Source organism: Sphingopyxis sp. USTB-05 (genome assembly GCF_023822045.1).
Classification (GTDB): domain Bacteria; phylum Pseudomonadota; class Alphaproteobacteria; order Sphingomonadales; family Sphingomonadaceae; genus Sphingopyxis.
Map to the genome: position 1 here is coordinate 339914 of NZ_CP084712.1, position 57671 is coordinate 397584.

The following is a 57671-nucleotide window of genomic DNA, read 5'->3' on the forward strand; positions in this document are numbered from 1 at the left end:
TTGATGCGACCTTGCGGCGCATCGAGCAGGGCCAGATCGACGGCATCGAGGCGCTCGACGCATTGCTCGGCGAAGAACTGTCACTGCGCGAGAACCGGCGGATCAAGGCTGCCCTGCGCATGGCCCGGCTGCCCGTGGTCAAGACCTTGGCCGGCTACGACTTCTCGTTCCAGCCCTCGCTGGACAAGAATCGCATCCTTGCGCTCGCCGGCCTCGACTTCATCGAACGCGCCGAGGTCGTCCATCTGCTGGGGCCGCCCGGCACCGGAAAGAGCCACATTGCAACCGCGCTTGCGGTCGAGGCGGTCCGTGCTGGCAAGGCGGTCTATTTTATTCCGCTCGCCGATCTGATCGCCCAGCTTGCCAAGGCCGAGCGCGAAGGCACGCTCCGAGAAAAGATCCGCTTCCTCACGAGGACATCGCTGCTCGTCGTCGACGAGATCGGATATCTGCCGGTCACGCCGGGAGGCGCCAACCTGTTCTTCCAGCTCGTCAACGCCCTCTACGAAAAAGGTGCAATGATCCTCACATCCAATCGCGGCTTCGCCGAATGGGGCGAAGTCTTCGGCGATCCCGTCGTCGCTACCGCGTTGCTTGACAGGCTCCTCCATCATGCCGTCGTCATCCAGATCGAGGGCTCAAGCTACCGCATGCGGGAACACGCCGCGCTCGTGCCCGAAAACCTACGCAGCGTCGCCTCGTTCAATCCGCCGGCGCCGAAGCGTCGCGGCCGCCCGCCAATAAAAGGAAATCAAGATCCCGATCACGGCTGATCACCGAAATCCCGCTACCCCAACATAGGGAATTTTAACCGCCCACATCTGCGGAAACTTCGGTGCCCATTGACAGATGCTGCGGGGCGTCGCCGGCTCGCGGCGCCGGTAGAGGATGTTGAGGATCAACTCGTCGCTAGCCGTTCCGCTCGCCAGCGCTTCGCGCGCGGCGGCCTCTACCGGCTCCAGTCCATCGGTGAGCACCGCCCAGAGGACCCGCACGAACCTGCGATCGGCCTCGTCCCCGGTGCCGAGCCTTCGCCGTAATCGATGCAGAGCGGGCGGCAGATCCCAGTCCTGGAACGGTGCGCCGTTACGCAGCGCACCGGGCTTGTGCGCGAGGACCGGCAGATAATGCCAGGGATCGTATATCGTGCGGTTCCGACCGAAGTGGCGCTTATGCTCCCCGACGATCGCATCCCCACAGCGAATGACGATGCGATCGGCGTAGGAGCGCACCTGAACGGTCCGGCGTGCGACCGTCGACATGACCGAGTAGCGGTTGCGATCGAAGCTGATGAGGCAGGTGCCGGTGACGGCATGCTCGCTCTCATGGAAGCCGTCGAACGGAGTCAGGATCGGCTGCAGGGCCGGTCGCTCCATATCCAGCGCCTCGGCGAAGCTAATATCCCCGCGTTCGGGATGGGCATGATGCTCGGCCCAGCGCCGGCACTCGGCCTCCAGCCACCCGTTGAGCTCAGCAAAGCTGGCGAACCGGAGCCGCGGCTGGAAGAAGCGGCCTCGGATCGTCTGGACCTGCTGCTCGACCTGGCCCTTCTCCCATCCCGCCGCCGGCGAGCAGGCGGTCGGCTCGAGAATGTAATGATCGGTCATGATCAGGAAGCGGCGGTTAAACATACGTTCCTTGCCGGTGAACACGGCCGTCACCGCCGTCTTCATATTATCGTTGATACCGCGTCGCGGCACACCCCCGAAGAACGCGAACACCCGGGCATGGGCATCGAACAGCATCTCCTGGCCCTCGCGCGGATAGGCCCGGACATAGGGTGCGCGCGAGGCGCAGAGGCGCATATGCGCCACCTTCACCCGCATCGGCTTGCCGGCGATCTCCACATCCTCGTGGCTCCAGTCGAACTGGTAAGCCTCCCCCGGCTGGAAGGTCATCGGGATGAACGCCGGTGCGCCTTCGCCAGCATCCTTCCGCCGCGCAGCACGCCAGCGCGCCGCATAGCGGCGCACCGCATCATAGGATCCACCGAACCCCTCGCGCACCAGCAGGTCATGGATACGCGTCATCCGTAGCCGATCGCGGCGACCGCGGCCCTCGTTCTCCTCGAGCAGCGCATCGAGACGATCCAGATAAGGACCGATCCGCGGCAGCGGCTGGACTTTGCGCTGATAGTTGAACGCCGCCTCCGGCGACCGGATCGCCTTGGGGACTACCTTCCGCGACAATCGAAGGTCGCGCGCGATCGCCTTGATCGCCTTCCCTGCTGCATGCTCACGCCGAATCCGAACCACTGTCTCCATGATCAACATCCCGTTCTCGCCAACTGATCAGAACCAGTCGGCCGACTATAACCCCGGGATGAAGGGGTCCTTTTTGCACGCCGATCACCCCACGAAGGGGGTGCCTATTGCACGCTGATCCTCAGTCATCGCCAACAATCGCGCGGCGACCACCTAATTCCGCGGCGCTCTACATCCTAGTCGCAATCTTGGCCGGGGGCGTTGCGATCGACAAACCCCGACGCGCTCGTCGCTTCACCGCTGTCTGTAGCGGCACGGGATTAGCCGCTTGCCGAATGCGGACCGCGAGAAGCCGAAGAAGTTCAAAGAATATGAGATCGGCTACTTCCACATCGACATCGCCGAACTGCGCTACGAGGGCGCAAGGGATTCCTGTATGTCGCAGTGGACCGCACCTCGAAGCTGGTGTTCGCCCGTATCTATCGACGGGCGACCAAGCTCGCCGAAGCGGCTTTCCTGCGCGTACCTATCAAGACGGTTCCTTATAAGTTCCACACCATCCTGACCGGCAACGGCGTGCAGTTCGTTCAGCGCGACCAGGGTGGCGCGCTGCGATGGATCGTCATATCTTCGGCCGTGTCCGCGCGCAGAACGGCATCCAACACCGCCTCACCAAGCCCTATCACCCACGGACCAACGGCCAGGCCGAACGGTTGGTGCGCAACATCAAGGGCGGCACCGTCAAATTTTTCCATTGCACATCGATCAACGAACTATGCCGCCATGTCCTGGTTGGTCGCTTACAACTTCGCCAAGCGGTTGAAGGCGCTGCGGTTCAAGACACCCTATGAGGTCATCTAGGAGCTCTGGAAATCCAAGCCACATTTCTTCAATATGGTGCCACACCGCCACACGCTGGGACTAGACACGTGGAGCAATGGCGACCAACATGCGCGGAATACGGGCGATAATACGCGTCAGCCATGGGCTTTCCGGGATCGTCTTGCGTCCATCCAGCTCAATCGCGACGTGGCACCACCCATCAGCACTTCCTGATGTCGACCTGCTGAGCCTCGCTCTTGGCTTCGCCACCTATCGGAAACATTCCGCCTGCTGAAGCAGAAAAACGATACTATGCCATGTTGGACGACGTCGTCATGGCTGCGTAACCCACACCAAGGGCATCCGGAAGTCCGCTGGGCGGTTCCGTCTTACGAATGGGATGACCCATCGTTCGGTGCAGTTCCAAATTGCGCAACTCAGCTCGCGCTGAATTTAGGTATACTGTCATTGAAATGTATGCCCCATAAGCCCATATATCTTGCAAAGGAGTAACCTATGGTATACCAAAAAACTCAGAGTGCGGATTTGAGTCGGACAAAGAGGACCCCTCCCTGGTGCTTGATTTTGGTGTCTTGCCGCACGACTATCTGGATCGAAGGCGGTCGCAAGGTGCTGCCTTGAGCAACGCACAGTCAAGCCGGGCCGACTCGATTGGGAACTCCGATCTGCCCAAGTCGGTGGACGTCGCCTATCGAATGTTGAGGGAATGGATCTTACAAGGTTCGCTTGTCGCGGGCCAAGGATTGCCTGAAGCAGAATTGGCGGCGCGCATAGGGGTAAGCCGAACACCCCTCCGGGAAGCAATTGGTCGCCTGAGCGCAGAAGGTCTTGTCGCCAAGGAACGCTACAGAAAACACGTGGTGGCCGAGTTCAGCGAAGCTGACCGGATCGAAATCATGGAGTTGAAGGCGTTAATTGAGGGTCGTGCTGCGGCCCGTGCTGCAACGCGGCTTAATAGTTCCGAAATCGCCTCGCTGCGAGAACTTTCTAACCGGATGGAACGCGCCGTACGCGAGCATGGTGACGAGGCAAGGCCGATTTTCGACGAGTTGAATCGGGAGTTTCATGCGACCATCTGGCGGGCGGCGGACAGCCCGCGGGGCGAGCGCATCCTGGAGACCGCTCTGAACTCGCCCTTCAATGTCCTGGGTCGGCTTGATGCGACGCTCTCCCAATCCATGGAGCGGGCCTGCTGGTATCATCACGAGATTGTAAGCGCCTTCGAGGCTCGGGATTCCGAGCGGGCCCGCGCACAGATGGTGGCGCATGAACTCTCCCTCATTACCACCCATTTTCCGGAGCAGACATGACCAGTCGAAAGCTTGAAGGTAAAGTCGCGATCCTGACTGGCGGAGCGCGCGGGATCGGTGTGCATTACAGCCGCGCGCTCGCGCAGGAAGGCGCGCGCGTGGCCATTTTCGACCTGGCCGACGGAGAAAACCTAGCGGCCGACATCAACTCTGTCGAAGGACGCGACGCCGCTCGTTTTTTTCGAGTGGATGTCAGCGACGAATCTGCTGTCAGGGCCGGGATTGCGAGCGTTGCAGCATGGGCTGGAGATGTTGGCATCCTTGTCAACAATGCGGCGGTGTTTGCCACCCTTGGCGACGTCAAAGTGACCGAACTCGATGTCGATTTGTGGGATAAGGTGATGGCCGTCAATGTGCGCGGTCCATTTCTGATGGTGAAGCATGTTGCGCCGATGATGATCGGGAAGGGCGCAGGAAAGATCGTCAACATCTCGTCGGGCAGTGCCTATAAGGGCCTGCCCTTCATGTCTCATTATGTCACGTCGAAGGGCGCGATGTTAGGCTTCACTCGTGCTCTTGCCCGCGAGCTTGGTGCTCACAACCTTAACATCAACTCGCTCGCGCCCGGTCTGATCATGTCGGATTCAATCAGCGCCAACCAGGAACATCTTGATACGAACCGTGATCGCGTAGTCGCGAGCCGCGCTCTCAAGCGGGATGGCTATCCCGAAGATCTGCTCGGCGGGCTCATCTTCCTCTGCTCGTCGGACAGCGACTTCATGACTGGGCAGACACTCCTCGTTGATGGCGGCTCGGTGAACATCTGATGGCAAATTTGAACGGCAAGGTTGCGCTAGTCACAGGCGGGGCTGCGGGTATCGGACGAGCAATTTCCGACCTGTTTTCTGCGATGGGCGCCAGAGTCGTGACAGCCGATCTGTCGAGCGAGGCCGATATTGCGTGCGACGTTGCCGACGAGATGCAGGTCGAAGCGATGGTTTCTGGGGTTCTCGGTCGACATGGCCAACTGGATATCGCCGTCAATAACGCCGGCATTCTCGGTCCGCTCGGCAAAATGTTGGCCGATGTCGAAGCAGCAGAATGGGATCGCGCGATGAACGTGAACCTCAAGGGCGTGTTTCTGTGCATGAAGCACGAATTGCGCGCGATGGCTGTCCAAGGATGCGGAACGATCATAAACCTATCTTCGGTCATGGGCTTTCTTGCAGCTCCGCGGAACCCTGCCTATTCGGCCGCAAAGCACGGCGTTCTCGGGCTCACCAAGGCGACAGCAGTGCAGTACGCGAGCCAGGGCATTCGTATCAATGCGATCTGCCCGGGATTGGTCGAAACAAACATGGCTGAAACGATCGTCACTGACGATGCCCTGCCGAATTTTCCGAAGCCGTTCATTCCCATGGGGCGTTCCGCCACCCCTAGGGAGATTGCCGAGGTTGCGCTTTGGCTGGCGTCCGATGCGTCGTCGTACCTGACCGGCGAGGCAATTGGTGCCGATGGCGGATGGCGCATCTTGTGAGGTTCGCGTGACGATGAAACTTGCTCGAAACTACATCGACGGCAGTTGGCATGCCGGTTCTGGAACCATGGAAACGATCAACCCTTCCACAGGGGAAGTAGCCAGCGTGTTTTCGCCAGGCGATACGGACTGCGCCGATGCAGCGGTGTCTGCAGCGCGGAGAGCTTTTGAACGCGGAGGATGGTCCAACAATCCCCGAAAGCGGGCGGCCGTCCTGCTGGCCATGGCCGATGCGATCGAACGCATCCGCGGTCAGCTTGTCGCGGTATCGGTATCGGAATGCGGCAAACGTAATGCTGAGATGGAGGGTGAGGTAGGCGCGGCCGTATCCGAACTTCGCTATTACGCCGGACTAGCACGAACGATCTTCGGTCGGGTCCAGGAGGTAGGCGAGGGTCAGCTTTCAATCTTTAGCCGCGAGCCGATCGGGGTGGCCGCGATCATTGTACCATGGAACGCACCGGTCACTCTGTTGGTGCGCAGTCTTGGGCCAGCGTTGGCAGCGGGCTGTACTGTCGTGGTGAAGCCAGCGCCGCAAACCTCGCTAACCAATGCCTTGATGATCGAGGCGATGGCAACGGTTCCCGATTTGCCGCGTGGTGTGCTCAACTCGGTCAACGAGAACGGACACGAGGTGGGGCAGGCCCTGGTGGTGCATCGAGAGGTCGATGCGATCAGCTTTACGGGCTCACGCCATACCGCCGGACGGATCTTTGAAGCCTCGGCCGCTACGCTCAAGCGCCTCAACCTCGAACTGGGCGGGAAGGCGCCTGCTGTTGTTTTCGCCGACGCCGACCTGGACCGCGCTCTGCCTGAGATCGTCCGTGGGGCCACGGCAGCGGCGGGGCAAATGTGCACGGCTGTCACCCGGGTGCTCGTCGAAGATGCAGCCTATGAGCAAGTTGCCGATCGGCTTGCCCAACATTTCCGTGCATTGAGTGTCAACGCCGCCGATGATCCCCGATCGGAGATGGGGCCGGTGATCGACATGGCCAATCGCGACCGGCTTGCAGCGATTGTAGCGAGTGCAAGCGATGTGCTGGTGGCTGGCGGACATCCTGATGATGCGCCAGCTGGCGGAAGTTATCTCTCGCCCAGCCTGATCGCGGTGGATGATCGAGCCAGCACACTCGTTCGCGATGAACTCTTCGGGCCGATCGTCACGATTGAACGTTTTGGCGACGAAGCAGATGCAACAAAAAGTGCCAATGCAACCGACTTTGGACTCGCCGCAAGCGTGTGGACGCGCGACGGGAGCCGGGCGCAGCGGATCGCGCGCTCAATCAAGTCTGGTACTGTGTGGATCAATAGCCACAACCGCCTGTTCGCTGAGGCCGAGACCGGCGGTTACAAGCAGAGCGGAATTGGACGGCTCCACGGCCTTATGGGCCTCGATGTGTTTATGGAGACGAAACACATATTCTCGGAAGCGGGCTTTGTTCCCGCTGTCGGCTACTGATTATGACCAAACGGCCGAATATCTTGTTCATCATGGCGGATCAGCTTCGCGCGGACTATCTGTCCTGTTACGGACACCCGACATTGGAAACACCAAATCTTGATTGGCTTGCGTCACGCGGCGTGCGCTTCAATCGGGCATATGCGCAATCGGCTGTATGCGGTCCAGCGCGCATGAGCGTCTACACTGGACGATACGTGCTCTCGCATGGATCAACCCTTAACGATACGCCATTGCGACAGGACGAATGGACAATCGGTGATTTCTTGCGACCACTCGGGTATCGCACCGTGCTTGTCGGCAAAACCCATATGCGCGCTGACGTCGATGGCATGGAAAAGCGGGGGATCGATCCGGCATCTCCCTCGGGGCTTCTGATCTCTGAGGCCGGCTTCGAAACCTACTCGCGCGAAGAAGGGATTTACCTCGACCATTGGCCGGCAGAGAAGCGGTTCGGGGCTGATTACAACAGATACTTGCGCGAGCGGGGCTATGACGGCGAGAACCCTTGGCACGAGTGGGTCAACTCAGTCGAGATCGATGGAGTACCGGTCTCCGGATGGTTGCTGGAGACGGCTCCCTATCCTGCCCGCGTCCAAGAAGAAGACAGTGAAACGCCCTATCTCACGCGGCGCGCCATTGAGTGCATTGATGCGTTGGGAAGCGACCCCTGGTGCCTGCATCTCAGTTACATCAAACCACACTGGCCCTATGTTGCGCCTGCCCCTTATCATGCGACCTACTCTGAAAACGATGTTCTCCCGGCAATCCGTACTCCGGAGGAGCGCGTAACCTCGCATTCTGTCTTTGCTGGCTTCCAGCGACGGCGGGTCAGCCAGAGCTTCTCAGATGATGCTGTGCGCACACCGGTTGTGGCGGCCTACATGGGCCTGGTTAAGCAACTGGATGACCAGTTGGGAGTGCTGTTCGGCGCGCTCAAAGAGCGCGGGTTGATGGAAAACACTCTGATTGTTTTCACTTCAGACCATGGTGATTATCTGGGCGACCACTGGCTGGGTGAGAAGGAGTTCCTGCACGAACCTTCGATCCGTGTGCCGATGATCGTCGTCGATCCGCGCGAACCAGCTGACGCTACGCGCGGACTGGCTTGCGACGCCCTGGTCGAGGCGATCGACTTGCTGCCGACGTTCGTCGAAGCGGGCGGAGGCGACCCAGGGCATCCCCGGCTGGAAGGTCATTCCCTACTACCGCTGCTCGACGGACAAGAGGGAACTCGCGAATACAGCTTCTGCGAATTTGATTATGCGACAATGCGTTTTCGGCGCGAACTGGGGCAGGCGATTGATCAGACCGGTATCGTTGCCGTGGTAGGCGCGCAATGGAAGTTAATTGCCTGCCCTGGCTTTGAGCCGTTGTTGTTCGACCTTATAAACGATCCCCACGAACTCACCGATCGCGCGGGCGATCCGGGTTGCGCGGAGGTGCGCGCCGAACTGGAAGCTGCCCTGCGCGATTGGGCCTTGCGTCCGCGCCGGGTGACCGAGAGTGCAGCCAGCATTGAGCGACGCACCGATACGCAAGTGACGCGGGGCATCAAGCTCGGCATCCGCAATTCAGAAGAACTTGATGTTGCTTTGCGGGAAGAGGCGCAAGCGTGAGGCAGATCCGATCCTTTATAGCTGGTGCTCCGGTGGACGGATGGCGGTGTTTCGAAAAGCGGTCGCCGGTGGACGGCCAATTGATTGCGAAGGTACACGAAGCCGATGCGGAACTTGTAAACTGCGCCGTGCTCGCGGCGCGGGCGGCCCAACCTGATTGGGAGGCTCTTGATCGAATCGAGCGCGCAGACCTGTTCGAAAGCCTGGCGGGTGCGGTGGCAGCCAGAGCGGATGACCTTGCCGACGCCGAGACCGCTGACACTGGCCGGCCCCGCGCGCAGGTGATGGGCGCACATGTTGGGCGCACGATCGAGGTATTTCGGCTTTATGCCAGCCTTTTGCGCACCTGGTCGGAACAGGCTTGGCATGGCCGGGCTGCATCTCCGAACATGGCGACTGAAGCGGCTCCCAGGACCATCGCCTATACAAGCCGACGTGCGCTTGGGGTGGTGGCAGTCATCGCTCCATGGAACGTCCCGCTCCTGCTTCTAGCACTGAACTTGGTGCCGGCTCTCGCGGCAGGCAATTGCATTGTCGCAAAGCCATCAGAGGAGTCGCCTTGTTCTGCAGCACTATTGGCTGAAATCCTTCATGATGCCGGCCTGCCACCGGGGGTGTTCAACCTGGTACATGGTTTCGGCGCGAATTCGACGGGAGCCGCTCTTGTATCAAATCCGGGTGTTGATGGCATCGCCTTCACCGGCGAAGGGCGCGCCGCGACCCAGATCATGACTGCCGCTGCAACGGGCCTTCGGCCCGTGCTGTTTGAACTGGGCGGCAAGAATGCCGGGTTGGTTTTTGCCGATTCTGATCTCGACCGGGCGGTCGAAGCTAGCGCTCTCGCAGCCTTTGCCAACAGTGGTCAGGTCTGCCTGTCTATCGAGCGGCTCTTTGTCGAGCGTCCTGTTTTCGATGGGTTCGTTGCAAGACTGGCCGAACTGGCGGGAAGGCAGAAACTGGGACCGCTGATCTCGCAATCCCATCGTGCGAAGGTCCATGCAGCCGTCGAACAGGCAATGGCAGGCGGGGCGCGGCTTCATGCTGGCGGAGTCATTCCGCCTGGTGAAGGCGCTTTCTATCCGGCCACCGTGCTAACGGGCCTTTCCGATAACTCGCCCTTGTTGCGCGAGGAAACCTTCGGTCCTGTCATTCATGTCTCCCCGTTCGATCATGAGGACGAGGCGGTCAGTCGTGCGAACGACACCCCATATGGCCTCGCATCCATGGTCTGGACCCGCGACCTGTCGCGAGGGCACCGTATGTCTGCACGGCTGCGGGCAGGGATCAACTGGGTGAACTGCTGGCAGGTCCGCGATTTTCTGACCCCCCTGCAAGGTCTTGGTCGTTCGGGGATCGGTGCTCAGGGCGGACGCGAGTCTCTCGATTTCTTTTCCCAGGTGACAACAACGGTGGTGAGCTTGTGAGGAACGACTATCATAATCCCGATCCCGAGAAGCTGGTCGCCATGTTCGAACGGATGCTGGTCATCCGTGAGACCGAGGAATATCTCGGGGCCCAGTTTAGAGCGGGCGAACTGCCTGCCGGGGTGCATCTCTATATCGGGCAGGAAGCATCCGGCGTAGGCATCTGTGCGCACCTGGGAGACGAAGACTGGATTACGAGCACCCATCGCGGGCACGGGCATTTCCTGGCAAAAGGCGGCGATCCTTATGCGATGATCGCCGAAATCCATGCCAAATCTGATGGCATCTGCGGGGGGTTCGGCGGAACCATGCACGTCGCCGATGTGTCGCGTGGAATTCTGGGAGCGAATGGCATTGTTGGTGGCGGGCTTGGCATTGCCACAGGCGCTGCCTTTGCGGCCAAGCTGGAAGGAAATGGCAAGGTAGCCGTCTGCTTCTTCGGCGACGGTGCGGCCAACCAGGGCACCTTCATGGAAGCAATGAATGTAGCCTCGCTGTGGAAGCTGCCGCTTCTGCTGGTGTGTGAGCACAATGGCTGGTCCGAATTCACTCGATCCGAAGTGGCGACGAGCGGCCGGATCATTGACCGGGCAAGCCCCTTCAATATTCCGGGGTTCGAAGCCGATGGCAACGACGTGGCGGACGTATGGCGCGTATCAGGCCGTGCGTTGGAGAGCGTTCGCTCAGGCGAAGGCCCCGCATTGCTGGTGACCTACACCTATCGCACGCGCGGCCATGTCGAGGCGGAAGTCAATTTTCTGTCGCAGCCCTACCGCAGCGAGGAGGAGGTCGCTAGCTGGGTAGCAAAGGATCCAATAGAGCGCGGCGCCGCTCTTCTGGCCCAAGGAGGTATCGCAGAAGAGGAGATTTCCGCAATCCGTGCGCGTGTGAAGGCGTCGATCGCGGAAATGGCCAAGAGGGCCGGATCTGCGGCTGATCCTGATCCTGCGCGGGTTCGTTCAATGATGTTTTCGGCAGCGGAGGCCTGATCATGGCAAAGCGGCGGATGATCCAGGCGATCAACGATGCGATGTTCGAAGAAATGGAGCGCGATCCGCGGATCGTCCTGTTTGGCGAGGACGTCGAGATTTCCATGTTCGGCGATACCAAGGGGCTTCGCGAGCGCTTTGGTCCTGATCGCGTTCGGGACACGCCGATCTGCGAGGCGCTGCTGACGGGAATGGCAGTGGGCATGGCAGCGGCCGGCTGGCGACCCGTGCTGCACATGATGTTCGCCAATTTCATGTACACGGGCTTTGACGCCATCGCCAATCAGATGGCGAAGCTTCGCCTTATGACTGGCGGGCAGATGAAGCTTCCCATCACGATCATGGCTGGGTTCGGTGGGGGTCGATCAACCGCAGCACAGCATTCGGATTGCCCATATCCGCTGTTCATGAATTTGGGCGGAGTCCATGTGGCTGTTCCATCCAATGCCGGCGACGCCAAGGGACTGTTCAAGTCAGCGGTGCGCAGCGACGATCCCGTGATCTTCCTTGAGCCGGGCGGGCGCGGTGGGGAAATGGGCGAAGTGCCCGACGGTGACCATCTGGTTCCGTTCGGTAGAGCATCAGTGCGGCGTTCAGGCATCGATGTCACGATCGTTGCGATATCAGCGATGGTGAAGCTTGCCGAACAGGCGGCGAAGCAGCTTGCTCAGGACGGGATCGAAGCCGAAATCCTGGACCCCCGCACGTTGGTCCCGCTCGACGAGGACGGCATCCTCGCCTCGCTGTCGAGGACAGGCCGCTTGGTGGTTGTCGACGAGGCGCGTGATCGCTGCAGTGCCGCGAGCCAGATCGCAGCCGTCGCGGCAGATCGCGGGTTTGCCATGTTGAAGGGGCCGGTGCGCCGCGTCACCGTGCCGGATGTCTGCATGCCCTATGCGCCTGTGCTCGAGCGCAGCGTCTATCCGAATGCGGAGCGCATTGCTGATGTGGTGCGCGAACTGTTGAACTGCAGGGACTACCAATGAAGATTAAGCTCAAACTTCCGCGCGTCGGCATGAACATGGAAGAAGCAACGATTGTTGCTTGGCATAAGTTGCCTGGCGAAACTTTCGCCAATGGTGAGGCGCTCTACGAATTCGAGACCGAAAAAGTTACCCAGGCGTTCGAGGCTAGCGCCGATGGCAGGTTGGTCGAGATTTGCGTTCCCGAAGGCGAGGAAGCGCAGGTCGGGGATGTGGTATGCGTGGTCGAGGTCGATCAGTGAGCAATACCGGACGCCTCGAACACATCGGCGTTACAGTCGCCGACATGGAGCGGGCGCTCGACTTTCTGACGATTCTCGGCTTCGTAACGCAGTCTCGCTTCACGCCGTTCGATCCGGGTGCTGTGGCTGGAATCACTCGACTGGATGGGGCCAAGGTTCGCGAGATCGCCTATGTTGCGCGTGACGCCTATCATTTCGAATTGCTCGAGTACGAAGCTCCCGAGCGCGCGATCGGCCTGCGTCAACCATGCGATACAGGCTATTTCCATTTTGCATTGCATGTCGACGATCTCGATGCCGTCCAGGCCCAGCTTGGTTCCTGCGCTCCTCCCCATCGCGTCCAACGAGGGCCGGCCAAGGGTCAAAGGGCGACCTATGTCTACGGACCTGATGGTCTGACCGTCGAACTGATCGAGAAGCCGGGTGGGGAATGATGTCTGCGTATACTCGTACTCGACCGGTTACGGCCGACAATCAGCTTTCCCGCGACTCCCGCAAGCCTGGAGAAGGATCATGATCCGCCGCCTGTTGCCTCTCGCCGTCTTTTTCTGCCAGCCCGCGCTCGCGGAACCGGCATTCCTCGAAGCGCCCAGTGTAAGGACCAATCCCAATCCTGCCGTGCCGCTGGCCGCGGTGCTCAGCTTCAGAACTAGCGGTCCGGTGACCACCACGGTCAGCCTCGACGATGGATCTAGGCAGTGGCAGGTCCAGTTCGGGCCGCGCCATGATCCCGCCAAAGGCCTACCGCTGGTCGACCTCGGCGCGGGCAAGGACATCCGCTTGCGCGTTCGCATCAGCGACAAGACGGGCGCGGTTGATGCGCCCGGATCATTGTCCCTGCGCACACCGGTGCTCCCGGCACCGGGGCTTTCCTGGCCGACCCTGACGACGACCCTCGCCGACAGCGCAGTGCTTGAACCCGGCCTGCGCTTCATCAGTGTGCGGCGGCGCGCGCCAGGTCGGCAGGACTTCCAGACAAGGGCGCAGCAGCAATTCTCGCGGGGCTGGGGCCTGATCTTGGCACTCGATGCCCGGGGGGAGGTGCGCTGGTACTATATCAGCCAGCGGCGCGTTGCGGGGATCAAGCCGTCACCCGATGGGACACTCATCTTCACCACCGAGGACCAGCGTGTCGTCATGATCGACATGCTCGGCAACATCCTGCGTCAATGGTATCCCGAGATGCGCCGGCTTGGTCCGGTGCAGGGCGGAACGCAGATTACCGGACTGCAGACACTGCACCATGAACCGTCGCTCACGCCGTGGGGCACCTATATCTCGATGTCGGCGAATGGCCGCGAGATCGCGGACTATCCTACGAGTGTCACCGATCCGCAGGCCCCGCGCAAGCCGACCATGGTTATGGGCGACAAGATCGTCGAATTCGATGCGGATGGGAAAGTAGTCTGGGAGTGGGATACGTTCGACCATCTCGATCCCAAGATGCTGCACTATCACACGTTCCAGCCCTATTGGGCCGTAAGGGGTTACCCTGGCTATGCGGATTGGACGCATGGTAATGGGATCACATTCGATGAAAAGAACAATCTCGTCATCGCCTCTTTCAAGCATCTGGATGCTCTGGTCGCCATCGACCGCAAGACGAAGGAGATCCGATGGATTTTCAGTGACCCGCAGGGCTGGCCGGAGAGATTTCAATCACGGATACTCAAACCCGTTGGCCTCACACGTTTTCCATGGTCGCAACACCACCCTCACGTCACACCTTGGGGAACCATCGTCTATTTTGACAACGGCATGTTCCAGGCTCGGCCGTTCGACGGCCGACGGATCGTGCCCTTCCACGAGAGCTACAGCCGGGCAGTCGAGATAAAGGTTGACCCCCGCGCGATGACCGTGTCCGAACTTTGGACTTCGGAAAAGGAGCAGAAGCCCGACAGTTGCATTAACTGGGCGATGGGCGATGCTCACAGGCTGCCCACCACGAACAACATGTTAGTCATTCGCAGCTTCTGCCCGCCGATCACTGACAAGCTCAACGATCAGAACGAGTATGATCTCACGCAGCGCTTCGTAGATGATGTGCCGTATGCCGGCCGGGTCGAGGAATACTCGCGCACTTCGCCTGGGACGCGGCTTTCCCAAACGCGTTTCGACGACCCCAACGAGATTCTCCAGTGGCAGCTCTACGGAGGCTTTCACGCGCCGTCGATCTACTGGGAGGACAAGGCCGGGGCAGCGAACTGAGTGTGGCGTCGGTCATGCCGGACGACCGGGCGGCAATGTCACGAGCTATCATGGCAACATTTCTACCGAGGACCATCTGATGAGCGAGCGACGCAGAGTACTTATTGTGGGCGGTGGCATCGGCGGACTTACGGCCGCTGGGCTGCTTCTCCTTGCTGGACATGACGTCCAGGTCTTCGAGCAGGCGCTCGAACTTGGCGAAGTCGGAGCCGGCATTCAGGTTAGTGCCAATGCCACACATGTTCTGCGCCACTTAGGCGTACTCGAGCGGCTTGCGTCGGTGTCCGTGCGACCGCTCAGAACGGAGTTCCGCCTGCACGACACGGCGGAGATTGTCAGCCAGATCCTGCTGGGCGACAGCCACGAAGAACGGTTCGGTGCTCCATATCTTCATGTCTACCGGCCCGATATCCTAGGCATCCTGGAAGCCAGAGTCCGTGAACTGGCGCCCTCGGCAATCCATCTTGGCAAGGCGCTTGAACGCTATGAGGAAGGCCCTGACAACGTGACCCTCTACTTTGCTGACGGCACTATGGCGAGCGGCGACTTGCTGATCGGTGCGGATGGCATCAAGTCGGTTGTGCGGGCACAGATGCATGGCCTCGAACCGGCCCGCTATACCGGTAACGTCGCGTGGCGGGTCATGGTACCCGTCGAGAAGCTGCCGCCTGATTTCCAGCCACCTATTTTTGTAAACTGGATGGGGCCAGACAAGCACATGGTTGTTTATTGGGTCCATGGCGGCAAGCTGCTCAATTTCGTCGGTTGTGTCGAAAAGCCTGAATGGACGCAGGAGGGCTGGGCAATCAATGCGCCCTGGGACGACCTGAAGGCCGATTTTGTCGGGTTCCATCAAGATGTGCAGACAATGATCGACGCAGCGGACAAGGATAATTGCTTCTGCTGGGCGCTTAACAACAGGCCTCGCCTGGAATTCTGGAGCACCGAACGGGTCACCCTGCTTGGAGATAGTGCGCACCCTACGCTACCATACATGGCGCAGGGAGCGGTGATGGCGATCGAGGACGCGGCCGTTTTGATGCGCGCGTTGAACGAATTCGACGACCTGGCCGAGGCCCTGCGAGGCTATGAGAAGGCCCGTATCGAGCGCACCGCGCGGATAGTCAATGAAAGCACCGAACACGCGCGGCTTTTCCATTTTCAGACCCACGACGAATTTCGCGAGGCCTTCGCGCGGAAGGATCCGGCAAGAGACCGTGGCTTGTGGCTCTACAACTACAATCCGCTCACCGTGCCGATCGGTGCCGAAACGGCGTGACTATTCTTGCCGCGCGTTGCCACCACCGACAAACCATTTTGGGGAATTCCATGATCGACTATTCCTTTCCGCCCCAACCATCCAGCTTCGTTCCCATCGCCGGATCGCGGCAGGTTTTTCCCGTCCGCCGTATTTTTTGCGTAGGACGCAATTATGCCGAACATGCGCGAGAGATGGGCTTCGATCCGAACCGCGAGGCCCCCTTCTTCTTCACCAAACCGGCCGATGCAGTCGTCCAAGATGGTGCCACGATTGCCTATCCGCCGTTGACGGAGAATTTCCACTATGAGGCTGAGTTGGTCGTCGCGATTGGCACAGAAGGGCGCAACCTGTCAGTGGAGGCGAGCCCGCTACATATCTGGGGCTATGCCGTGGGCAACGACCTGACGCGTCGCGACCTTCAGATCCAGGCGCGCGAGAAGGGGCGTCCTTGGGACTGGGGTAAGGCATTTGACAATTCGGCCGTCATTGGTCCCATCCATCCGGTTGACGAAGTGGGCCATCCGGACAGCGGGTCGATCCGGCTGACGGTGAATGGCGCGGTCAAGCAGGATGCAGACCTTGCCGAACTCATATGGTCGGTGCCAGAAATCGTCTCGATCCTGTCGCACTCGGTGACGATAAAGCCCGGCGACTTGATCATGACCGGTACGCCTGCGGGGGTTGGCCCGCTTGTCCCGAGAGATGTTTGCACCGTCTCGATTGAGGGCCTTGGAGACCTGATCACCAAGATTGGCCCACGCGAATGACACTTCGCCTGCACAACTTCTTCAGGTCGTCCACCTCGACCCGCTTGCGCGTGGCCCTCAACCTCAAGGGGCTGGAATATGATTATGTGGCCTATGTCCTGCGCAAGAATCAACACCGGAGCCCGGAATATCTGGCACTAAATCCAGCAGGGCTCGTACCGGCGCTTGAATTGGAAGATGGCACAGTTCTGACCCAGTCGCTGGCCATCATCGAATGGCTCGACGAAACCTACCCCGATCCCCCCCTGCTCCCGACCGACCCGCTCGGGCGGGCGCGGGTCCGGTCATTGGCCTATATGGTGGCTTTCGAGATCCACCCGCTCAACAACCTGCGCGTTCTGAACTGGCTAGGCACGCAGTTCGACGCTGACGACGATGCGGTGGCGCAATGGTTCGTCCATTGGGTAACGGCGACGTTCGATCCGCTGGAAGCCATGCTGGCCGGCAGTCGGGAGACGGGCCAGTTCTGCCATGGCGATGCTCCAACGCTCGCTGACATCTGCCTTTACAGCCAAATCTGGAATAATCAGCGCTTTTCAATTCCAATTGAAACCTGGCCGACAATTGCACGAATTTTTTCGGACTTAGACGGCCTCCCAGCCTTTCGCAATGCGGCGCCACCCAACCAGCCCGATGCCGAATGACCAAAATTGCAGGAGCAAGATCATGAGTAAAGCGCTCGATCACAGCACAGTCGACCATGCTATGCAGCCGGATGACACGCCCGAGCTGCGCGAGCTATATCGCGGGTTCGAAAAGCAGAGCCTGTTACCCCTGTGGACCCAGCTTGGCGACCTCATGCCGGTTCACCCCAAGTCCAGAGCGGTGCCGCACGTCTGGAAATGGTCAAAACTGCTCCCACTGGCTGAACGTTCGGGCGAACTGGTACCCGTTGGGCGGGGAGGGGAACGCCGCGCGATCGGGCTGAGTAATCCGGGCCTTACTCCCCACGCCTATATCAGCCCTACATTATGGGCAGCGATCCAGTATCTTGGCCCACGTGAAGTCGCACCTGAGCACCGTCACAGCCAGAACGCCTTCCGCTTCGTTGTCGAAGGAGAAGGGGTCTGGACGGTGGTCAATGGCGATCCAGTACGAATGAGCAGAGGCGACTTGCTGTTAACGCCCGGCGGCAACTTTCACGGCCACCAGAACGCCACCGATAAGTCTATGGCCTGGATCGATGGGCTCGACATCCCGTTCAGCCAGCAGATGGACGTTGGCTTTTTCGAATTTGGTTCAGACAAACTTACGTGCCTCGAAACACCAGAATTCAGCCGGGGCGAGCGTCTCTGGTGTCATCCTGGACTGCGCCCGCTTTCGCAGCTCAAGGACAGTGTCAGCTCGCCTATCGGTGCCTACCGGTGGGCGCATACCGACGCAGCCTTGACGCAGCAACTCGCGCTCGAGGCGGAGGGGTATGCGGCCACGGTTGCCCCAGGCCATGCCGCAATTCGTTACATCAATCCAACTACGGGCGGAGACGTTATGCCCACAATCCGCCTTGAATTTCACCGTTTGCGCGAGGGCACCGAGACAAAAATGAGACGTGACGTCGGTTCGACCGTCTTCCAAGTCTTCGAAGGCAACGGCGCGGTTGTGATGGATGGCGAAACGCACAGTGTGGAAAAAGGGGACATGTTTGTCGTCCCGTCGTGGATCCCCTGGTCGTTGCGGGCCGAGACAGGCTTCGATCTGTTCCGCTTTTCGGATGCTCCCATCATGGAGAAGCTGGGCTTTATGCGAAGTTGGGTCGACGCGTGAGCTTGGCATTTTCGCTCGAGCAACGACACAGTATCGAACGGTTGCGCGTTTGATCCACAAGATCATAGATCCGACTTCTCACCCGAGCAGCTGTGCCGTTCTCGGGGCAAAGCGGGCAAGGCTCGATGTCGCCGGAACGTGAGCAGTATTGAGAGGCGGCAGCAATCCTAAAGCGGAATGCTTCGAGCATCATTGCCGTTCTTCAAAGTAGGTCCGAATGACCAGTCTGCGCCTGATCCTGATATGCCAAAGTGCAAGAAGGCATCCTGATCCTACTGGACTCTTGGTGCCATGGTGCTACCATACACCAGTGTTTGGAAAGGTTGATTGGCGGAAAGGACGCGCTGTTGAGGTGGCGACCCAAACCAGCGCTTCGGTGATCGACAGCGGCGTGGTCATAGTTGGCCTTTTCACAATGTTGTTCCATTCCATGGATTCGCAGTCGAGGACGGTTTTCGTTGTCCCTGCAAGTCCTCCCAACTTATTGGATTGGTGATTTAATATGGCTGAGAAAATCACAGATTTCGACAGCATTGCTGCGGATATCTTTTTGCAAAAGCGGGCTGGAAAACTCAGCCATTTCGCCGAGATGATCTGGAACTTCCACCGGGACCGGATCGATGCCACGTTCGAGGGTGGTTGGGACAATGCCGCATTTCCGTGGGACCGCAACATGCATGGGTGGTGGAAATACCCGCTGGCATTCGCGACATACTCGATCCCCTCGGTGATCATGGTTGAGGAAGCCCGGTACGCGGAAGCTTCAATCTGTCTGAGGAAATCAATACTACTGTTCAAAGATACGCCGATCTGGGACGAATGGGTCAAGTACGGCCATGGGCCAGATCCGATATGCTGCCGGAATATCATGTACAAGGCGCATCTGCACGTCATGTACGGCTTGTATCAGCTCATTACCGGATCGCAGGAGTTTGAGAGGGAGTACATTCAGCTAACAGATATAATGAAAAGGGAGTTGAATGAAAATAGAGAAAATGAGGGATTTGAAGGTATAGTTTGCGAAGATGATCAATATTTTCCTGTATGTAATTCCCAGATAGTCATCGGCATGTCGATACATGACTTAATTTTTGGAACGAATTACTACAATGAATACGGAAAAAGAGTTGCTGATTTCATTGCAGACAGGATCAGTGATCCAGTGACCAAGATGATACTGTACAAGTATCATCCCTCCCATAACCAGGCTGAAGCCTATCTGTCCGGCGCTTGCAACACCTGGGGACTGACCCAATTGCATTATACCAATCCGGCAGACATGCAGACCGGCTATGAGAACTTCAAGCGTCTGCTCGTTGCGCAGCAACCGGATGGCGCGCTCTACCTCAAGGAATGTGTCCATGCCTCCGATCCCGCCATGGGGCTGGAGGAGAGTTTCGGGCTTCTATATGCGCTCGGCTTGGCGAGGGAGTATCAGGACCCTGACCTTTGGGCTGGTTTTATGAAGTACCTGGGTAAGACGTCTGGTATTGCGTATGTCGACGGAAGGGCCCGCCTCGTCGAAGTGACAAATGGGGAAGAGCATCACGCCAACAGCTACATCCTATGGGGCGCCCTTCACGAATCCTGGAACGCGGTCTTTCAGCATGATTGGAGCGGGCTGAGGGCCCGGCATCGGGCGGTGTTGTCATGATCGGTGCAGAGGCTTCGCGCCAAGACATCTGGGCGATGGTTGAAGACGGGCGGTTCACAGATCAAGTTGAGGCGCATTACAGGACGCTTCTGTTCGACCTGGACCTGGCTTGCTACAATAATTGCCACGTCTGTCACGTTCCTGGTTCGGGGGTCGCTTTTTACAAGGCCATGGGCTTCATGGCCCTGACTTTGCCATCTGTAGCCTATATTGACCCGTTCAGAACCAGAGAGGTTGAGTATAATCTTAACCTGACCGCAAAAAATATCTGTAATCCAAATCTTTCCAACCCATTGAATATGTACGATTCTGAAAATGTCCGCGTCGTCCTGAGCGCCCTGTCGTATGAATTCTACCGATTGGTCAGCGGAAGGGGGCAATTCGATGAAAAATCTCGCGCATTCATCGAAGCTATACAAGTAAAGATCATTAACAATTACGAATCTGCGCAAAATATATTCGCGCTTGAAACTGTGGCCGGTAGGTTCGAAATATTTCCAAATCTACTGGCGATGCTTGCATTTGAAATTCATGATAAGATTCACGGGACGACGTATTCTTACGATAATGACAAAATTTTGGACGGTATAGGAGTTCTGTTACGAGATGATAAATCAGGACTGTTCTTCGAATCACTGCAAACTGGAAGTTTTGGTTTCGATAAGCAGGAATTGAATAGAGAGTCATTTTGGATCTCTAGAAATATTCTACCAAGATCCAATGCGTTGGCACTTAACCTGATGCATTATTTTAGGCCGCAGGAAGCGGAAGCGCTTTGGGAGCAGTTTAAGTTCGCATTTTCTGACGAGTTGATGCGGATCGATTTAGGGTCGTTGAAAGGGAAGTCTGGACAGTCTTTCGTCACACCTCTTGGTTTTCAACTAGAGGATTTTTTTGCAGCTCTTTGGTTGGCTAAAGAGATGCAAGATGTCAAATTTTTCAATTTACTGAATAATCGCATTTATGAAGTTTTAGAGCCGAAGCGTATAGAGGCTAAGATATTTTATGATCAGCTGGGGGAGGGGGGACCATTGGTTTCATACTTTAACCTTCTGGCCCAGTGCCATGTCGGCTGGAAGCAGCTTGTTGAAAGGGATTGGGCGCAGAGCTACCACAAAGACTATAATGTGGTCCGCTGAGACGATGCTTCATGTGAAGGCTTCGCATCAGATGCAGACGAGAGGTCAAGTTCGCAGGCCCTGACTCCAAGCATCCCAAAATCGGTCAATGGAGGGATTAAGCACCAGACGCCTTGCCGCGTTTTGCCAATCCCATTGAAGGCGAGCACCCGGTGCATTGCACAAGGGGTTGAGCAGTTGCCCTACGATTCCAGCGCTTCGAGGCGTACCGTGAATTCCAGACCAGAATTTCTGCTACGCAGGCGCTGATTGCGGCCAGGTAGCGAGAATTGCAGGCCGTCGCCTACGAGGTGTGACGTGACCCCCTGATTTTCCTCCAACATTGATTAGAGTCCGGCCCTGATGGAAGGACGGACGAGATGAAGAGAACGAGGTTTACCGAGGAACAGATCATCGGGATGCTGAAGGAGGCGGAGGCCGGCGCGAAGACCGCTGACTTGGCCCGGAGATACGGGGTTTCCGAAGCGACGATCTACAACTGGAAGTCGAAGTATGGCGGGCTGGAAGTGTCCGAGGCCCGGCGACTGAAGGATCTTGAGAGCGAGAACGCAAAGCTGAAGCGGCTGCTGGCGGACACGATGCTGGACAACGTTGCGCTGAAGGACCTGCTGGCAAAAAAGTTCTGACGCCCGCTGCCAAGCGGGAAGCTGTGGCTCATCTCCAGGCTTGCCACGGGATGAGCGAACGGCGGGCGTGCCGTGTCATCGATGCCGATCGCAGAAGCGTGCGTTACCGTTCCACACGGGACGACGATGCCGAGCTTCGCGAGAAGCTGCGCGAGCTGGCGAACCAGCGGCGCCGCTTCGGCTACCGTCGTCTTCATATCCTGCTGCGCCGGGAGGGCGTGATGATCAACCGCAAGAAAACCCAGCGGCTCTATCGTGAGGAAGGGCTGGCGGTCAGGCGGCGACGGAGCCGCAAGCGCGCCGTCGGCACGAGGGCACCTGTTCCGGTGCTGGCGCTGCCAAACCAGCGCTGGAGCCTCGACTTCGTCCATGATCAGATGGCGTCGGGCAGGCGATTCCGCGTTCTCAACGTGGTCGATGACGTGACCCGGGAGTGCCTGGCAGCGGTGCCCGACACCTCGATCTCGGGGCGCCGTGTCGTGCGCGAGCTGACCGAGCTGATCGCACAGCGCGGCAAGCCGGGCATGATCGTCAGCGATAACGTCCTATGTTGGGAAAGCGTAGCGGGAAAATGCCAGCAGGTCTCGTTGCGCCGAAGGTGATCGGCGCTGGTGATTTTATGATCCAGATGGCTTCCATCGTCAAGGAAGGCGCTCTCGGCCATAGCAAACACAGGATCCATCGATCCTCGGGATCGTGGTCCTCACCGTCCTTAAAATGAGATACGCATGCCAGATGGAAGGCCCGAACATTATCTACAGGGTCGCCGTAGCGCCCTCACGGCACAGCAGAGAGGGGTCCTTCCATCTGGTGTCCGCCCGTTCGACGAACGGGCGGTACTCGGTTCCCGTCTTGATGACGGCGTGCACGACGCGCGCCATCTTGGCGGTGAGAGCGGTCATTGCCTTGCGGCGGCGATCGGGATCGCTGGCATGGCCGTCGACATAGCGGGAGAGCTTGTCGCGGAAGCTGTTGTTGGGTTGTCGGATCGCGACCTGCGTGGCCATCCAGAAGGTGCGTCGCAGCCGAGCGTTGCCGTACTTTGATAGTTTGGTCCGCCCCCGAAATATCCCTGACTGGTAGGTGGCGAGGTCGAGGCCGCAGAACTTGAGGAACTGGCGATGGTGGCTGAAACGCCGCAGGTCACCGGCCTCGGCCAGGATCGTCAGGGCGTTGATCGGCCCGATGCCGGGGATCATACGCAGGAGCTGATAATCGCTGTTCGTCGCCAGCGCGTGATGGGCAATCCGCTCGATCTCGTTGCGCTGCTGAATCAGGGTGCGTGCTTGGGCGATAACCATACGGAACATGGCGACCGCCGTGGAATCTTCGTCGATCGGCAGCGCGATCGATGCACAGGCCGTCTCGTAAATGTCGTTGACTACCCGGGCCTTGGAAACCTTGCGGCCGATCAGCGGCCAGACCTGCTCGGTGAAAGCCTCGCGCCCAATCGAGGTGATGCTGCCCGGCGTCGGGAATCGTTCGATCAGCGCCAGGAACCAGTCGGACCGGCTATTGCCCGCGAAACGCTCGATCTCCGGGAAATACAGCGGCAGATAATGGGTGAGGATCCGATGCCAGGTCTGGGTCTTCGCCTTGGAAATGGCTTCGTGGGTCTTCGACATCTCCTGCAGATCGTTGATGCCCGCAGCCAGCGGATCGACATAGCGCTGCGTCGCCCCGATCTTCAGCATATGCAGGATTACCTGAGCGTCCTTGGAATCATTCTTGTCCCAGCCATTGTGCAGCGCTTCGCGTGTCCGGGCCAAGGCGACCGACGAAATCAGGCGAAGCTCGAACCCGGCGGACAGCAAGCGATGCGCCAACGTGCGGTGATAGTTGCCGGTTGCTTCAAAGCCGACGATCACGGGCCTGCCGATGGCCGTCAGATCGTCAGCCAGCCGGTCATAGTCCGCCTTCGTCGCCATGACGGTCATACGGCGTCGGCGGCCGCCTTCCGGTCGTTCGAGGAGAACTTCCTGGCGGTGCTTCGACATATCGATGGCTACCAGGACGGCGTCGGGTGGCGTAGAATGCAGCTTGGTCATGATCGGTCAGCCTCCAAAGGTTGTGTCGACAACTTCTCTTTAGAGACCTGCTGGCCGGTCATGACTGCCTTGATGAAGCCGGCGGGCGCTACGCGCCCTTGTCCCCATCAAGGCATTGCGGCCCTCCAATAGGCAGCTTCCCAATGTGCTACGGAACCGAGCTCACCAGTAATGCTGTGCTGGCATGGTGCGGAGAGCTCGGCGTGGAGTGGCATTACATCGCGCCGGGCAGGCCGATGCAGAACGGCTACGTCGAGAGCTTCAACGGAAGGATGCGCGATGAGCTGCTCAACGAGACGCTGTTCATGAGCCTCGCCCATGCCAGGGTCGAGATCGCTGCCTGGGTGGATGATTACAACCGGGAGAGACCGCACTCATCCCTTGGCTACGCAACCCCGGCGGCGTTCGCCGCCGAACTGGATAAGCAATGGCCTGCTTCGCTCCGCCCTACGGGCTCCGCTACGCAGGCCATTGCTTCAACCGCGCTCATGAGCAACAAAGCTGCTGGGCTCTAATCCCGGCTGGTGGAAACCAGGGGGTCACGTCACATGGCATCCGGTAATCGTACGCAGCTGGTCAATACGGGCATGAAGCGTCGGACCTGCATCGAAGATGTCGACATAGCCGTCGTAAACAAATCCTTCGGCTTCAAGCATTGCCTTGGCCGGAACTGCGTCTACGCGAGCGAACTCGCCGACCGATCATAGCGGTTGTCGCCAAGCCCATCGCGCATGCCAATGCGACGATTCCAAAGAGCATCCGGTAGCCGCTCTCGCCTGGGAAACTGTCCAGGAGATAACCTGCAACTGGGGGCACGAAGATGTCGGGCGTAAAGCCGACCAACGAAATCAGACCGGTTGCTGAGCCAGTGCTCGATTCGGGAATCCGGCACTCCTCGATCAGCGCGAAATAGACCCCTCGGATCGCGAAGACAGCCAGTGATGCGCATGCAAGGTTTGCGATCATGATGGGGGCATTTTTTGCGGTTCCCGGAGATATCGCAAAGATCATCATGCTTGCAACGAGGATGGCGAAGGCGAACACCACCGTCTGCCAAACTCCCCAACGGTCGGCTGCAAAGCCGGCCGCCATGGCTGCAACTGGCTTGAGCCAAATCTTCCCAACCGCAATGGCACCTGCCGCCGCAACCGACAGTTCCAGCATGCTCGAACTATAGGGCGTGAAATAATAGAGCGCCGTGTAGGCAGTGTAGCTGCTCAAGACGATCAGCGAGATCAGCCATAGGTCTGGATTTGGGAGCAATTCCCGCCATCCGCTGGAAGATGCTGCCTGCAATTTCGCGCCGCTCGGTGCTGCGCGGTCGAGCGTGAAAAACGCGATGATCCCAAGTGCGATGTTCAGAACGGCAAAGCCGATGATGACCGTGCCGAGCGCGCCGCTTGTGCTTCCCGCCCAAGCAAACACGGCGACTCCGGCCGCTCCAATAGCGCCTTCTGTAACGCCGCGGACACTTTCGAGCAGGCCAAAGGCGCGGCCCTGGCTCCCGGCGACCGCCCATTCGCGTGTTGCGCGGATCATTGTGCTCCAGCACACAACGGTCATGGCGCCCCAAAGCACGTAGAGGAGAAGGGTGAATGGATAGGACGGAAACGAAGCGAAAAACGCTCCACCTATGCCGGTTCCGATCAACCCGATCGGAAGCAGAGTGCGAGGCTTGAACCTGTCAGCAAGCCAGCCTCCCGGGACGTAGCCGATTAGTGATGCCAGGCCATATGCCGACGAAAGACTGCCGATCTGCACATTCGTTTGGCCGAGAGCGAGACGCAGGGGATCGTAATAGATTTCATGCAGAAACGGGAACAGAAACAGCGTGGTACCTGCGCTGCCCAATACCAGCATTGTGATTGACCTACGCAAGCCTGCCCCCCTATCTTGCATGTCAGTAAGCAGAGTGTTCAGAACGGGAGCGTTTCGCGATGTCCTCGTGTCCGAGTGCACTTGGTGAAATCACTTTGGTAAGCCGAAAGCAAGTTCTTCTGATTCTCAAAATACCCATTGCCGCAATGCCTTCCGCCATTCCGTCAGGGACCCTGCGCCCAGTTCCTTCGGACATGTTCTGCAATTCCGTCTCACTCTCGGATTTGCCGACACAGTCGGCCCGAAGCCCGTTGCAGATTGATGGATCGGCTTAGCCAAAAAGCCTGGGCTTATCTGTCGCCTCCAGCTGCAATGGAATTGGAGGCAATTGACCTGCTGAAGAGAAGTAGGGGGAGCAGAGCCAATACAGCACAGCCAAGCGCCAAGGCTCCGATTTGCTGATACGTTCCTCCGTTCAGCAGGATCAGCCCTGAAATCGCAGGTGCTAATGCGCTTCCGATTCCCTGACCTCCACGCGCAACCGCGGCGAGCGGCGCTCCACCCGAGGCGGCAGCAAGGCCGAGAAGATATGGCAGAGTGAAGACATAGGCAGCGCCGGACACGCACATTGCAATTGTAAGCAATGTCTGGTCGCCCGAATGGGTAACCGCATAGGCGCCTAAGCCAGTTATCAGGTACCCAAGCACCAACGGTGGTGTCCTTCCGAACCGGGTGCCAAGCCGATGCGCTAAGGCAGGTCCGGCTAGAGCGCAAGTAGCAGAGATAGCCATTGCATAGCCGGCTTGAGCTTCGGTCACACCGATAGATTGGGCGATACCTTCGATGAAGTAATAGTACCCGTTTGCCAGAATAGCGAGGAGTGCAGCGACAAGGCTAAGCGTAACCGCGCGGGCGTCGATAGTGGCAAGATGTTGCTTCGCCGTCGTGTCGACCACCTGGGCTCGTGGTGGGATGTTTCGGAGCAATGGGACAAGGGCCAACACAACAATGCCCAACGCTACGAAGATTCCGCGCGGACCAGCCCAGTCAGGCAAGAGTGGTAAAGTCACAAAGAGTACCACTGCCAATCCAACGACGGCGGCCCAAATCAGAGCAAACGTTCTATCCGCATTGGGGGTTTCCGCAGCGGTTGCGGCAATTGCAGCATAGAGCAGACCCTCGCCGATCCCGCCTATCAAGCGTGACACAACGAGGAACTCCGCGCCATGGCTCAACGCTGAGCCAGCATAGCCAGCCAAAACCAGCAACGCACCTGCGAAAGCTAGCTTTCTTCGGTCAAGACGCAACAGGTAGGGTGCCAGTCCAATCGATACCAGCGATGCACAGGCGATCTGCCCCGCAATGATGAAGCCGATCCAACCTTCAGGAATCGCGTAGGCCTTGACTATGCCGCCAACCACAAAAGGCATCGTATAACCGCCAATCTCGGCAATCAGCGATCCCGCAAGCATTCCCGAAATCGAGGCGAAGCGTCCAAGCAAATTTTGACCTTCCGAACTCCAAACACTAGTGTATGGTAGAGAGGTTGTTCCGAGAGTCCAGAGGGCAGGCGAGTCACGTGACCGATTTTTTCGATGCAATTGTGGTAGGCGGTGGTCACAACGGTCTGACTGCGGCCGCATATCTTGCCCGTTCGGGTGCAAGAGTTCTGGTCCTCGAGCGTCGCCAAATTGTGGGCGGGGCTGCCGTGACCGAGGAAGTGATGCCGGGGTGCCGTGTGTCATTTTGCTCGTATATCGCCAGCATGCTTACCCCCGCCGTGGTCAAGGAACTGGGGCTCGCCGATCATGGGCTGAAAATGGTCGCATGCGACCCGGCGCTTAATGTGCCGACATCCGATGAGGGCCTCGTGACGCTTTGGACCGATCCGTTGCGGACTGCGGCAAGCCTTCGGACCTACAGTCAGAAGGATGCCGACAACTTCGTAGCGGTCGAGCATCAACTCAAGGCGCTCGCTCGCTACCTGCAGCCGTTCTTTCTCAAGCCTCCGCCGGCTCTGAGCGGGAGCTTGGTCGACCGGCTCGGGGAATTGGCATCAATGGCCCGCCAATTCTGGGGAATCTCGCGAGATGAAATTGCATCGATGACGCGGTTTCTGACCGGTTCCCTCGCCGAATTTCTCGAGCGACACTTCGAAAGCGAGGAGACGCACCGGCTCTTTCTGGCCAACAACGTTTACGGCAAGCATGGGGGGCCATATGATCCGGGCTCGACCCTAGGCTTGTTGTTCCACCTGTTGGGCGGTGGTGATAATAGCATCCAGGGCTTCAGCGGCCATGTTATCGGGGGGATGGGATCAGTCAGCGATGCGCTGGCCAACGCTGCCCGGGGCTTTGGCGCCGAAATCATCACGAATGCAGAGGTTGCGCGGATCCACGTAAAGGGCGGGCGGGCATCCGGCGTCGAGCTGGTCGATGGCCGAGTGTTTCACGCCAAGGCGGTCGTGTCGAATGCGGACCCAAAGCGAACGTTCCTTGGGTTGGTCGACGCGGAACATCTCGACCCGACATTTCGATCGGACATCGCCGCCATCAAAATGGCCGGTCCTTCGGCCAAGGTGAACATGGTCCTGAGCGAGCCGCCTTCGATCAGGGGCATGTCGCTCGACGCCACTCCGGCGGAACGCGCCGTCTTTTCGGTCATGGGCAGCATGGAGGCTATGCAGCGCTGCTATGATGCCTCAAAGTTCGGCGAAGTGGCAGACGAGCTGTGGGTCGATTGCGTGGTTCCAAGTTTGGTCGATCCCACGCTCTGCCCGTCGGACCGCACCATGCTCACTTGCTTTGTCCAGTATGTTCCTTTTCGGCTGCGAGAGGGGGACTGGGATTCGCGACGTGAAGCGCTCGGCGATCAAGTGGTGCAACAGATTGGCCGGGTCGCGCCCAACGTCCCTGGCAGCGTCGTCGCACGTAAAGTCATCACACCGCTGGATTTGGAGCGCACCTACGGACTGACCGAAGGCAACATCTTCCACGGGGATCTCAATCTCGCCCAGTTGTTCTTCATGCGCCCGCACCCCGATTGGTCGGGCTACCGCACGCCTGTGGCCGGTTTGTATCTGTGCGGCGCGGGCACGCACCCCGGTGGGGGCGTGACGGGAGCTCCTGGCCGGAATGCAGCACAGGTCATTCTGAAGGATTTGCGCCGATGAGCCGATATTCGGCGTTCGCGCTTCTCAGGAACTGGCTTGGTGGAAATACGGATTGGGATCCGGTCTGGCGCTCCCCCGAACCGGCGAGCAGCTACGATGTGATTATCATCGGAGCTGGCGGCCACGGCCTTGCGACCGCCTACCATCTGGCCAAGCACTACAGGCCTGGACGCATTGCTGTGATTGATAAGGGGTGGCTCGGCGGCGGTAACACCGGCCGCAACACTACCATCGTGCGCTCGGACTATTTCTACAAGGAAAGCGCCGACTTCTACGACCATTCGCTCCGTCTCTATGCCAGCCTCTCGCAGGAGCTCAATTTCAACATCATGTATTCCGCCCGCGGAATCCTTAATCTCGCGCACAGCCGGCACGAGGTCGATTTTCAGCGCCGAATTGTGAACGCGATGCAGTTGAACGGGATCGATGCCGAACTGCTCGGACGGGAGGAAGTGCTCAAATTTTGCCCTGTCCTGAATGGCGATCCTAATGCACGGTTTCCCATTTATGGGGCCATGCGCCAGAAACGAGGAGGGACCGTCCGGCATGACGCGGTAGCCTGGGGCTATGCACGTGCAGCCGATGCCCTGGGTGTCGACATCCTTCAGAATACCGAAGTCACCGGGTTCCGTCGGGACATCAGCGGCGGCGTGCAGGGCGTCGAAACAGGTAAAGGCTTCATTGGTGCGACCAAGGTGGGGATCGCCACGGCCGGTCATTCGTCAGTGGTCGCGCAGATGGCCGGTTTCCGATTGCCTGTCGCCAGCTATGGGCTCCAAGCCTTTGTCTCCGAACCGGTCAAGCCCGTCCTGCACACCGTTATCGGTTCAGCCGTGATCGGAAGCTATTGCAGCCAGTCGGACAAGGGCGGCATTGTGTGCGGTGGCGGCATCGATCCCTATCCGTCCTTTGCCCAGCGCGGAAGCGCAGCGACAATGGAAAAAGTGCTTGCCGGCATCGTCCAGCTTGTTCCGACCTTTAGTAGTCTGCGCCTCCTGCGCCAATGGGCTGGAATCGTCGACTACACGGCCGATAGCTCGCCGATCATTGACCGCAGTCCGGTACCGGGGATTTATCTGAACGTCGGCTGGGGCGGAGGCGGGTTCAAGGCGATCCCGGCCGGCGGTGAGGCTTTTGCGCACTTGATCGCGAAGGATGAGCCCCATCCGCTAACCACCGCCTTCGGACTCCAGCGTTTCAGGGATGGCGCGCTCATCGACGAAGCTGCAGCAGCCGGGATTGAACACTGACATGATGCGGATTGCCTGCCCGAACTGTGGCCTGCGCGACGAGCGCGAATTTGCCTATGGCGGCGAAGCCCATATCGACCGACCAGAGCTGGACTGCGACGACCAGGCTTGGGAGGAGTATCTCTTCCTGCGCGCTAACCCCAAGGGCGAGCATGCCGAGCGATGGGTCCATGTGCACGGTTGCGGGGTCTGGTTCAATCTGATCCGGCATACTGAAACTCACGAGGTCGTAGCGGTTTACGTAATGGGAGTTGCGCGGCCGTGACCGGTTACCGACTTTCCCATGGCGGCGGCAGGATCGATCGCGGCCAGTCCATCGACTTTTCGTTCAATGGCAAGCGCTATGCAGGCCTTGCGGGCGATACACTGGCGTCGGCCTTGCTCGCCAACGGCGTGCAGCTTGTCGGACGGAGCTTCAAGCTCCATCGACCACGCGGTATCGTGGGAGCCGGCTGCGAGGAAACCAACGCACTGGTTCAACTTGAGCACGGCCTATCCTCCATTCCCAACGTGCAGGCCACCATGATCGCTCTGGAGGAAGGGCTGGTTGCCCGGAGCATCAATGCCTGGCCTTCACTAACCTGGGACATTGCTGGCGTGAATGATCGTCTCCGCGGACTGTTCTCTGCCGGATTCTACTACAAGACATTCATGTGGCCGGACTGGCACTGGTTCGAATGGCTGATTCGGCGCGCTGCCGGACTTGGCAAGGTGCCGGTCGTGCCCGATCCGCAGCGCTACGAAGCGCGTCATGTGGAATGTGATCTGCTAGTGATAGGTGGAGGCAGAAGGGGGTTGGCCGCTGCGGCACAGGCAGCGCGAGACGGCAAATCGGTATTGCTTGTCGATCTGGATCAGGGTCTTCCAAGCCTTGAAGGTGTCCGGACCTTTGAAAAGACTGCAGCTCTTGGAATCTGGGATCATGGTTTTGTGCTGGCCGCATCGGAAGGTCGGGTACTCCACCGCATCCGGGCTGAGCAGATCATTCTCGCGACGGGCAAGCAAGAGCGCGGCATCGCTTTTGCGAACAACGACTTGCCCGGCATCATGCTCGCCGGTGCGATCGGCAGATATGTCGCGGACTATGCGGTAGCGCCGGGTCGATCCGGCATTTTCTTCGTCAACAACGATCTGGGCTGGCGGTCCGCTATTGAAGCTGCGCAGTGTGGTGTAGGGGTGCGCGCCATTGTCGATCCAAGGCCGCAGGTGCTGCCCGAACTTGCCGATCGCGCCCGTGCGCACGGAATCGATCTATTCTTTTCGTCATTAGTCCAGTCGGCCCATGGGCGCGGACGCGTCACCGGCGTCACCATAGAGAAGCCGGATGGCCTGAGTCGTCTCGCGTGCGACTTTGTCGGGGTCTCGGGAGGCTGGAACCCTGCTTCCCAACTGTGGACCATGGCTGGCGGTCAGACGAAGTTCAACGAGCGCAGTCAGAGTTTCCAGCCGGATGGGTTGGTCGCCAATGTCGAATGGGCAGGCCCCGAACCGATTGAGGCGGAGCCCATCTGGACTGTCCACGGCGGGGATGAAAAGACCATGTTCGTCGATTTTCAGACCGATGTGACCGTGGCAGACATCAAGCTGGCGGCCCGCGAAAACTATCGAAGCGTTGAGCATCTCAAGCGCTACACTGTGTTGGGAATGGGCGTCGACCAGGGAAAGCTGAGCTCGGTCCCCGGCGCCATGATCCTCGCGGAGACCATCGGCGCGAAACCCGGAACGCTGTCCGCAAGCAAGGTTCGTCCGCCCTTCGTTCCTACAGCCTTTGGTCTGATCGGTGCTGATCTACGCGGTGAACGCTTCCGACCCCGTCGGTATCTGCCCGCACACGAATGGCATGTACGCGAAGGTGCTGTGTTCGAGGATTTTGGATGGGAAAGGCCGGCGGCATATCCGGTTGGCAGGGAAGACATCCAGGCGGCAGCTGAGCGTGAAGCCGCAGCGGTCCGAAGTGGCGTTGGTCTTTTTGACGGTTCGCCGCTTGGCAAAATTCTCGTGGCCGGCCCTGAAGCTGCAGCGTTCCTCGACCGGGTCTATGTTGGCACCCCCTCGACGCTCAAGCCCGGGCGGATCCGGTACGGGCTTGTCCTCAACGAGAACGGTACGATCCTGGATGACGGGGTCTATGCTCGTCTCCAAGACGGGAGTTTCCTGCTCAGCCCATCCAGTGCCTTCGCTGACCGGATGGTCCGCCTGCTGGAGGATCTGCTTCAATGCGAATGGCCGATGGATGTTGTCGTTCAAGACGTGACTGAGCAATATGCTGTCTGGACTGTTGCGGGCCCGAACGCACGAAATGTGCTCGAGGCATTGCAGCCCAGTTTTGATCTCTCAAGTGAGCGTTTTCCACACTTGTCCGTCCGAGAGGGAAAACTCGACGGATCGGAAGTACGTATTCAGCGCGTGAGCTTTTCTGGTGAGTTGAGCTACGAGATCCAGGTGCCAGCGGGGCAGGCGGTGCAGATGGGCGATGCGCTGATGGCGGCTGGCAAGCCCTATGGATTGGTGCCCTATGGGATAGAGGCACTCGAAATCTTGCGTATCGAAAAGGGCTACATTCATGTTGGAACTGATACCGACAGCGAGACCCAGCCCGGTGATATCGGTTTTGGCGGAGCCATCGCCAAAAAGCAGAGCGATTTCCTTGGGCGGCGAGCGCTGACGCGCCGCTCATCCTTATCGCCAAATCGTAAGCTACTGGTGGGCCTGACCTCGCTTTGCGGCGGGATATTGCCGGTAGGTGGTCATGTGCGGGCTCCCAGTGGGCAGAGCGGAGGATTCGTTACGAGCAGCCAGTTCAGCCCCGTGCTGGGACGGGGCGTTGCCTTGGGATTGGTCGAGCAGGGGCAGCGGCGCCTTGGTGAAATCGTCGAGATCGTCTCGCTGGGGAAGAGGTGGCAGGCCAGGATTTCAGAGACGGTCGCCTATGACCGCGAAGGAGGTCGGCTTGACACTTGACCTCTCAATTATTCGTTTGTCGGTTGATCTGGCTCGTCATCCGGAGTTGAAAAGCCCGATAGAAGGCTGCTTCAACTGCCAGTTGCCCGATTTCGGCGACCTGCATGGCGACACGTCCACCTGTCTGGGGCTGCGCACCAGCCGGTGTGACTGGTTACTGCTGGGCTCTGCATCCGGTATGGCCGATCGTGCTGCTGCGATGAAGCTGCAGCTTGCCGGGGCACCCGCAATCATCACCGATGTCTCCGACAGCTTCGTTGCCGTTCACAATGTCGATAGCGTGCAGCTGGCGACGCATTCTGCTGTGTTGCTGCGGGGAGAAGAGGCCAGGCCAATGCAGATTGGCCAAGTCGATGTCATGGCGTTTTGTCAGAAGGGCCTAGTGACCCTTTTGATACCCCGCTCATATCGCGGTGCACCATGTTGGCAGGATCTACCTCGTGACTCGCAATGAGGCTGCGCTGTGGGGTGTTGCAGAAGCCGCCCCGGCATCATGGTATACCAAAGGGAGACTTCCTAGTTGACAACCGCCTCTATGAGGCATAGCCCCACACTCTCGGTATACCATAGGGGAGGTTTTTCGTGACAGACGCACTGGGAAGAATCAATTCCTTCGGCCGGCTAATGGCCGCATCTATGCTAGCGCTGCCGCTCGCTTCGCCTGCGTTCGCGCAGTCCGCCGAAAAGAGCGACGAGCAGCCGGCACTTGGAGAGATCGTCGTTACGGCGACTAAGCGGCCTGAGCGCCTGCAGGACGTGCCAATCTCGGTACAGGCTGTCACCGGCGACCTTCTGAGAAGTGGTGCAGTTCAGAACTTCGAGGATGTCCAAGTCCCGGGTCTGCGCGTGTCGCGAGGCGGCATGGCCGATACCATTACCGTGCGCGGGATCGGCTCGGGGCAGAATTTGGGCTTCGAGCAGTCGGCGCCAATGTACATCGACGGGGTGTATTATGGCCGGGCCCGCACCCAGCGCCTTGGTTTTCTTGACATCGACCGGATCGAGTTCCTGAAGGGGCCGCAACCAACGTTTCTGGGCAAGAATGCGATTGCGGGCGCCATTAACGTGGCCACGCGGCGGCCCGGCGATAAGTTTGGCGGCGAGCTCGAGTTCAGCTATGAGCCGGTCACCAATGAAAGGGCTGCATTTGGTGCGGTCGACATGCCTCTTGGACAGGACTGGTCCACCCGTGTCGCCTTGCGCTACCGAAAGTCTGATGGTTATCTGACAAACACAGTAACCGGTCGCAAGGAGCCCGAGATTGAAGATCTTCTGGGTCGTATGACGATCACAGGAGAATTGACAGACAGGCTCAAATTGACGGCCATCGGCTACTTTGGGAACAATGACGACCGAGGGCGCAATAACCAGTCGATCATCTGTCAGCCCAATTTCCGCCGTGACATTTCCGACGCAGTTCGTGAGCCTTGTCTGTTCGATCGCTTCAAGGCCTCGAGTGGACTGATCCCATCAGCGGCAGAAGCAGCGCGGCCAGACCTCTATACTGACGATAATGGTGGTTCATTCTATAACCGCCTGCGCTCGGGCGGCGGCACACTTTTGCTGGATTATGAATTTGGCAATGGAGTGACGCTGAGCTCGGTAACGGGCTATTACAAGTACAAGAACTACCAGTTTATCGATACCGATCAAGGCGTGGCTAATTATTCCACGGCCACTTTCACTGAACGCTATGATCAGTTCAGTCAGGAAATCCGTCTGGTTTCGCCCAAGGACGGTGCGTTCAAATGGTTCCTGGGAGCCTATGTCGACAAGAACAACAACGATGTTGTCAGCACCTCGGACAACGATGCGCGTAATCTTCTGCCGCTTGTGGTTCCGCCTCCGGCAGGCTCGACTAACCGAACTCCGGCATTTGTGAACGCTCGGATTATCGGTAGCGTTCAGGACAGCGTCGAAGATGCCTCATCATGGGCGATGTTCGGGGAGGCGAGCTATGCCTTCGGTCCGCTGACGATCCGCGGCGGAGTGCGCTACGAAGAGGTCAAGAAGGATCTCGCATTTGCCGGGTGTGAATCCACTCCCTATTCGGGCTGCACTCCACTTCCAATCCTGACCGCGAGCCGAAAGGATGAGAAGCTCCAGCCCGCCATCACGCTTGAGTATCGTCCGGCTGAAGACGTGATGATCTATTCCAGCTTCAAGAAGGGCTTCAAGTCTGGGGGCTTCTCCGGAACGGATGGCGGGCCGTTTAATCCGGAGAATGCAAACGCTTATGAGATCGGCTTGAAGAGCCGCTTCTTCGACCGACGAGTCCTGCTAAATCTCACGGCGTTCCGGAGCGATTACAAGGACCTGCAGGTTTCTTCCTTCGATCCCGCAACCGCTCTCTTCCAGACAACCAATGCCGCATCCGCGCGGACTCAAGGTGTGGAAGCGGAACTCCAGTTCGCGGTGACAAGAAACTTCAGGCTTTCGACTAACGTCACTTATCTAGACGCAACCTACAAGGACTTTACCACCGCGCAGTGCTTCGCTGGCCAGACGGCCGCTCTTGGCTGTAATACGGCGAACAACACCCAGAATCTCTCGGGCGTTACGACCCCCTATGCGCCGAAGTGGTCGGGCAACATTTCAGCGGACTGGTCCCAGGAAATCGGGAGTGGGCTTACGCTCCGGGCAGGTAGCGACCTCTATTTCACGAGCCGGTTCGCGACCTTGACCGACATCAACCCGAACTCCTTCCAGGAGAAATTTGCCAAGCTTAACGCCAGGGTCGGCCTGTCGAGTGAAAGTGGCTGGGACCTGTCGCTGGCCGTTCGCAATCTTACCGATAAGCGCACCGCTGCCTTCAAGAACACGATCCCGGGCGGATTTAACTCGATTTCAGCGTTCACCGAACCGCCGCGGACTTTCACTATTCAGGCACGCTACCGGTTCTGATCACGCGAACTGGCAGAGCATGGGTGGCAATTTCTGCCCGGCTCTGCCAGTTCATGGCCTGACGGGGCTGGAATGAGCATCGCAAGAAAGAGAGATCCGAAGTACGTCGTCGCGGCTATCTGCATGGCGTTGTCTGGCATGGCAGCGCTGGTTTACCAGGTCGTCTGGACCCACAAGATGGCGGTGGCGATTGGAACGGCTCAAAGCGCCGTCGCGATCATGCTGGCCAGCTTTCTCGGCGGTCTTGCGCTGGGTGGTTGGATGGCCGCGCGCTGGCTCAATTCTGGCGTCGATGCAGGCAGACGCTACGCGTTTCTAGAGCTGTTTATTGCGGTCTGGGCCATCGCCGTTCCTCTGCTATTTCCTCTGTTGCAGACGCTGCTGATCGCACTGTTGTCGAGCGGAGCGCATTTGCCGCCTGATGCAGGTTGGGCCCAGTTCTGGGTCTATCTTACGATCGTTGCAGCGGCCTTTGCACCACCGACCATCGCCATGGGAGCCACGCTGCCAATTCTGGTGCGCGCGGTGCGCTGCGGTGTGGACGATGTCGCTGGCCTCTATGCGCTGAATACGTTCGGCGCAGCGGCAGGAGCGATGCTGGCAGGCTTCCTACTGCTACCGTCTTTGGGACTGACTGTGGCCAGCCAGTTGGCTGCAGCGGCCAATATTGTGGCCGCGGTCTTGGCTTGGCGCCACCTGCGCTCCAACGGCCCCGAAAAGAAGCACGATGCGGGAACCGCTGCTTCGCCTGATCAACGGGTGCTGGTTGCGGCGTTTCTGTCCGGGATCGCTACTTTCGCACTTGAGGTATTCTGGACAAGGCTGCTGGCAATTCCCTTTGGGGGGACGACTCAAGGCTTTGCGTTCATGCTGGGCCTATGGCTGACGGGACTTGCGCTCGGTGGGCTCTATGCTGCGCGGAAGCCGGGAAGTGCAGCCATGGCGCTCACGTTCGGCGCAATCTTGTCCTCGCTGGGCTATCTCGCAATCCTTGTTACGGGAGCTGCTGAGAAATTCGCGGTTCTGGCTCTGTTTCCGGGAGCCATTGCCTTCGGCATGGCCTATCCGCGCTTCGTCGAGGCGGCAGGCGGAGACCCTGCGAAAAGCGCGGCTGTGGTCTATGCCTCAAATACTGCGGGGGCGGTAGCAGGCGCTATGTTGGCTGGCCATTATCTGCTGGAATCGTACGGCTTCGGCGGAACGCTGCTTGTTGCAGTAACGCTACTTTTGTTAGCTGCTGCGGCCGTTTCTGATTTATCAAAACAAACTTATGCATTCGCAGCAGGCGCGCTTGCGAGTATCGGCGGGCTCGTAATTGGAGTGCCGGAACCCTACTCGCTGCTCAAGGCCGGTGTCGTAGACAGAGACACATCCGGTGATCTGGTTTCGCTCAATGTGGGACGCGTTGCAACAGTCGAAGTGCGCGACCGTGATGACGGTGTACTTATTCGAAGTGATGGGCTGCCGGAAGCACTGGTGCCGCGGGCGGGTACGCCACCAGCCCTGAACGATCAACACTGGCTGACTATTCTTCCATCGCTCGCACGACCGCAGGCCAGATCAATGATGGTGATCGGTCTTGGCGGAGGCGTCAGCCTGGAACCGGTCCCTTCGTGGATCAGCACCATAGATGTTGTCGAAATCGAAGAACGTATCATCGAGGCCAATCGCAGGATTGCGTCGCAGCGTGCGGTGGATCCGCTATCTGACGCCCGGGTCAAGATCGTCCACAATGATGCACGTAACGCAATGCTGCGCACTGGCAAACGCTACGACATCATTGTGTCACAGCCATCGCATCCTTGGACGGCGGGTTCCTCGAATCTATACACGCGACAGTTTGTTGCGCTCGCCAAGGCGCGCCTCGCCGATCATGGAGTGTTTGTCCAATGGATGAACGCGTCCTTTGTTGATCCACGGCTACTCCGATCTTTCCTCGCGACGCTTGCATCTGAGTTCCCCAATGTCCGGGTATACGAACCAGTTCCGTTCAACTTGATCGTGATGGCTTCGGATGCTCCCATATTGCCAGAGAGCGGGCTTGCTGTAGTCGGGCCGGCCGATGTCCGGCTGCTCGATCGAGCGGGCATCCTGGATGCGGACGATTTCGCCTGGTCGCTCCTCCTTGATGAGGGAGCAGTGCGACGGGCTATTGCAGGGGCCTTTCCGATCAGCGACGACAGGAATTCAATGGCTTTTGAAACAGGGCCGGGGCGGGGAATCCTGACCCGGACGGGACTCGATGCCTTTACCCAAAGGCCTGCGGGCGTGCGGGCCGGTAGCGACTATTCCCGCCTGCGGCTGGCGCAGGCAGGCCTGCTACCATTCACGCCGGTGACGGAAAGTGGGCTGGTGGCGCTGGCCAGAGCGAAAGGCGCAGCTGGTGATTATGCGGCGCTGGCGGGGATGGATCGGCAACTTGCGTCCGTGACTCCTGTTGAACCGGGGTATGCAGCCGCAAACCAGCTACGCTCGGCCTGGCGCCTTGAACGGATTGCTTCCGTCGATCCTCGGCAGCGTGTAGCCATGGCCCAGGAAACGCTGACTATCGTTGATGCCGCGCTGCGCGTCGAGGCAACCACCGATCTGCTGATCCAGCGCGCCACTCTTGCGCAAGTGATCGGCGATCATGCGATGCTGGTGGAAACTGCGCTCGCTTTTGCCGTCATGGCTCGCCAGTCGCGGGGCAGGATTCTCGAAGCGCGCCGTTCGGAGGCGTTAAAGGCCGCCCTTGAGAGGCTGGAGTCGTCACCGATCCGCCAGCGCGCCATTGCCGCACTTGACGGCGTTGCGCAAAGATAAGGAAACTGTGACGCGGGGCTTGACAAACGTGGCATTGGACAGCCCGCAACAGGTGGTCAACCTGCTGGGCTCATTCCGTTCAATCAAACACAATCGTTCGGGATCCGTTCAGTATGACACGCTGCTCGACATGCCAGCGGACGGCACGCGAGAGGACTGAGGCCTCGACTTCCTGACCAATAAGCGTGAGTTCCTCGGCGGTACGAGAATGACTTACGCGCCGCGTGTCCTGCTCGATGATCGGGCCTTCATCGAGATCGGTTGTAACGTAGTGAGCCGTCGCACCGATGAGCTTCACACCCCGGGCATGGGCCTGGTGATAGGGTTTGGCACCTTTGAAGCTTGGAAGAAAACTGTGATGGATGTTGATACACCGCCCAGCGAGCACTGCGCAAAGATCTGGTGACAAGATCTGCATGTACCGGGCCAGAACAACCAGATCGATGTGATTTTCTTCTACCAGCTTGAGCAGAGCTCTTTCCTGTTCTGGCTTGTTCTGCGGAGTGACGGGCAGGTGATGATATGGGATGCCGTTCCACTCGGTGAATGAGCGCATGTCCTCATGGTTCGAAACAACAGCTGGGATGTCCACTTGCAGTTGGCCAGCGCGCCAGCGGTGAAGCAGATCATGCAGGCAATGCCCGAAGCGCGAAACCATCAGCAGGATCTTTGGCTTCCTTGAGGCATCTGTGAAGGTCGCGGTCATATCGAACCGTGATGCAATAGGTGCGAAAGAGGATTCAACCTCAGGCAGCGAGGGTATCGCTGCTGACACCGGCTTGAATACGATCCGCATGAAAAAGTCGTCGGCATCCTGATGCTGGTGCGACTCCACGATTGTGAAGTTGGATTCGGCAAGAAAGCCTGTGACAGCCGCGACGAGTCCTGGCCGATCAGTGCAGCGAATGGTAAGGAACATTTTGTTTGTCATCTGGATTACGAAGCCATTTCCACAGCAGCCTCAGGTCATTCAATGACCATACAGCAGTGTATGGAAATCGCAAGCGTTGAACTCAGCTCCTGCGGAGCCTATTGCCAGCGCGCGGGCCAACTGGCGACTCGTAGATCCTGGCGTTGCGCAAATTTGATGGGATTGAGGTGGGGACATCAGGTTGCCCGCTTTATGCGAATTTGGCAGGCTGTTGTTTGATCGTTCGTAATTTTGAGCGGGGTACGGACTGGTGGGAGGTGCGGTGAGTAGCGAAGGAAGCGCAGGTACATTGCGTCGGCGGACAAAACCCCCAACGTCCAGTTCAAACCGGACCTCGTCGCGCTTAAGTCGCGAAGACTGGATCAATGCAGCGAAAACTATGCTGGTTGAAAGCGGTATTGATGGCGTAAAAGTCGATTTGCTTGCAAAGCGTATGAAGGTAACTCGTGGCAGCTTTTACTGGCATTTTGAAGATCGCGACGCGCTGCTCGATGCACTGCTGCATTTGTGGGAAGCAAGTAACACCGAACCAATGCTGGCTGCGATCAAGGCGGCCGGCGCACGCGCCGATCGCGAGGATTTTGATGCGACTGTCGGCCGCTTGTGGATCGACGAAACCGAATTCGACCCGGCATTTGATTCGGCAATCCGTGACTGGGCACGAACCGATCCCAACGTTGCGGAAGCTGTGCACCGCATCGACGACATTAGAGTTGCTGCCTTTGCGGAGATGTTCAAATCTTATGGCTTCACGGGCGACGAAGCGGAGGTCCGCGGTCGCATCATCTATTATCATCAGGTAGGCTACTACACCCTTGGCATCCGCGAAAGCAGCGCCGAGCGCAAGCGCCTCGGAGCGCTCTACGACAAGGTACTGCTCTACTGACTTATGTCTCCAGCCCCCAATCTGTCAGCAAGGTATTTGCGGATGTCGAGGCTGTCGTCTTCCATTGGTGCATACCAGCCATGTTCGAGGGCTCCCATGCTCATACCCTGCTGGACGCGTTCGCAGACTGCCCAATCCTGGCGGTTCGTGATGTCCCAGAAGTCGATCGCGTCGGAACCGTTGAAATCGGGTTGGGAAATCTCCTCCGGATCGAAGAGAAAGCGGCATTCGACAATCGTCTTTTCGGCTGCGATAGGCCAGAGGATGAAGGCGGCGCCATGTTCTGCGCTCATTGAAAGCATCATGTTCGGATAGACGAGTTCGCCTTTGTGCCGAATCAACTCGAATTCGTCGAGCCCTGCGAACGGCTTGCGGGACGTAGTGCCGGTGAACGTGTAGGTCCAGGCTCCTTCGCGATGGGGTACACCATTTTCCCAGTCGAGTTCGAGACCACCCTTCTTGCGGAATGCCGGCACAATCTCGCAAAGTTCCGGATGGACACCGCTGCAGTGATAACATTCATTGTAGTTTTCGGCGATGACCTTCCAGTTCGCGGCAACCTCATATTTGATGGTATGCGCGGTCTGTAGTCGGTCCAGCGGATAATTTGCGAGCCGTTTCGGAGCGAGACCAATATCAGCAACCCCAAGTGCCCTTGGTATCTCTTCCCCAAGCTCCGGGCGCAGTCTCAAGAAGATGAACCCGCCCCAGGTTGCGATACCAACCGGGATCAGACTGAAATCTTTCACATTGAAATCGTCCGATTTAGTCAGGTGAGGTGCATTGATCAGCGCGCCGTCGAAACCGTAGGTCCATTGATGATAGGGGCAGCGAATGAAGCCCCGGTCAATCCCCCCGTTGAGGGTAACCCCCCATTTCGAATCGTCACCACAAAGCTTTGATCCGCGGTGACGGCAGATATTCTGGTGCGCGCGCAGGCTGCCGTCTTCGAGACGCCCGACAATCACGCTTTCTCCAAGGACCGGCACTACGATAGCGTTGCCGGGTTCTGATACGTCTTCGCAACGCGCTACACACACCCATTCCCGGCTAAAGAGTGCGCTGCGTTCCCGCTCGAAGAACGCTGGTTCTGTGTAACACCGGAATGGCAAAGACGCCTTCATGGCTGAAGATACAAACTGACTCATCATGACCTCTCGCGAATCCGAATGGGCTACTTTCCATATTGCCAATGGGCCTTCAATACAATACAGTTCTGTATGGTTTTGATTCGATGCCGTTAAAATGCTGAGGTCAAAAAGGGGAGGAATTGATGAGATTCAAGCGGTCAATTTTGCTGCAGACTGCAAGTCTCGCAGTGATGATGCATCCGCAATCTGCGAGCGCTCAAGAGGCTGATCGCAGCGGCTCATTGCAGGCCGACGAGATTGTGGTCACTGCCACCCGACGGGCAGAGACCGTCCTCGAAATCCCTTACAACATCAGCGCGATCTCAGCAGATACGCTGGAGAAGGCTAACATCACCGATCTTGCTGGGTTGCGGAACAGCACACCCGGTCTGATTGCGGTTGACTATGGGCCGCGTGCCAACGGCTCGAACAACAACTTCATCATTCGCGGCGTATCGACTGACGCGATTGGCGGGGGTGGAACATCGTTTCCAAAGCTCGGAAGTTCTGCGACATCGACCTATATCGACGACATCCCTGTTTTTGCGAACCTCAAGCTGAGCGACATTGCCCGCGTCGAAGTTTTGCGCGGGCCGCAGGGCACGTTGTTCGGCGCGGGGTCGGTTGGCGGTACAATTCGGTTGATCCGCAATCGCCCCGACATTGGCAACTTCGATTATGAAGCGAATCTCGCCGCATCGACGACGCGACATGCTGGCAAAGCTGGCTATGACGCTGATGCCATGCTGAACGTCCCCATCGGTTCCACGTTAGCCCTGCGCCTAAATGGGGGCTACGAGTATCAGGCCGGGATTATCAACGCGACCAATGCCTATGTTTATGACAAGGATATCAGGTTCAATCCGGAAGCGCAGGTTGTGCTGGCCAATCCGGCAAGCCCCCTGACCAGCCCGGCCGTGACCCGGGCAATCAAGGACATTGACTGGGCGAAAATCTGGTTCGCCCGCGCCGCGTTGCGCTGGCAGCCCACCGATGCCGTGGACATCGAGGCGAGCTATCTTCACCAGAACACCAAGGCAAACGCTTTCCCGTTCCGCACCGGCAATTCCGGCTATGAAAACCGTCAGCTTATCCCGGTAAGCCCAATTGATACGGATATCGATCTTGCATCGCTTACCGGGACAGTCGATTTCGGATTTGCGACACTGACGTCCGCGACATCCTATTCCCGCAGCCGTTCCGACGACCTGTTTGACAACTCCCAGACTTCCAACGCATTCATCCAATATTACGGGAATTATCCAAGGGCTTCGACAACGAACTACGATATCGTAAAAGATCGATCGTTTGTACAAGAGCTGCGTCTGGTTTCGAAAGATAGCGACACGTTCGAATATGTGATTGGCGGTTATTACCAGAACCGGAAGCAGAGCACGTACGCGTTCTCGACCGTGCCGGGACTTGCCGCTTATTCGATACTCCCCGGAAGCGGCGTGTTTCTCGATACATATGCCAACGATGTGGAACTTTACTTTGGCGGGATCCGACCTGGTTCGCTGAATCCACCCGACACTTCTTTTACTTTTGATCGTCGAGTACGTTTTGAGGAACTGGCGGGCTTCGGTGAATTTTCTTGGCATGCGACACCAGCCCTTTCATTTACGGGCGGGATTCGTGTATTTAATCAGAAATTCCGGCAGAGCACAGTTCAGACTTTTCCCACATTGGGGTTTTTTGGCGGTGATGGTGCGTCTAGCGATCCCAACTATCTAGCAAACGGTACGTCACAAGGTTCCGGCTCGCGATCGGACACCAAGGTAATTGTTAAAGGAAATGCGTCTTACGAATTTGGCGAGCAGTTGACATATTTTACCTTTAGCCAGGGCTTCCGCTCGGGCGGCGCCAACGCTTATCCCATCGGGCCTCGGTCTTGTCCTGCATGTGATCCAGGTACCTTCCTTAACTATGGTCCAGATAGCGCTAATAATTATGAACTAGGTATCAAAGGGCAGCTGTTAGATCGTGCTGTTAGCTATTCGCTCGCTGCCTTTCGCATTGACTGGAGCGATATCCAGATCGAAATTGGATCGCGGGCCGGTACTCCCACCGTGGTCAACGGTAACCGTGCCAGATCGCAAGGGATAGAATTCGAGGCTCAGTTGCGCCCGAGCTCGATGGTCACGGCATCGATTTCCTACGCCTATACCGATGCCAAGACGACCGAAGCCATTGGTCCAATTGCCTTTGGTGGGCGCAATTTTACGGCTCCTGCGGGCACCCGGCTGCCGGGATCTGCTCGGCATCAAGTTGGGGCGGCCATTGATGTAGCAATTCCGTTTGGCAGTGATCGCGATCGGACCATAGATATCCACGCTGATGTGAACCTTCGCGGGGATGTGTTGTCGAGCCTCGACCCCAATTCGCCGGGATTTGCTAGGCTCGACGGATTCGCAATGACGAACATGTCGGTCGCCTATGACTGGAGTTCGGCGCTGCGCATGCAAGTGTTTGCAACGAACCTTTTTGACGTTGATGGAATCTCTGCCAAATCCGCGGGAAACAATCTCACGCCGCCAAACATCCGGGCGTTGTATCGGGGCGACTATATCGCACGGCCTCGTACAGTGGGAATTCGCTTGACGTTACGAAAGTGAGCGCGGATCGGGCCGTACTGGAAAAGGCGCGCAACGCCCTCGCCAGCGAACGGCCCGATCTGGCCATCGCCTACCTCACGCAATCGTTCGAAATCCTTGCAGCAGACGCACGGGTAGCAGCGACCGCAGGTGATTTAGCATCGGCTGCTGGCGGTTATTATCTGGCGATTAGCTTTTATGATCAGGCGCTCAACCATGAACCCGGTTTAATCGGCGTGCGTTTCAATCGCGCGGCGACGGCTCGCTTTCTTGGTGAGCTGGAATCTGCCGAAAAGGACTATGATGCCGTCATAGCTGTTGACCCTGCAGATAGCGAAGCGTGGTTGAATCGTAGTCATCTCAGGCGCCAAACAAGCGCTCGCAATCACATTGCGCAGATCGAGACAGCACTGGGCGGTGATCACCCGGCTTGGCAGCATCGAATGCGGCTACTTTATGCGCTTGCGAAAGAGCGGGAAGACCTTGGTCATGTTGCCCAGGCCTTTGCTGCCCTGGACGCAGCCACCAAGTTGCGGCGATGCCATCTGGATTATGACATTGACGATGATCTCGCCGCACTTGCGGCGATTCGCAGCACCTTTACTAGTTCCACCTTGGCGTCGATGGGCGAGGGCTTTTCCGGTGCTGCGCCGATCTTTGTCCTTGGCCTGCCGCGCTCGGGGACGACCCTGGTAGAGCGCATTCTTGAAGCTCATCCCGACGTCGTATCTGGTGGAGAGATGTCTGCCTTCGCGCGCGCGCTGGAGCATTGCGCAAAAGTGAGTGGATTCAGGGGGGGCGGCAAACATGCCTTGATCCCGTTCAGCAAGACGCTGGAACCAGTCATGTTGGGTGAGTTCTATCACGCGCTCGCTTCGGCAGGCCGGGACCCGTCACTGCATATTATCGACAAACTGCCGCTCAATTATCTTTACATCGGGCTCATCGCCAAAGCTTTGCCACGTGCGCGCATCGTACATGTCCACAAGCCGCCACTTGCGGTGGGCTGGGGCATGTTCAAGACGCTGTTCGTACAAGGCTATCCTTTTTCCTATGATCAGGTTGAGCTTGGACGCTACATCGCGGCATTCCATAGCCTGATGGACCACTGGAGCCGCGAACTGCCCGGCAGGATTCACCATGTTTTTTATGACGATTTGGTGCGCGATCCGACAACCGGCATCCGCGAACTCGTCGCTGCCTGCGGCCTCGACTGGAATGAAGATTGCCTGTCACCGCACAAGGGGTCAACTGCGAACACCTCGCACAGCGCGGCCCAGATCAGGGAGCCCATTCATACGAGAGGGTTGAGCGGATGGCGCGATTTTGCGCCCTATCTGGAGCCGATGCGCAAGGCGATGCTGGCAGAAGGCCTCGTAACAGAATGACGTCCTGTTTAACGGGCGGTGGCAGACGTTGGCTCGCTGTCTTTTTTTCAGCTCATGCGGCTTTGATCGAGCGGGAACCCCGGCGATCAGGCAGGAGACCCGTCGGAAACTTCTCTACACTCAGCAAACTCCTTCGAATGCGGTGAGCACTTGCGGGGCGTGGCTTAGTTGTTGCACCGACCCTTTGAGATTTGACACCAATGAGGGGGCTCTGGATCACTAATCCCTAAATCCAGACGATGCCCAATTCATTGCGCTTGGCAATACAATACAGAACTGTATGGTTTCGGCTCGGGCAGGGTGATTCGGCCCCCATTTGGATGGAGGACAGAAAATGGAGGGAGGACAGAAAATGGAGGGAGGAACAGCGTTCGCCGATCGCGAGAGTGACCGACACCAGTGCCTCCCAGTAGTAGAACGGATCGGATTGGCGCAGCGATTCCTTCGTTCAATGAGCGGGCAAATTCTGGGCCTCGTGGCAACTTACACCTTCCTAGCAGCATGGCCTGCAAGCGCTACAGAAGCCCGTCAAGGCAAATTCTCTCAAGAGAAAATTGTCATGAAGGATGGCGTCCAATTGCAAATTTGCATTGCCAGACCTCCCACAGTGCGACCGAAGCAGAGATTTCCGGTTCTTCTTACCGTTGATGGATATGCAAATCCTTGCGGCAGCTTTGGGCGCCCTTGGTATGCTGAGTATGTCAACGCAGGGTATGTTGTGGCCTATCTCAGCATTCGAGGGACAGGTGGCAGCGAAGGCAAGCTCGCTGACCGGGAATACTCCATGGCCGAGCTCGACGATACGCTCGAAGTGGTGAACTGGCTTTCCAGTCAATCCTGGTCAACCGGTCGCATCGGTATGTTCGGAACGTCGTGGAGCGGGTTCACTGCCATGCTTGTTGGCGCAAAGAAGCCGCCCGCCCTCAAAGCCATTGTCACATTTATGGCGACGGAAAACACATATTCAGAGGATGTGCGCTTTCCATCCGGCATTTTGCACATGGACGACTACACCGTTGCTGCCGACAGCATGCTATTTGTGACACCGCCGGATCAGGATCCGTTCGATGAGGAAATCCTGCGAAACCGGTTCGACCAGCAGCCGATGAGCCTTACATTTCTGCGGCAACAGCGGGACGGCGAGTTCTGGCACCGCGGCTTGCGCCGTGATCTTAATCCATCTGCAGGTGATGTGCCGACAATGATGGTCGGAGCGTGGCATGATCCCTATCGAAACGCGGCCATTCGCGCTTTGGAAAACTCGAACGGGCCTGTGCGGGTGGTGATCGGCCCCTGGAATCACAGCTCGGATTATCCCGGGCCGACCGCCGATCTTGGACGAGTAACACTCGATTGGTGGGATTACTTCCTGAAGGGCAAGCAGAACGGCGTGCTTGAAAAGCCGCAAGTGAGTGTCTTCATGCGGCGCCCCTACCGCCCGATCATTTCGCGCTCGCAAATCCCTGGCGAGTGGCGCTCGATTACGCGCTGGAACAATGCGCCCATCCGGCCGCAGATATTCTCTTTGACCGAGAGCCACGCCCTAGCGCCTATTGCGGGGCCGACTTCGGATCACCGATTGCGCATGATTGCCAGTACGGGGGTCGGCGCAGGACTGGGCTGGATCGATGTGTCTCCGGATCAGCGCGAGGGCGACGCGACAGCGCTCGTCTATGAAAGCTCGCCGCTGACGAGTGAATTGCAGATTCTTGGCTCTCCGGTCGCGTCGCTGCTGTCCTCAGTCGATGTCGATCATGCGAACTGGTTCGTGAAGCTATCCGACGTAGCCCCTGACGGGACCACAACGCTGGTCACGGGCGGGGCGTTGAACGGCGCACAACGCCAATCATCTGTCGAGCCGGAGCCACTCGTGCCCGGAACCCGGTATCCCTTGGAAGTGAAACTTTACGCCACCTCATGGATCTTCCAACCTGGTCACCGCATGCGCATTTCGGTCTCCAATGCCCTGTTCCCGTCCTATTGGCCGTCGGCGAAGCCGCTGGTGATGACGCTCGGCGTGGGGGAGGGCGGCTCGACGCTCGCGCTGCCGGTCATTCCGCCGCAAGCGCCCGAATCTGCCGAAAATGCGGCGGTTGACGTGGCTAGCCGCAATCTAACAGTGGCTGAAGCGGAAGCAGCAGGCAGCGGCCATGCTAAAACGACCTGGAACGGCCCGGTCAGAAGTCAAATCCTGCGTGACGATCTGAAGCGGACGACGACCGTCACACGCGGTTATCAGTGGGCCAGCCCTGACGGGGAGGACGTATCAGTCGAATATTCCGTTGCCGATGATGATCCCGCGAAAGCCAGCTTTGTTGGCCGATCGTTCATGAAAAGCAAATGGCAGGGGCATGACGTCGAATGGCGCGGAACGACCGAGCTTAAGAGCGATGCCGAAGCCCTTTATTATCAGCATGTCCGACAGCTTCTGAAGGACGGCAAGGTTGTGCGTGAGCGGGAGTGGAAGGAACGCGTCCCGCGCGACTTCCAATAGGACGACCGATTTGGTTCTCGGTCAGGGCGCAAGGCTAGGCTTTGCGAGGAGGGAATAGGACATGTCGGGGTTGAGAGGAAGCAGGAGGGAATTTATCGCCACGGTTGGTGCATTCGCCGCGATTGGCGGTTGGTACAGACCAGCCTGGGCCGATACAGCCGTGTGGGTGCCGCCTGCCGAGCGTAAGATCAGAGTCATAGAGAATACTTGGATCGAAATGCCTGACGGAGTGAAACTGGCTGCGCGCATCCTCTTGCCCCAAGATGCGGAAACAAAACCTGTAGGGGCCATTCTCGATTATCATGGCTACACCAAGCGAAGAGGGCCGCGGCGCGGCGACGACCGGACGGCCGCATGGTTGGTTCCTCGAGGCTTCGCGCTGGTCAGGGTCGATGTTCGCGGTACGGGCGAATCTGGCGGGATTATCGTCAACGAATATGACCTTCCGGAACAGGCCGATGCTGGTCCCGTCATACGGTGGATATCGCAGCAGCCCTGGTGCAATGGCAATGTAGGGATGCGGGGAATATCTTATAGCGCGATTACTGCATATCAGGCCGCGGCCAAAGGAATCCCTGAACTTAAGGCCATAGTCGCGGCGATGGGAACCGAAAACGGCTACACCGACGACGTGCACACGCTGGGCGGCTGTATCATTAACGAGCAGGTCATTTGGGGCACCCTCTGGAAGCGGGTTATGACCAATCCGCCCGATCCCGCCATAGTCGGGGATCGTTGGCAGGACATGTGGCTCGAAAGGCTGGAGGCTCAACTTCCACTCGTTTCCGAATGGATGCGCCACCAGCTGGTGGACCAATATTGGCGCAACCGAATTCTCACCGACTATTCGAAGGTAAAATGTGCCGTTTACGCGGTCGGCGGGCTCGAAGATTCGTACATCAACACCGTGCCCCGCGTGCTCGAGCGACTCTCAAGTCCGCGCAAGGGAATAATCGGCCCTTGGGGGCACCAATGGCCGCACGGCGGTGATCCTGGACCAAAGATCGACTGGGCTGTCGAGGAGACGCGATGGTGGGATCACTGGCTCAACGGTCATGATAACGGAATTATGGACGAACCAATGTTGCGCTCGTACGTAGCCGAGGCGACCACGGCGCAACGCTATCCCGGCGACATTCCCGGCCGCTGGGTTGCCGACGAGACTTGGCCGCCGGCAAGATCGCAAGCAGCTAATTATGTTCTGGGTGCCGACGGCTCGCTTAGCCGCCGCCAAATGCGCCGGGATAAACGCGATGTCCCAGGCGATGTCACAATCGGGACCAACATTCCCCTGCTTTCGCCGATGGATATGGCGTCGCAAGCGCCGAGCGAACAATCGGTTGACGATGATCGCTCGTTAATTTTCGAAACAGCTCCTCTTGCGCAGGACATCGATATCGTTGGACAACCGGTGCTCCAGCTGAGGTTCGTCTCAGACAAGGCCGTGGCCAAGATTTCGGCGAGGCTGAACGAAGTCACGCCTGATGGTCGCTCCTGGCTTTTAACCTATGGAGTCCGTAACCTTGCACACAATGCCGATCACACGGCGTTTCTGCCTATCGCACCGGGAGTGGAACATGCACAAGTGTTGGTGCTCAATCACACTTCGCGGCGTGTGAAGAAGGGATCGAGAATTCGTCTCTCGGTCTCGCAGAACCAATGGCCAATAGTTTGGCCGACTCCCGAGGCAGTGAACCTGCAAGTGGTTACGGGCATATCGAAGCTCGATCTGCCGATCCGTCCCGCGAGGCGCAGTGAAGCGAGCATGCCCATCGCCCCGTTGCCTGAGCATGCGGACAGGACCCCCCAAGGCGAATCACAAATCGAGCGACCAGCAAAGGTCGAAGGTACGGCAGGCAATCGTCGGGGCGTGTTCAAAGCTACGCTGCCCCTGGAACTTGAGCTCCTGAAACCTATCGGAATGCGCATCGGGGACGGGCTTTCGATAGACGCGACCGTTAGCGAGGGCGATGTCAACTCCTATCGTATCGCCTTCTCATCCGAAGGCGGCTCCGAGCGCGAGGACTGGAAAGCTCTAGTCCGCGTCGAAACCACGATGACGAGCTCGCCTCGCGAATTCATCGTCGAGGAAGGGATCGAGGCCACGCTGAACGGTGAGAAGCTGTTTGCGCGCCGCTGGTTCAACCGAATTCCACGTAACGGAAACTGATCGAAAGCGAATGTACAAAATGGTTCGGCGCGTAATTCAAGAGGATCGTTCGAGCCATGAACAAGACTCCACTGTGGATCCAAGAGGAATGAAGCGATGCTCAAGATAAATCATCTGCGGTGGAAGCCTTGGCTGTTCGGAGGTTTGACCCTCGCACTAGCTGGACTCGCCCAGGTTGGCAGGGCGGAGACTGTGAACATTCCCCAGCGTGCTGTCGCACCCGCATCCTGTCCGATCGAGGTCGCGCCGGTGCTTGCCGGGCGCGTGCAATGCGGAATGATCGAGGTTCCCGAGAACCGGGTACGGGCCGATGGTCGAACGGTGAGGGTCCATTTCGCCGTGGTCCAGCCCGAACAGCCGACCCCGGGTCGCGCTCCGATCCTGTTCGTGATGGGCGGCAATGGCTCGGGCCTCAAGAACCTGAAGCGGCAACCGGGCATGGCACGGTTCCTGTCGCTTAAGGATACGGTCATCTACGTCGACCATCGCGGTTCTACCCCTTGGGGGCGTCCCGACATGTCGTGCCTGGAATTCCCCGAAGGCTTGGAGGCAGCAAACCCCAAGGTTGATCCGGCCAAGGTCGAAACCTGCCGCAAGAGCCTGGCGGCACGCATGGATATCAACGCCTACGGCGCCTACGAGGCCGCGCAGGATCTGCGGGATCTGCGGCTCGCACTCGGCATCGATCGCTGGAACGTCTATGGCGTCTCTTATGGCACTACGATCGCGCAGCGCCTCAATGCCATTGACGGTGCGGCCATCAGCGCCATCGTACTGGACGGCATGTCAGGTGTTGAATCCAATTCTTTCGACAAGGCTTTCGTGCTCCAGCCGCTGGTCGAGTTGATCAGCGAATGCGCGGCCGCGCCGGAATGCGCCGCAGCCTTCCCCCGGTTCGAAGCCAATCTGGGCAAGGCGGCCACTAGCTTGGAACGCCGTCCCCGTCTGATCGAAGGTCGCAGGGTCTCCAACGTGGAGTTCCTCGATCAGATCAGACTGGCGCTGGCCCATCCGGACCTGCGGGGCAAAATTCCGTTGGCGGTAGAGCGCGCTGCCAAGGGCGACTTGCTTGCCTGGCGGGGCCTCGCCAACCCGGAAGCCAATAGTGGTGGGAAGGATCCGGCCTTCACCTGGCCGAGTTCGGTCTGCCGCGATGAGTTTCCTCGCATAGATCGTCCCGGCACCGGCGCCTTCCCGACCCGTAAACTGGCCCCAGCAGTAGTTTCGGGCGCCAGGATGACGGCGTTCGAAAGCTATGATTGGGCCAGGTTCTGCCCCAGAATGGGCTTCAGCATGAGCCATCCTGCTACGATTGCAGTGGCCCGGTCGGATACGCCGGCCCTGTTTCTTGCTGGTCAACTGGACCTGGTTACGCCCCCGTTTCAGAGTGAGGAGACCGCAAGCAACTTCACCAAGTCGCGGATCGTCGAGTTTCCGCTGACCTTTCACTTCGTTCTGCTGAACCATACGGAATGCGCAGGTCGTATGATCGTCAAGTTCTTCGAGAATCCGGTTGATCCGCTGGATCGGGCATGTGTCGATGAGCTGCCCGAAACCAGATGGGTTCTAAAGTAGGTCTATCCAGAGACGGTGCAGGTAGCCCATGGTATACTAAGAGTTGTGGTGGCAGGTACTATGAGTCGAAAAGTCTAGGATTAGCGGCAGTCTGTCAATATGCGGATTGCGCAGGTCTGCATGGTGGTATACCAGTTTCGAGGTCTTGCAGCTTTTGCGATCGACGACGGCAAACCGGGAGAAATTGAATGGCATCGAATAAGGACGAACGTCCCATGATAGCCGTTTCCGACGTGCTAGACGATGCGCCATTCTCCGCCTTCCATTTCAGACTCATCCTGCTGTGCACGCTAGTGGCCATCGTTGACGGGTTCGATACGACAGCACTTGGTGTGATCGCACCGACGGTCGCACGGGACTGGGGCCTGAGCCTGCCGACGTTCGCGCCCGCTCTGGCGGCTTCGCTCGTCGGCATGGCGCTTGGAGGGGCGATAGGGGGTATGCTCGGTGATCGGTTTGGTCGCCGACCAGTCATGATCATAATGTTCGTAATCGTCACCCTGGCAACGCTCGCATCGGCTTTCGCCCAGAATATTCAGCAGTTGGAGGCACTGCGGCTGCTGACCGGCCTCGGTATCGGCGGCACCATCCCGCTGGGCGCTGCTCTGGTTGCCGAATACATGCCGAAAAGGCACCGCAGCTTTCTGCTGGTCGTGATGTTCAGCGGGCACGCTCTGGGCGGCACTTTGGCGGGTCTCCTGGCGCCATTCCTGATCAACAACTTCGGATGGCGAAGTGTCTTTTTTGCAGGAGGCATCGCCCCGGCAATCCTGGTTTTCGCTCTCCTTGCGCTACTTCCAGAGTCCGCCCGCTACCTCACGGCGCGGGGCACGACTGCTGCCAGAGCGCGTGCGATCGGGTTGCTCACGAAGGCTAATGCGACAGCGCGCGTGACCGCAGACGCGCAGCTTACGACCGGTGAACAGGCAGTGGCTCGTGGGAGCGTCGCCGATCTGTTCAAGGCCAGTCGGGGATCGCAGACTGTTTTTCTCTGGATCACGTTCTTTGCGACGCAGTTCGTCCTGTTCGCCCTTGCAAGTTGGCTCACCAGTCTACTTACACAGGCCGGACATAGTCAGGATACGGGGGCCTATGCCCAGATGCTGCATAACCTCGGTGGTGTCTTCGGCAGCCTTGCATTCGGCTTGCTGAGCGATCGCCTAAGTGCCCGCCCGGTTCTGATTGCCGTGAATTTCGGATCAATCGTCTTCATTGCTGGTCTTGGCATGTTTGCAGCATCGGACTTCGCTCTACTGATGGCGCTCATTTCAGGTGTTTTCGTGCTTGCTGCACAACTGTGTTTGAACGCTTACACGACCGGACTTTATCCCACTCCATTGCGTGCAACCGGAGTGGGCTGGGCTCTCAGTTTCGGCCGCCTCGGATCTATTTTAAGTCCGTTGGTGACAGGTGCTCTGATGGCTCGAGACTGGACGCCAAGCAGCCTCTTCTTCGCAATTGCCGCTGTGCCCTTGATAAGCATTGTCGCACTCACCTTCGTCAGAGGCGAACGCCACGAAACAAGCGAAGTTATTGCCGGGCATTAGCGGTAAATGACAGGAATACATAACAGCGAGCGCGTTGGTGATCATCGCCGTTGCCAATCTGGTTTCGACTTCTCAGGTTTCAGGAGTACCACATGAAGACCCGTGCCGCCGTTGCCTTCGCACCGAAACAGCCGCTTGAGATCGTCGAGGTGGACCTTGAGGGCCCCAAGGCTGGCGAAGTGCTGGTCGAGATCATGGCGACGGGTATCTGCCACACCGATTCCTACACGCTGGACGGGTTTGACAGTGAGGGCATCTTCCCCTCGATCCTGGGCCATGAAGGGGCCGGGATCGTGCGCGAGGTTGGTCCTGGCGTAACCAGCGTAAAGCCGGGCGATCACGTGATCCCGCTCTACACGCCGGAATGCCGCCAGTGTAAGTCGTGCCTCTCGGGCAAGACCAACCTGTGCACCGCGATCCGCGCCACCCAGGGTCAGGGGTTGATGCCCGATGGCACCAGCCGGTTCAGCTACAAGGGCCAGACGATTTTCCACTACATGGGCTGTTCGACCTTCTCGAACTTCACTGTCCTGCCCGAAATCGCTGTTGCCAAGATCCGCGAAGACGCCCCCTTTCAGAGCTCGTGCTACATCGGCTGCGGGGTGACGACCGGGGTCGGCGCGGTGATCAACACGGCCAAGGTCCAGGTCGGTGACAATGTCGTGGTCTTCGGCCTGGGCGGGATCGGTCTCAACGTGATCCAGGGCGCGCGGCTGGCCGGGGCGAACAAGATCATCGGGGTTGATATCAACCCAGACCGCGAGGAATGGGGCCGCAGGTTCGGGATGACCGACTTCCTCAATTCCAAGGGCATGAGCCGCGAGGACGTGGTCGCCAAGATCGTGCTGATGACCGATGGCGGCGCGGACTATACCTTCGATGCCACCGGCAATACCGAAGTGATGCGCACCGCGCTGGAAGCCTGCCATCGTGGCTGGGGTACCTCGATCATCATCGGCGTCGCCGAAGCCGGCAAGGAGATCGCCACCCGGCCGTTCCAACTCGTGACCGGCCGAAACTGGCGCGGCACGGCCTTTGGCGGGGCCAAGGGCCGCACCGATGTGCCGAAGATCGTCGACATGTACATGGCGGGCAAGATCCAGATCGATCCGATGATTACCCACGTGATGGGGCTGGAAGAGATCAACACCGCCTTCGATCTGATGCACGCGGGGAAGTCGATCCGCTCGGTCGTGGTGTTCTGATGGAGCAGGTCTCGGCCTGGCGGTCCCATGGCGGCACGCAGGGCGTCTATACCCACCAGTCGACCGAGACCGGCACGCCGATGACCTTCTCGGTCTTCGTGCCGGATCACGCACCGGGGCAGAAGCTGCCGGTGCTGTGGTACCTGTCAGGCCTGACCTGCACCCATGCCAATGTGACCGAAAAAGGCGAATTCCGCGCCGCCTGCGCGGAGCATGGAGTTATCTTCGTTGCCCCGGACACCAGCCCGCGCGGCGACCTGGTGCCGGATGATGAAGGCTATGACTTCGGCAAGGGCGCCCGGTTCTATGTCGATGCGGCACAAGCGCCGTGGTCGGCCAATTACCGGATGCGCAGTTACATCGAACAGGAATTGCCTGCGCTGATCGGTGGGCATTTCCCCGTCGATATGGCGCGTCAGGGGATTACAGGCCATTCGATGGGAGGGCATGGTGCATTGACCATCGGCTTGCGCAACCCTGATCGCTTCCGCTCGGTCAGCGCCTTTTCCCCAATCGTTAGCCCTCTGAACTGCCCCTGGGGCGAGAAGGCACTGGGCGGCTATCTGGGGCCCGACAAGTCGACCTGGCGCGAGTACGATGCCTGTGCCCTGATCGAGGATGGTGCTCGTCTGCCCGATCTGCTGGTCGATCAGGGCGATACCGACAATTTCCTGCACGAACAGCTCAAGACCGGGCTGCTGGTCATGGCTTGCCGCAAGGCCGGTATCCCGGCGACGATCCGGATGCAGCCGGGTTACGATCATTCGTACTACTTCATCTCAACCTTCATGGCCGATCACATCGGCTGGCATGCGGCGCGATTGAAGGCGTGATGCGAGCCCAGCGCATCGTCGAAATCTGCGCCAGCCACCGGGGCCGCGAAGGGCCCCTACTGCCGATCCTGCACGATATCCAGCGCGAATTCGGCTGCGTCGATGCCGAGGCGGAACGGGTCATTGCCCACGAACTCAATCTCAGCCGGGCCGAAGTGCACGGCGTGGTCAGTTTCTATCACGACTTTTCGGCCGAACCCGATCCGCGGCCCTGTATCGAACTGTGCCGCGCCGAAGCCTGCCAGGCGCGCGGGGTGGAGGAACTGGTTGCTTCGGCAGAGGCTGCCGCTGGCGAGAGGGTGCGGCTGAAAACCGTCTATTGCCTGGGCCTGTGCAGCGTTGGTCCGGCGGCCCGGATCGGCGATCATCTGCATGCCCGGCTGGATGCGGCGGCGCTCGTCAAGCTGCTGCAATCGGCATGACGGTGGTGCGGATCAGCGAGGACGCCCTGGCCTTGGCCTGCGGGGCGGATGCCGTGGCGGCAGCCTTCGTTGCGGCGGGCTGCACGGCCGAACGGGTTTCAAGCTGGGGCATGCACTGGCTTGAGCCGCTGGCGGAGATCGACGGAAACGGCTTCGGACCGCTGATTTCCGGGGATGTTGCGGCGGTGCTCGCTGGCACCTCCGACAAGCGGATCGGCCCGATCGCGGACCATCCCTTTATCAAACGGCAGCAACGGCTGACCTTTGCCCGCGCTGGAGAGACGCGGCCGTTGAGCCTGGATGACTATGCCGCGACCGGTGGCTGGTCAGCATTGAAGCGCGTAAAATCAATGGGTTCGCTAGAGGTCGTGGCAGAGGTTACCCACTCGGGCCTGCGCGGTCGCGGGGGTGCCGGGTTCCCGGCGGGGATCAAGTGGCGGACCGTGCTGGAGGCTCAGGGGCCCCGGAAATACGTGGTTTGCAACGCCGATGAGGGGGATAGCGGCACATTTGCCGACCGGATGCTGATGGAGGGCGATCCGTTCCAGTTGCTGGAAGGCATGGCCATTGCCGCCCAAGCCGTCGGAGCGCAGCAGGGCTACATCTATGTCCGCAGCGAATATCCGCATGCAATCAGCAAGTTGAATGCGGCAATTGAACTGGCCAAGGAGCATATTGCACCCTTCCGGGTCGAGGTGCGGGTCGGTGCCGGGGCCTATGTCTGCGGCGAGGAAACCGCCCTGCTCAACTCGATCGAAGGCAAGCGCGGCGAGGTGCGGGCCAAGCCCCCTCTACCGGCACACGAAGGGCTGTTCGGATGCCCTACGGTGGTACACAACGTGCTCACGCTGGCCGCAATACCGCACATCATGGTACCCGGCGGCGCGAACCTTTATGACAGCCTGGGCATTGACCGTTCCAAAGGGACCATGCCGATCCAGCTGGCCGGCAATGTCCGGCACGGCGGCCTGTTCGAGACGGCCTTCGGCATCACCCTCAGCGAATTGATCCATGATATCGGTGGCGGCACCGCTTCCGGCCGGCCGGTCAAGGCGGTGCAGGTCGGCGGGCCGCTCGGTGCCTATATCCACCCCAGCCAGTTCGATCTGCCCTTCGATTACGAAGCCTATGGCGGGGCCGATGCCCTGATCGGCCATGGCGGCGTGGTGGTGTTCGACGACCGGGCAAACATGGGTGCCCTCGCCCGCTTCGCCTTCCAATTTTGCGCGGCCGAAAGCTGCGGCAAGTGCACGCCCTGCCGGATCGGTTCGACCCGCGGCGTCGAACTGATCGACCGGATCAGGGCGGGCGGGCGCGATGCCGATCCGGTCGAGGCGCTGGCCCAGATGCACAATGCCCGCAAGGACCGCCGCAGCCGCGCTGAAGATCTGCAATTGCTGGAAGACCTGTGCGAGACGATGCAATTCGGCTCGCTCTGCGCGCTGGGCGGCTTCACGCCTTACCCCGTCCGTTCGGCGCTGAAGCACTGGCCGGAGGATTTTACATGATCCTTGGCGCGGTGCTGGCAGGCGGGCAGTCGCGGCGCTTCGGCAGCGACAAGGCGCTGGCGAT

41 protein-coding genes and 6 pseudogenes (2 of these 47 running past the window's edge) are annotated in these 57671 nt (G+C 58.8%); 40 read left to right on the top strand and 7 right to left on the bottom strand.

Features of this window, described 5'->3' with window-relative positions; all coding sequences use genetic code 11:
* Positions 1–773 carry the 3' portion of an IS21-like element helper ATPase IstB gene (istB, locus tag KEC45_RS01600; protein ID WP_368389978.1) on the top strand. Its footprint begins 85 nt before the window's first position, so only the last 773 of its 858 coding nucleotides appear in the window; its start codon lies beyond the left edge, outside the window; it ends in the stop codon at positions 771–773.
* 93 nt (positions 774–866) lie between these two features.
* Here istB and istA read toward each other — a convergent pair.
* Positions 867–2273 (bottom strand): annotated as a pseudogene (istA, locus tag KEC45_RS01605) (IS21 family transposase); the annotation flags it as partial.
* Between the two features lie 211 nt (positions 2274–2484).
* Here istA and KEC45_RS01610 point away from each other — a divergent pair.
* The 19 genes and pseudogenes from KEC45_RS01610 to KEC45_RS01700 form a co-directional block, all read left to right on the top strand.
* A pseudogene (locus KEC45_RS01610) lies at positions 2485–3125 on the top strand (IS481 family transposase); the annotation flags it as partial.
* Between the two features lie 539 nt (positions 3126–3664).
* On the top strand, positions 3665–4357 hold the full coding sequence (locus tag KEC45_RS01615; protein ID WP_252171374.1) for a GntR family transcriptional regulator: 693 nt from the start codon (positions 3665–3667) through the stop codon (positions 4355–4357).
* Positions 4354–5124 (top strand): SDR family NAD(P)-dependent oxidoreductase, encoded by a 771-nt coding sequence (locus tag KEC45_RS01620; RefSeq protein ID WP_252171375.1) that lies wholly within the window; start codon positions 4354–4356, stop codon positions 5122–5124. Before KEC45_RS01615 ends, KEC45_RS01620 begins: the two co-directional genes overlap by 4 nt.
* Positions 5124–5834, top strand: a complete 711-nt coding sequence (locus tag KEC45_RS01625) for an SDR family NAD(P)-dependent oxidoreductase (protein WP_252171376.1) — start codon at positions 5124–5126, stop codon at positions 5832–5834. The genes KEC45_RS01620 and KEC45_RS01625 overlap by 1 nt, the downstream gene beginning before the upstream one ends.
* Before the next feature lie 13 nt (positions 5835–5847).
* Positions 5848–7293, top strand: coding sequence for an aldehyde dehydrogenase family protein (locus tag KEC45_RS01630; RefSeq protein WP_252172053.1), 1446 nt, complete (start codon positions 5848–5850; stop codon positions 7291–7293).
* Positions 7294–7295: 2 nt separating this feature from the next.
* Complete coding sequence (locus tag KEC45_RS01635; protein WP_252171377.1) at positions 7296–8912, top strand: sulfatase-like hydrolase/transferase; 1617 nt, start codon at positions 7296–7298, stop codon at positions 8910–8912.
* A gap of 68 nt (positions 8913–8980) precedes the next feature.
* The gene (locus KEC45_RS01640) at positions 8981–10336 is read left to right on the top strand and encodes an aldehyde dehydrogenase family protein (protein ID WP_252171378.1); all 1356 of its coding nucleotides are present in this window, start codon (positions 8981–8983) and stop codon (positions 10334–10336) included.
* On the top strand, positions 10333–11325 hold the full coding sequence (locus KEC45_RS01645; RefSeq protein WP_252171379.1) for a thiamine pyrophosphate-dependent dehydrogenase E1 component subunit alpha: 993 nt from the start codon (positions 10333–10335) through the stop codon (positions 11323–11325). The genes KEC45_RS01640 and KEC45_RS01645 overlap by 4 nt, the downstream gene beginning before the upstream one ends.
* Positions 11326–11342: 17 nt before the next feature.
* On the top strand, positions 11343–12311 hold the full coding sequence (locus tag KEC45_RS01650) for an alpha-ketoacid dehydrogenase subunit beta (protein ID WP_252171380.1): 969 nt from the start codon (positions 11343–11345) through the stop codon (positions 12309–12311).
* Positions 12308–12550, top strand: a complete 243-nt coding sequence (locus tag KEC45_RS01655) for a lipoyl domain-containing protein (RefSeq protein WP_118074345.1) — start codon at positions 12308–12310, stop codon at positions 12548–12550. Before KEC45_RS01650 ends, KEC45_RS01655 begins: the two co-directional genes overlap by 4 nt.
* Positions 12547–12984, top strand: a complete 438-nt coding sequence (locus tag KEC45_RS01660; RefSeq protein ID WP_168454874.1) for a VOC family protein — start codon at positions 12547–12549, stop codon at positions 12982–12984. The genes KEC45_RS01655 and KEC45_RS01660 overlap by 4 nt, the downstream gene beginning before the upstream one ends.
* A gap of 79 nt (positions 12985–13063) precedes the next feature.
* Positions 13064–14758 carry an aryl-sulfate sulfotransferase gene (locus KEC45_RS01665; protein WP_252171381.1) on the top strand — a complete coding sequence of 565 codons (1695 nt, stop codon included), beginning with the start codon at positions 13064–13066 and terminating at the stop codon, positions 14756–14758.
* Positions 14759–14837: 79 nt separating this feature from the next.
* The gene (locus tag KEC45_RS01670; protein ID WP_252171382.1) at positions 14838–16037 is read left to right on the top strand and encodes an FAD-dependent monooxygenase; all 1200 of its coding nucleotides are present in this window, start codon (positions 14838–14840) and stop codon (positions 16035–16037) included.
* Positions 16034–16786 carry a fumarylacetoacetate hydrolase family protein gene (locus KEC45_RS01675; RefSeq protein WP_252171383.1) on the top strand — a complete coding sequence of 251 codons (753 nt, stop codon included), beginning with the start codon at positions 16034–16036 and terminating at the stop codon, positions 16784–16786. Before KEC45_RS01670 ends, KEC45_RS01675 begins: the two co-directional genes overlap by 4 nt.
* The gene (gene maiA / locus KEC45_RS01680) at positions 16783–17430 is read left to right on the top strand and encodes a maleylacetoacetate isomerase (protein WP_252171384.1); all 648 of its coding nucleotides are present in this window, start codon (positions 16783–16785) and stop codon (positions 17428–17430) included. Before KEC45_RS01675 ends, maiA begins: the two co-directional genes overlap by 4 nt.
* Before the next feature lie 22 nt (positions 17431–17452).
* Entirely contained in the window at positions 17453–18550 is a 1098-nt protein-coding gene (locus KEC45_RS01685) for a cupin domain-containing protein (protein WP_252171385.1), read from the top strand.
* Positions 18551–19052: 502 nt separating this feature from the next.
* Positions 19053–20204: a hypothetical protein gene (locus KEC45_RS01690; RefSeq protein WP_252171386.1), complete on the top strand. Its 1152-nt coding sequence runs from the start codon at positions 19053–19055 to the stop codon at positions 20202–20204.
* Positions 20201–21343, top strand: a complete 1143-nt coding sequence (locus tag KEC45_RS01695) for a hypothetical protein (protein WP_252171387.1) — start codon at positions 20201–20203, stop codon at positions 21341–21343. Before KEC45_RS01690 ends, KEC45_RS01695 begins: the two co-directional genes overlap by 4 nt.
* 359 nt (positions 21344–21702) lie before the next feature.
* A pseudogene (locus tag KEC45_RS01700) lies at positions 21703–22511 on the top strand (IS3 family transposase); the annotation flags it as partial.
* A gap of 209 nt (positions 22512–22720) precedes the next feature.
* On the opposite strand, the pseudogene KEC45_RS01705 reads toward KEC45_RS01700, so the two are convergent.
* A pseudogene (locus tag KEC45_RS01705) lies at positions 22721–24017 on the bottom strand (IS110 family transposase).
* Between the two features lie 152 nt (positions 24018–24169).
* Here KEC45_RS01705 and KEC45_RS01710 point away from each other — a divergent pair.
* Positions 24170–24532 (top strand): annotated as a pseudogene (locus KEC45_RS01710) (integrase core domain-containing protein); the annotation flags it as partial.
* A 45-nt stretch (positions 24533–24577) separates the two neighbouring features.
* Here KEC45_RS01710 and KEC45_RS01715 read toward each other — a convergent pair.
* The 3 genes and pseudogenes from KEC45_RS01715 to KEC45_RS01725 form a co-directional block, all read right to left on the bottom strand.
* Positions 24578–24673, bottom strand: a pseudogene (locus tag KEC45_RS01715) (arginine N-succinyltransferase); the annotation flags it as partial.
* Entirely contained in the window at positions 24666–25916 is a 1251-nt protein-coding gene (locus tag KEC45_RS01720; RefSeq protein ID WP_368389955.1) for a nitrate/nitrite transporter, read from the bottom strand. The gene KEC45_RS01720 and the pseudogene KEC45_RS01715, both read right to left, overlap by 8 nt.
* A gap of 269 nt (positions 25917–26185) precedes the next feature.
* On the bottom strand, positions 26186–27337 hold the full coding sequence (locus KEC45_RS01725) for an MFS transporter (RefSeq protein WP_252171388.1): 1152 nt from the start codon (positions 27335–27337) through the stop codon (positions 26186–26188).
* Between the two features lie 77 nt (positions 27338–27414).
* Here KEC45_RS01725 and KEC45_RS01730 point away from each other — a divergent pair, with 77 nt between their 5' ends.
* The 7 genes from KEC45_RS01730 to KEC45_RS01760 all read left to right on the top strand — a co-directional run bounded on the left by KEC45_RS01730 (position 27415) and on the right by KEC45_RS01760 (position 38924).
* The gene (locus tag KEC45_RS01730; protein WP_252171389.1) at positions 27415–29007 is read left to right on the top strand and encodes an NAD(P)/FAD-dependent oxidoreductase; all 1593 of its coding nucleotides are present in this window, start codon (positions 27415–27417) and stop codon (positions 29005–29007) included.
* Positions 29004–30257, top strand: a complete 1254-nt coding sequence (locus tag KEC45_RS01735) for a sarcosine oxidase subunit beta family protein (RefSeq protein ID WP_252171390.1) — start codon at positions 29004–29006, stop codon at positions 30255–30257. The genes KEC45_RS01730 and KEC45_RS01735 overlap by 4 nt, the downstream gene beginning before the upstream one ends.
* A gap of 1 nt (position 30258) precedes the next feature.
* Positions 30259–30522 (top strand): sarcosine oxidase subunit delta, encoded by a 264-nt coding sequence (locus KEC45_RS01740; protein ID WP_054123171.1) that lies wholly within the window; start codon positions 30259–30261, stop codon positions 30520–30522.
* Entirely contained in the window at positions 30519–33218 is a 2700-nt protein-coding gene (locus KEC45_RS01745; RefSeq protein WP_252171391.1) for a 2Fe-2S iron-sulfur cluster-binding protein, read from the top strand. Before KEC45_RS01740 ends, KEC45_RS01745 begins: the two co-directional genes overlap by 4 nt.
* Positions 33208–33672: a hypothetical protein gene (locus tag KEC45_RS01750; protein WP_252171392.1), complete on the top strand. Its 465-nt coding sequence runs from the start codon at positions 33208–33210 to the stop codon at positions 33670–33672. The genes KEC45_RS01745 and KEC45_RS01750 overlap by 11 nt, the downstream gene beginning before the upstream one ends.
* A 128-nt stretch (positions 33673–33800) precedes the next feature.
* The gene (locus KEC45_RS01755) at positions 33801–36122 is read left to right on the top strand and encodes a TonB-dependent receptor (protein ID WP_252171393.1); all 2322 of its coding nucleotides are present in this window, start codon (positions 33801–33803) and stop codon (positions 36120–36122) included.
* A gap of 72 nt (positions 36123–36194) precedes the next feature.
* The gene (locus tag KEC45_RS01760; RefSeq protein ID WP_252171394.1) at positions 36195–38924 is read left to right on the top strand and encodes a spermidine synthase; all 2730 of its coding nucleotides are present in this window, start codon (positions 36195–36197) and stop codon (positions 38922–38924) included.
* A 79-nt stretch (positions 38925–39003) separates the two neighbouring features.
* On the opposite strand, the gene purU is transcribed toward KEC45_RS01760, so the two are convergent.
* Positions 39004–39843 carry a formyltetrahydrofolate deformylase gene (gene purU, locus KEC45_RS01765; protein ID WP_252171395.1) on the bottom strand — a complete coding sequence of 280 codons (840 nt, stop codon included), beginning with the start codon at positions 39841–39843 and terminating at the stop codon, positions 39004–39006.
* Between the two features lie 391 nt (positions 39844–40234).
* Between purU and KEC45_RS01770 the strand changes: the two genes are divergently transcribed.
* Positions 40235–40741 carry a TetR/AcrR family transcriptional regulator gene (locus KEC45_RS01770; protein WP_252171396.1) on the top strand — a complete coding sequence of 169 codons (507 nt, stop codon included), beginning with the start codon at positions 40235–40237 and terminating at the stop codon, positions 40739–40741.
* On the opposite strand, the gene KEC45_RS01775 is transcribed toward KEC45_RS01770, so the two are convergent.
* On the bottom strand, positions 40735–41889 hold the full coding sequence (locus KEC45_RS01775; RefSeq protein ID WP_252171397.1) for an aromatic ring-hydroxylating dioxygenase subunit alpha: 1155 nt from the start codon (positions 41887–41889) through the stop codon (positions 40735–40737). The genes KEC45_RS01770 and KEC45_RS01775 overlap by 7 nt on opposite strands.
* 125 nt (positions 41890–42014) lie before the next feature.
* On the opposite strand from KEC45_RS01775, the gene KEC45_RS01780 reads away from it, so the two are divergent.
* From KEC45_RS01780 to fdhD, 11 genes are all read left to right on the top strand, one after another.
* On the top strand, positions 42015–44486 hold the full coding sequence (locus KEC45_RS01780; RefSeq protein WP_252171398.1) for a TonB-dependent receptor: 2472 nt from the start codon (positions 42015–42017) through the stop codon (positions 44484–44486).
* Positions 44483–45853 carry a tetratricopeptide repeat-containing sulfotransferase family protein gene (locus tag KEC45_RS01785; protein WP_252171399.1) on the top strand — a complete coding sequence of 457 codons (1371 nt, stop codon included), beginning with the start codon at positions 44483–44485 and terminating at the stop codon, positions 45851–45853. The genes KEC45_RS01780 and KEC45_RS01785 overlap by 4 nt, the downstream gene beginning before the upstream one ends.
* A gap of 451 nt (positions 45854–46304) precedes the next feature.
* Positions 46305–48347, top strand: coding sequence for a CocE/NonD family hydrolase (locus KEC45_RS01790; protein WP_252171400.1), 2043 nt, complete (start codon positions 46305–46307; stop codon positions 48345–48347).
* Between the two features lie 61 nt (positions 48348–48408).
* Entirely contained in the window at positions 48409–50517 is a 2109-nt protein-coding gene (locus tag KEC45_RS01795; protein ID WP_252171401.1) for a CocE/NonD family hydrolase, read from the top strand.
* 96 nt (positions 50518–50613) lie between these two features.
* Complete coding sequence (locus KEC45_RS01800; protein ID WP_252171402.1) at positions 50614–52092, top strand: alpha/beta hydrolase; 1479 nt, start codon at positions 50614–50616, stop codon at positions 52090–52092.
* A gap of 188 nt (positions 52093–52280) precedes the next feature.
* On the top strand, positions 52281–53639 hold the full coding sequence (locus KEC45_RS01805; protein WP_252171403.1) for an MFS transporter: 1359 nt from the start codon (positions 52281–52283) through the stop codon (positions 53637–53639).
* A 92-nt stretch (positions 53640–53731) separates the two neighbouring features.
* On the top strand, positions 53732–54844 hold the full coding sequence (locus KEC45_RS01810; RefSeq protein ID WP_252171404.1) for an S-(hydroxymethyl)glutathione dehydrogenase/class III alcohol dehydrogenase: 1113 nt from the start codon (positions 53732–53734) through the stop codon (positions 54842–54844).
* Positions 54844–55677: an S-formylglutathione hydrolase gene (gene fghA, locus KEC45_RS01815; RefSeq protein WP_252171405.1), complete on the top strand. Its 834-nt coding sequence runs from the start codon at positions 54844–54846 to the stop codon at positions 55675–55677. The genes KEC45_RS01810 and fghA overlap by 1 nt, the downstream gene beginning before the upstream one ends.
* Positions 55677–56099 carry an NAD(P)H-dependent oxidoreductase subunit E gene (locus KEC45_RS01820; RefSeq protein ID WP_252171406.1) on the top strand — a complete coding sequence of 141 codons (423 nt, stop codon included), beginning with the start codon at positions 55677–55679 and terminating at the stop codon, positions 56097–56099. The genes fghA and KEC45_RS01820 overlap by 1 nt, the downstream gene beginning before the upstream one ends.
* Complete coding sequence (locus KEC45_RS01825) at positions 56096–57607, top strand: NADH-ubiquinone oxidoreductase-F iron-sulfur binding region domain-containing protein (RefSeq protein WP_252171407.1); 1512 nt, start codon at positions 56096–56098, stop codon at positions 57605–57607. Before KEC45_RS01820 ends, KEC45_RS01825 begins: the two co-directional genes overlap by 4 nt.
* On the top strand, positions 57604–57671 hold the beginning of the coding sequence (gene fdhD, locus KEC45_RS21940) for a formate dehydrogenase accessory sulfurtransferase FdhD (protein WP_368389956.1). It continues 1249 nt past the right edge of the window; only the first 68 of its 1317 coding nucleotides appear in the window; it begins with the start codon at positions 57604–57606; its stop codon lies beyond the right edge, outside the window. Before KEC45_RS01825 ends, fdhD begins: the two co-directional genes overlap by 4 nt.

Excerpts from the sequence above, each read along its gene's own strand:
- purU (WP_252171395.1), bottom strand. The coding sequence starts at position 39,843 with ATGTTCCTTACCATTCGCTGCACTGATCGGCCAGGACTCGTCGCGGCT.
- KEC45_RS01685 (WP_252171385.1), top strand. The coding sequence starts at position 17,453 with ATGAGTAAAGCGCTCGATCACAGCACAGTCGACCATGCTATGCAGCCG.
- fghA (WP_252171405.1), top strand. The coding sequence starts at position 54,844 with ATGGAGCAGGTCTCGGCCTGGCGGTCCCATGGCGGCACGCAGGGCGTC.
- KEC45_RS01800 (WP_252171402.1), top strand. The coding sequence starts at position 50,614 with ATGCTCAAGATAAATCATCTGCGGTGGAAGCCTTGGCTGTTCGGAGGT.
- KEC45_RS01825 (WP_252171407.1), top strand. The coding sequence starts at position 56,096 with ATGACGGTGGTGCGGATCAGCGAGGACGCCCTGGCCTTGGCCTGCGGG.
- KEC45_RS01760 (WP_252171394.1), top strand. The coding sequence starts at position 36,195 with ATGAGCATCGCAAGAAAGAGAGATCCGAAGTACGTCGTCGCGGCTATC.
- KEC45_RS01655 (WP_118074345.1), top strand. The coding sequence starts at position 12,308 with ATGAAGATTAAGCTCAAACTTCCGCGCGTCGGCATGAACATGGAAGAA.
- KEC45_RS01695 (WP_252171387.1), top strand. The coding sequence starts at position 20,201 with ATGATCGGTGCAGAGGCTTCGCGCCAAGACATCTGGGCGATGGTTGAA.
- KEC45_RS01775 (WP_252171397.1), bottom strand. The coding sequence starts at position 41,889 with ATGAGTCAGTTTGTATCTTCAGCCATGAAGGCGTCTTTGCCATTCCGG.
- KEC45_RS01740 (WP_054123171.1), top strand. The coding sequence starts at position 30,259 with ATGATGCGGATTGCCTGCCCGAACTGTGGCCTGCGCGACGAGCGCGAA.
- KEC45_RS01795 (WP_252171401.1), top strand. The coding sequence starts at position 48,409 with ATGTCGGGGTTGAGAGGAAGCAGGAGGGAATTTATCGCCACGGTTGGT.
- KEC45_RS01620 (WP_252171375.1), top strand. The coding sequence starts at position 4,354 with ATGACCAGTCGAAAGCTTGAAGGTAAAGTCGCGATCCTGACTGGCGGA.
- KEC45_RS01780 (WP_252171398.1), top strand. The coding sequence starts at position 42,015 with ATGAGATTCAAGCGGTCAATTTTGCTGCAGACTGCAAGTCTCGCAGTG.
- KEC45_RS01790 (WP_252171400.1), top strand. The coding sequence starts at position 46,305 with ATGAGCGGGCAAATTCTGGGCCTCGTGGCAACTTACACCTTCCTAGCA.
- KEC45_RS01810 (WP_252171404.1), top strand. The coding sequence starts at position 53,732 with ATGAAGACCCGTGCCGCCGTTGCCTTCGCACCGAAACAGCCGCTTGAG.
- KEC45_RS01735 (WP_252171390.1), top strand. The coding sequence starts at position 29,004 with ATGAGCCGATATTCGGCGTTCGCGCTTCTCAGGAACTGGCTTGGTGGA.
- KEC45_RS01670 (WP_252171382.1), top strand. The coding sequence starts at position 14,838 with ATGAGCGAGCGACGCAGAGTACTTATTGTGGGCGGTGGCATCGGCGGA.
- maiA (WP_252171384.1), top strand. The coding sequence starts at position 16,783 with ATGACACTTCGCCTGCACAACTTCTTCAGGTCGTCCACCTCGACCCGC.
- KEC45_RS01625 (WP_252171376.1), top strand. The coding sequence starts at position 5,124 with ATGGCAAATTTGAACGGCAAGGTTGCGCTAGTCACAGGCGGGGCTGCG.
- KEC45_RS01820 (WP_252171406.1), top strand. The coding sequence starts at position 55,677 with ATGCGAGCCCAGCGCATCGTCGAAATCTGCGCCAGCCACCGGGGCCGC.
- KEC45_RS01650 (WP_252171380.1), top strand. The coding sequence starts at position 11,343 with ATGATCCAGGCGATCAACGATGCGATGTTCGAAGAAATGGAGCGCGAT.
- KEC45_RS01630 (WP_252172053.1), top strand. The coding sequence starts at position 5,848 with ATGAAACTTGCTCGAAACTACATCGACGGCAGTTGGCATGCCGGTTCT.
- KEC45_RS01720 (WP_368389955.1), bottom strand. The coding sequence starts at position 25,916 with ATGCAAGATAGGGGGGCAGGCTTGCGTAGGTCAATCACAATGCTGGTA.
- KEC45_RS01635 (WP_252171377.1), top strand. The coding sequence starts at position 7,296 with ATGACCAAACGGCCGAATATCTTGTTCATCATGGCGGATCAGCTTCGC.
- KEC45_RS01770 (WP_252171396.1), top strand. The coding sequence starts at position 40,235 with ATGCTGGTTGAAAGCGGTATTGATGGCGTAAAAGTCGATTTGCTTGCA.
- KEC45_RS01690 (WP_252171386.1), top strand. The coding sequence starts at position 19,053 with ATGGCTGAGAAAATCACAGATTTCGACAGCATTGCTGCGGATATCTTT.
- KEC45_RS01665 (WP_252171381.1), top strand. The coding sequence starts at position 13,064 with ATGATCCGCCGCCTGTTGCCTCTCGCCGTCTTTTTCTGCCAGCCCGCG.
- KEC45_RS01805 (WP_252171403.1), top strand. The coding sequence starts at position 52,281 with ATGGCATCGAATAAGGACGAACGTCCCATGATAGCCGTTTCCGACGTG.